Raw genomic sequence first — 57,671 nt, forward strand, 5'->3', positions numbered from 1 at the left:
GCTCCAACAGTTCGCCGACCTCGCCGGCCAGCGCCATGGCCAGGTTCTTGGGTGTATGGAATTGCGCCCAGTCGCGCTCGGCGACAAAGGCGCGGAATTCGGACTGAAAATTCTCCAGTTCAGGCCATTCGGGCATATCAGGCTCCGGCGCGGGTTTTGCGTCGATTGTTGATGCTTCTCAGCCTTGGTGCAAGCGCTTTGGTCTGTTCGGCGCACATGGCCCCGGGTATCCTGGTGCCATGGGTGCTACTGAGCAGGACGCGGGTGTACGCAAGCTGGCCTTCGACTGGCTGGAGCGGCAGACCATGCTGCATGGCGACGTTCTGCCGCGCGAGCTTTTGTCCCAGGGCTTTGAGTTTGAGGGGCGGCGGGTGCCTTTTCTGTCAGCCCAGGGCATATTCAAGCCGGCGGTGTGTCCCGAGATACCGCTGACGATCACGACGTCGCCGAATAGCCCCTACGACGACAGTTTCGCCGATGAGCACCGTTTGACATACCGCTATCGCGGCACGGATCCGCGCCATCGCGACAATGTGGGCCTGCGCGAAGCGATGCGGCGTCGCACGCCGCTGATTTACCTGTTTGGCTTGGTGCCGGGGCGGTATTTGCCGATCTGGCCGGTCTTCGTGGTCGGAGATGACCCGGGCCGGCTTTGTTTTACGGTGATGGCCGACGATCAGCAGAGTTTGGTCGATTCACTATCGGCGGGTGCTGAATCGGAAGTTGCGCGTGAGCCCGATGCGCCGCGCCGGCAATACATCACTGCTGCGGTCCAGGTTCGCCTGCACCAGCGCGGTTTCCGCGAGCGCGTCCTGAAGGCTTACCGGGAGCAGTGCGCGCTGTGCCGCCTGAAGCACCGCGAGCTGCTCGATGCCAGCCACATCATTCCCGATCACGACGTTCGGGGAGAGCCGCGTGTGTCCAACGGGCTGTCGCTGTGCAAGATCCACCACACCGCCTTCGATCGCCATTTCCTGGGGATCAATCCGGATGGTGTGATTCACATCCGGCGCGACTTGCTCGAAGAAACCGACGGGCCGATGCTGCAGCATGGATTGAAGGATATGCACCGACTGCGCTTAACCGTCCCCTCCAGACGGGAAGATCGGCCTGATCGAGAAGCCTTGGCTGAACGGTTCGAGCAGTTTCTGCAATTGCAGGGCTAACTACGCCCTCGCGCTACTTCGGGAAGGTCACGGTCAGCTTGCTGCCCGGTTGCAGGTTCTGCAGCAACGCCCTCTGGCTGCCGTGAAACTTCGCGTGCTTTGCTGGTTCCGTTAGCGGAGTACCGAAGCTGATGTATACGGAGCTTGTAAAATCGTGCGCCTATTTGCGGTAAGTTTCGCTTTGTGACTGGCGATGGCGACGCCTATTCAAAGGTTCTTGGTCGAACCGTATCCGGTTTCAGGAAAGGCTTGCCGCCCAGGTTGTCGTGATCGCCCAGGATATGCCCGTCGCTTTCTCTTGCCTGCCCATACATCGAATGCTTATGGAAGGCTTCCCGGGTCTGCTCCAGGGTTTCTTGCACATCACCCGTGTAGCGCGGGTCTTGCGGGCGTTCCTGGCTGCTCATGTAGTAGGCGATGTCCCAGGCTTCCTGGTCGTCAAGGCTCCTGGGCTGGCCCAGCGGCATGTTGTTCTTGATGAAACCGGCGGCGGTGAAAATGCGCACCAGGCCGGCTCCCCAGTTGTTGGACATATCGCCCCAGGTGGCGGGGAAAACCGTCTGATCGTCAATCCGCAGCCCGTCGCCGCTGGCGCCGTGGCAAATAGAGCATTTCTCCACGAACGCGGCTTTGCCGCGGGCGTAGCTCAGATTTTCCGGTCGATCCGGTGGCGGGAATCCGCGACCGTAAATGGGCTGTTGCGGATACATGGTCACCCCTCTGGCAAGCCAGTGATGATAAGCCGACAAAGCCACCATGTTGTCGCTGCCGTACTCGGGGGGCTTGCCGTTCATGGAGTAGGTGAAACAGCCGGCAATGCGTTCTTCAAGGTTGTTGACGTGGGCGTTCTTGCCCCGGAAGTCGGGCAAGGTCACCGCCGCGGCCCAGATTGGGGCACTGAAGGGCATGCGACCATCCCCGAGGTGGCAGCTCGAGCAGTTCATGTTGTTGAACACGTGCTCGTCGCGCAGCTGCTGGGTGTTGGTGAACAGGTCGTGGCCTCTTCGGATGACGCGCTTGAGCTCCGGATGCAGATCGGCGTCTTCAAGATCGTCCAGCGTCGGTGGAATGTGCACCAGCTCGTTTTCTTTCGGGGCCGGGAAGCCGAGTGCGGCCAGGGTATCGAGGTACTGCTGGGTGGTGTTGTCTTGTGCTGTGGCGTGGATGGAAAACAGCAGAGCGCCGGACACTACAGCGCAAGTGAATTTGCGAATCATGATGGCGGGATCCTTTTAGTTGGCCGCGGAATTCTGGTTGGCGAGCCAAACGGCGACCGCATGCATATCCTCATCGCTCATCCGGCGGGCAATTGAGCCCATCAGGTCTTGCGGGTCGTTGTTTCGGGTCCCCTCCTGCCAGGCCTGCAACTGGGCTTTGATGTAGCCGGCGTGCTGGCCGGCAATGCCGGGGAAAACAGCGCCGGCGCCCCGGTTGTCCGGGCCATGACAGCTTGCGCACGAGACAATGTATTCCGACCAGTCGCCGCGCCGGGCCAGTTGCTTGCCGCGGTCGAGCATCGATTGATCGGCGCTTTCGCCACCGCTACCCGGGGTGGCGGGCAGGCCGGCATAGTAGGCGGCCACATCGGCGATCTGCTGTTCATCCAGCATGCTCGCAAAAGGCATCATGCTGGCGTTTGTGCGCGTGCCGGATTTATAGTCCTGCAGCTGCTTGGCGATGTAGGCGGCGTTCAACCCCGCCAACCGGGGCCAGGATTCACCGCCGGGGATGTTTTTGCCGCTGCCGTCGGCCTGATGGCAGGCGTTGCACGTGACCGCCGCTGCCGCACCTCTCTCACTGTCACCCGCGACTTCGGCCAGCGTCAGCCCCGAGTACGCAGCCAGTCCCAAGGTCAGCAGAATTATCGGAATCTTTCTCACGGTCGATTTACGCCTTTTAGCGTCCATGGCCGACCAACACTTTGTTTATCTACTGCAAGTGTTACGCAGACACCTCCGGTATGACTGTGCGGTGGCGCACCCTAAGTGCTCACCTTGAAACAACACCTCGTTGGTCCAGACACGGACTGCGACCGGCGACTGGTACCGGACTGATTCACGCCCGGGCCAACTTGCGCACGCGATAGAGCGAATCGATGGCCACCAGGATGCCGGCCAGCGCGTTGGCCACGGCAATGGCGCCGTAGACCGTGGTGGCCCCGTCCAGGCGCGAGGCGATCCAGACCAGCGGCACGTAGAACACGGCCGTGCGGGTGAGCGAATAGCCCAGGGCGATCAGCGGCTTTCCCAGGGCGTTGAAAGCGCCGGCGGCGATGATGGCGATGCCGTAGCCCCACAGGCTGATGGGTACGATCCAGAGGTAGCGCGCGGCTTGTTCGGTGACGCTGGCTTCGGCGCTGAACAACGCGGCGATGGGTTGTCCGAACGCCCAGAAGAACAGCGCCAGCACCAGCGCCCAGCCGGCGCAGAAGCCGAACGCCGTCTTCATGGCCAGGGCGACCCGGTCGGCCCGGGCGCTGCCCCAGTTCTGGCCTACCACCGGGCCGATCGAGGCCGAAAGCGCCAGCATCGGCAGGATCGCGAACGCCTCCAGGCGGGTTGCCACGCCGAAGCCGGCCACCGTTTCCGAGCCGAGCACGGCGATGACGGCGGTCGCGATCGCCATGCCCAGCGGGTTGGAGGCGTTGCCGACCGCGGCCGGAATGCCGATGCCCAGCACGCGCCGGGCCGAGCGCGTGAAGCGCCGCAGGTCGCGCCAGGCCAGCACCACCAGGCGGTCCCGGCCGATCACCAGGTACAGCGCCATGAGCGACGAGATCACGCGGGCCATCAGCGTGGCCAGCGCCGCGCCCTCGATGCCCAGGCTCGGGATGACCCCGATGCCGAACACCAGGATCGGCGTGGCGATGACGTTGAGCAGCGCCGAGCTGACCATGATGGTGCTTGGCCAGAACGCGTCGCCGCCGGCGCGGGTCATGGCGTTGCAGACCATGGTGACGATCAGGAAGGGCAGCGACAGGTACCAGATCCTGCTGTATCGCATCGCCATGTCGAGGATCTCGCCGCTTGCCCCCAGCAGCCCCAGCACGGCCTCCAGCGTAAGCAGCCCGGCCGTTGTCAGCACCAGCACGACGGCGAGGGTCAGCAGCAGCGAGTCGCTGGCCAGCTGGCGGGTGCGATCCCGATCGCCGCGTCCGATCGCACGCGAGACCAGCGAGGCGGCGCCGGCCGAAAGACCGATCGATACGCTGGCCAGCGTGAGCGCAACCGGAAACGAGAACGACAGCGCTGCCAGCGGATCGGTGCCGAGCTGGCCGACGAAAAAGGTATCGACCACCTGCACCGACATCACCGCGCCGATGCCGAAGATCATCGGCCCGGCCAGGCGCAGCAGTTTGCGCCAGATCGGGCCCGAGGTCAGGTCTCGCGGGTCGCCGGCCGGGTGCCGGCGATGGCCGTCGTCGTTGGTCATTGCCTGGAGTGGGCGCGCCGGGCGCGACCCGTTCGATTTGTCAGACATTGTCGACGATGAGCGTGACCACGTACCCCGCAAGCGGTATTTTCGGGTGATGAGGGCGCGGCGGCGACCGCCGCAGGACGCCTCAGGCGCGCTCGATCAGCTTGCGCCAGCCCGCCGTTCCAAGCGCCATCATCGTGTTGATGTTGCGCTCGTAGATCGCGTCGGGGTCGGGCAGTCTGGCGGTCGCGGCCTCGATGCTGGCCTCGCGCAGCAGGTGGAGCATGGGGTAGGGCGAGCGGTTGGTGCAGTGGGCCGGGTCGTCGGGCGGGGCGTCGGCAAAGCGGTAGTCGGGGTGGAAACTGGCGATCTGGAGCGTGCCGTCGAGGTCGAGGGCCTGCAGCAGCTCGTCGGCCGGATCGAGAAAGTCGTTGTAGTCGAGAAAGTCGGTCAGCACGCAGGGGTGGATCAGCAGCGTGGTCTCGCACTCGGTCGGGTCGGCCTGGTCCAGCGCCAGCAGCTCGTCGGCCAGGTCTTGCAGCAGCAGCTGCGCGCTGGTCGCCTCGCTGACCCGCATCTGCACGCGGCCCTGGCGCCAGGGCAGGCCGGCAAACGGGCACAGGTTGAGCCCGATCACGGCGGCTTCCAGCCAGCGGCGGGTGGCCTCGATGACGGCCTCTTGATCGGGCGGATTCGACATCCGGCAATTGTACGGCCCCGGATTCGGACACATTCCCCGGCAGGCCGATTCCGGGCGCGGTTACCATTGGGTCTTCAGTTCATCCCGGAGATTGCTTTGATGTCCAAGCTTTGGCGCGTTTCGATGTTGGTTCTGGTCTTTTTGCTGGCGGCTGCGCCGCTGGCAGCCCAGGAGGGCGAGCTGCGCCCGGTCACCCACGAAGAGGTCTGGCTGATGAAGCGGCTGGGCTCGCCGGTGGTCAGCCCCGACGGGCAGCATGCGGTGATCTCGGTCACCGAGCCGTCCTACGAGGAAGACGGCATGGTCTCGGATCTGTGGCTGATCACCGTCGACGGTAGCGAGTCGCCGCGCCGGCTGACCGCCACCCCGGGCGGCGAGGGCGGCGTGCAATGGCGGCCGGACGGCGCCAAAATCGCGTTCAGCGCCAGCCGCGGCGGCGACGAGGAACCGGCCCAGATCTTTGTCCTGGACATGACCGGCCCGGGCGAGGCGGTGCAGATCACCGACCTGTCGACCGGCGCCTCGAACCCGCGCTGGAGCCCGGACGGCGAGCGCATCGCGTTCGAAAGCCGGGTCTGGCCCGACGCGGCCGACGACGAGGCCAACGCCGAGCGCGACAAGCAGGCCAAAGAAGACGGCATCAACGTCTCGCGCTACGAGATCTTCCCGATCCGCCAGTGGAACCGCTGGCGCGACGAAAAACACACCCGGCTGTTCGTGCAGGACGCTGAGCCAGACGCCGAGCCAGTCGATCTGCTTTTCGACACCGAGCTGGTCAGCACGCCGGGCTACGCCGGCTCGCCGTCTTTGGGCGGCGACAGCCTGCAGGCGGTCTGGACGCCGGACGGGCAGGCGCTGGTGTTCACCGCCACCCAGAACCTGCACGAAGCGGCCCATTCGGTGGTGCGCTACCACCTCTACCGGGTGCCGGTAGACGGCGGCGAGCCCGCTGCGGTGACCGAGGGCGAGGATTTCAGCTGCACCAGCGCGCGCTTTTCGCCCGACGGTCGGGTGCTGTACTGCAGCTACGGGCCGATCACCGAGTTTGTCTACAACCACACCGAGATCGCGCGGGCCGGCTGGGACGGCGAGGCCCTGGCCGGCGAGCTTGAGGTGCTGACCGGCGATTTCGACCGCTCGGTGGGCGGTTTCGACATCAGCGCCGATGGCCGCACGATTTATCTCTCGGCGGCCGACCAGGGCCATATGCGCTTGTTTGCCATGCCGGCCGATGGCGGCGAAGTCAGCCCGCTGGATGCCGACAGCGCCGGCGTGTTCGGCGGCGTGCAGGCCGCCGACGGTGCACTGGTCGCAACCTGGGAAAGCTCGACGACGCCGGTGGAGCTGGTGCGCGTCAACCCGACCAGCGGCGAGCGCACCGCATTGACCGAATTCAACGCCGAGCGCGCCGAAGGCCTGGACCGGCCGGCGTTTCGCTCGTTCTGGTTCACCTCCAGCCAGGGCCGGCGCATCCACAGCTGGCTGGCGCTGCCGCCGGACTTTGACGAAAGCAAGCAATACCCGCTGGTGCTGTTCATCCACGGCGGGCCGTTCAGCTCGTCGATGGATTCCGACCACGTGCGCTGGAGCCCGCACCTGCTGGCCGCGCCCGGCTACGTGGTGCTTTTGACCGACTACACCGGCTCGGTCGGCTACGGCGCCGAGTTCTCGCGCAACATCGAGGGCGATCCGCTGGCCACCCCGGGCGAGGAGCTGATCGAGGCCGCCGATGCAGCCATCGAGCGCTTTGCCTTCATCGACCCGGAGCGCCAGGCTGCCACCGGCGCCAGCTACGGCGGCCACCTGGTCAACTGGCTGCTGGCCACCACCGACCGCTTCGATACGCTGGTCGGGCATGCCGGGCTGGTCGATCTGGAAGGGCAGTGGGCGACCAGCGATGCGATCTATCACCGCGAGCGCATGAACGGCGGCCCGCCGTGGGGCGACAGCCCGGTGTGGGAAGCCCAAAGCCCGTCGACCTACGCCCCCGAGTTTGCGACCCCGACGATGCTGACCATCGGCGAGAAGGACTACCGCGTGCCGCTGAACCAGACCATTGCCGCCTGGACCTATCTGCAGCGCATGCAGGTGCCCTCGAAGCTGCTGGTCTTCCACGACGCCGACCACTGGATCATGAACGGCAAGGAAGCCGAACATTTCTGGGAAGAAGTGCACGCCTGGCTGGCGCAGTACCTGCAGCCGGACGGCGATTAGGATCTGGCCTGGAGATCCCGGATATCGCTGGGGCGATTCCGGGATGGCCCAGGGGCAGTGCGGGTTGTCGGGTTAACGGCGGCTTGGGCGGCCGTTGCTTGATGACAGGCTCAAGCCGGATTCAGGCGTTTTCCGGTTCCGGTGCCGGGTTGGCCGGCTTGTCCTTGTCCGTTCCCGGCAGCGCGCGCACGTAAATGTCTTGCTGCGGGAACGGGATTTCGATGCCTTCCCGGTCCAGGCGCTGCTTGATCCGCTTGGTCAGCGAGCGCAGCAGCGTCCAGTAGTCCGGCGTGCGCACCCAGGCATGAGTGATCATGAGGATGTCGGACTGTTCCATGGCATCGACGAATACGTTCGGCGCCGGCTTGCGCAGAATGCCCTCGTGCCGGGCCACCTCGTCGCGCAGAATCTCCTCGGCCCGGTCGAGATCCTCGCCGTAGGCGATGCTGACCGGGATCTTCAGGCGGCGGATGCGGTTGGCGGTGAGGTTGGTGATCACGTCGCCCCAGATCTTGCTGTTCGGAATGACCAGGCGCTGGTTGTCGAACGTCGCGATCGTCGTCGAGACCAGGTTCATGCGTTTGACCGTGCCCTCGACGCCGCCGGCGATGACGTGGTCATCGACGTCGTAGGGCCGGTAGATCAGGATCATCCAGCCGGAGGCGAAGTTGCTCAGCGTGTCCTGCAGGGCAAAACCGATGACGATGCCGGCCACGCCCAGGCCGGCCAGCATCGGCACCAGCGAGATGCCGATGGTCGAAAGCGCCACGACCAGCCCAACGGTGAACACGATGCCGAACGACAGCGAGATCAGCATGGCTTCCATCAGCCGGTGCAGCTGGACGGATTCGCGATGGAGCAGCGCCGTGACGATGCCCTGCACGAACTTCGCCACCAGGTAGCCGACGGCGACAATCGAAAGAAAGACCAGCATCTTGAAAACAACGTTCGGTCCCTGGGTTAGCAGGCCGTTCTTTGCGCTTTCGATGCGGTTGCCGAGCAGGCTCATGAAGACCTCGCGGTCGAGGATGTCGACCCCGATCGAACCGCGCTGGTTGACCAGCAGCGCGCGGTAGCTGCCGGCGTTCAGGCCTATGCTGTCCATCAAGCCGACCAGCTGCTCGAGGGTCTGGATGTTGCGCACCTGCTTGCGCTCGATGGCGCGCTCGGCCTTGATCAGCTCGGCGTTGGTGGGGTCGGCGCGGATCATGTTGCGCAATTCGGTCAGGGTCGTGGCATCGAGCAGAATCTGGCCGCTCACGCCTTCGGCGGCCAGCGCCATGGTTTCCCGGATTTGTCGCGCCAGGTCCTCGTCCATCCGGCCGATCCGCTCGCCCAGTTCGAGCAGCTTCACCAGCAGTCCGGTGTGGTCGGCGACGACTTTGCGCAGGTCCTGCTGAAAAGCGCGCGAGATCGCGGCCTCGGAGCTTTCGTCGAATTCGTCGAAGCGCTCCTGTTCCTGCCCGATGCGCTCCTGAAGATCTTCGTAGCGCTCGACCAGAAAGCCCTGGAACCATTCCAGCTGCGCCGGGAAACCCGTGCCCGCTTCGCCGTCCGCCAGCTCGTCGATCGGGTAGGCGAGCATCATCGTGCCCAGTTCCCGGGCCAGGTCGTCGACGCGGAAAAGCATGCCGTCGTGGCGATGCCCGGGCCAGTTGTCCAGGTCGTTGATGATCTGCTCGATCGCTTCGCGCTTGGCTTCGATCGCCGCCAGCCGGTCGTCCTGTGCCCAGGCAGGGTCAAGGCCGGACGCGATCCACAGGGTCAGCGCCAGCGCCAGCCCGAACGCCGATCTGGAAAACGGACCAGCGCCGCCAGCCGCTCCTGCGCGGATTTTCATTGCCTGCACGGACAACTCCAGGTTGCTGCTTGATCAACCGGAGATTGTGGTGCCATGGAGCGGGTCGCGCGATGCTTGATTTGTGAACTTTGTTTAACGGTCAGGGCAAGCGGCGTGGATCTGTGGCCTGCCGCCGCTGCTGCGGCCTGGTTGGCGCCTGTTCTGCGTTAAGCCCGGCGATCCGGCGGTGGTGATTGGCTATCAGTGACTGGCCGATGACTCGTCAGGCACTTATACTCGTTCTCCGCCTTCAGACCATTGGCAGGGTCTAGCGCGATGCCTACGCAGAACACCCAGACAAGAAATGAAAACGGTACCTTGCTGGAGAAGGCCCGGCGCCTCGACCGGATCAGTCAGGCCGTACCCGCGATGCTCTACGAATACGTCATTGATCTCGAAGGCGTCAGCCGGTGCCTGTTCTGCAGCGAGCACTCGCGGCATCTGTTGGGCATCGATCCAGAGACGTTTCGCGAGGACATTCAGTCATTCTGGACGCTGATTCACCCCGATGATCTGGAGGCATTCCGGGAAGCCGATCTACGAGCGAACGCCGCCAATGAGCCGTTCTTCGGCGAGTATCGCGTTCGCCTGAAAAGCGGTGAAGAAAAGTGGCTGCGGATTGCCTCACAGCCGATAACGACGGGATCGGATGGGATTCCACGCTATTTGGGCTACATGATCGATGTCACTAAATCCCGGCGGATGGAAAACGAACTGGAAAAGCGCGCTCGGTACGACTTTCTCACCGGACTCATGAATCGCCAGAGTTTCCAGGAACGTTTCGAGGACGAGCAGCGACGGATGCAACGCTTCGGTGGCGTGTGTTCGATCATGATGCTCGATCTGGATCACTTCAAGCTGGTCAATGACCGCTTCGGGCATGCGGTCGGTGATGAAACACTCAAGGAATTTGCCGGACGGGTGTGTGATGAATTGCGTGAGGTCGATTGTTTTTGCCGCTGGGGCGGCGAGGAATTCTGCATACTCTTGCCCGCCGCCAAGGGCGACGAGGCCCAGGCTGTGGCCTCACGGATTGTTGCTGCCGTTGCCGCTGATTCTTTTCTTCAGCACTCGCATGCCATCGCCATGACGGTGAGTATCGGGGTCACTGAACTGCGCACTGCCGGGGAGCGTCTGGAGGATGCGTTGAATCGCAGCGACGCAGCGCTCTACAGCGCCAAGCAGTCCGGGCGGAATCGGGCCGTTCTCGGCTAAGTTGATTGGCGGCTCTTTCAGGACAGCATCCATACACAACGCCGCGCCGTGGCCACTTGCACCGCTCAGCCGGTTTCAAGCTTGCTTTAATCTGATGGGCCGCCCCACCCTCCACCCCCCGGCGTTCGGATCACCAGCACATCGCCGGCCTCGACTTCGGCCCGGTCGCAGCCGGCCAGGGACTGGATGCGGCCGTCGGGTTGTTCGATCCAGGCCTCGCCGGTCCGGCCGGGTCCGCCGCCGACCAGGCCTTGTGGCGCTTGAGTGCGCGAGTTGGCCAGCAGGGCCACGGTCATGGGCTCGAGAAAGCGGATGCGGCGTTCGGCGCCGTGGCCGCCGCGCCAGCGGCCCTGGCCGCCGGAGTCGGGGCGGATGCCGAAGCCTTCGAGCAGGACGGGGAAGCGGGTTTCGAGGATCTCCGGGTCGGTCAGGCGCGAGTTGGTCATGTGGGTGTGGACCGCGTCGGCCCCGTTAAAGCCCTCGCCGGCGCCGGCGCCGCCGCACAGGGTTTCGTAGTGCTGGTATCTGGCGTTGCCGAAGGTCAGGTTGTTCATCGTGCCCTGGCTGTTGGCCAGCTTGCCCATGGCGCCCAGCAGGGCGTCGGTGATGACCTGGCTGGTCTCGACGTTGCCGGCGACCACGGCGGCCGGGTGCTTCGGGTTGAGCAGACTGCCCTCGGGAATGATCAGCTCCACCGGCGCCAGACAGCCGTCGTTTAAAGGGATGTCGTCGGCGACCAGGGTTCTGAGCACGTAGAGCACGCAGGCGCGGGTGATGGCTGCGGGTGCGTTGAAGTTGTCGGGCTGCTGCGCGCTGCTGCCGGAAAAGTCGATCACCGCGCGGCGGTTGGTCCGGTCGACCGAGATCCGGACTTCGACCTGCGCGCCGGAATCCAGGGTCTTGATCCAGTGCCCGTCCTCGAGCTCGGCCAGGGCGCGCCGGACCTGCTCGGCGGCGTTGTCCTGGACGTGACCCATGTAGGCCTGGACGGTTTTTAACCCGAACTGCTCGACCATCTCGGCCAACTCGCGGCGCCCGCATGCGTTAGCCGCGATCTGGGCGCGCAGGTCGGCGAAGTTCTGGCGCGGATTGCGCGCCGGATGCGGGCCCGAAGCCAGCAGCTCGTCCAGGCGGGCCTCGTCGAGCCGGCCGTCGCGCACGATCCGGGTCGGCGAAATCAGCACCCCCTCGTCGTCGATGCGGCGGCTGTGCGGCGGCATGGAGCCGGGCGTGAGCCCGCCGATGTCGGCGTGGTGGGCGCGGCTGGCGGTAAAGAACAGGATCTGGCCCTTCGCGTCGAAGCAGGGGCTGACCACGGTCAGGTCGGGCAGGTGGGTGCCGCCGGCGTAGGGGTCGTTGAGCACAAAGACATCGCCCGGATGCATCTGGTCAGCGAAGGCCCGGATCACCGCGCGCACGCTCTCGCCCATGGATCCCAGGTGCACCGGCACGTGCGGGGCGTTGGCGACCAGGCCACCCTGGCCGTCGAACAGGGCGCAGGAGAAGTCCAGCCGTTCCTTGATGTTGGCCGACCAGGCGGTTTTCTGCAGGACCACGCCCATGTGCTCGGCGATGGCCATGAACAGGTTGTTGAAGACCTCCAGCATGACCGGGTCGACATTCGTGCTGGCGCGATTGCGCGCCGACCGGCTCTCGGTTCGCCTCAGGACCAGGTGGCTGCGCGCGTTCAGTTGCGCCGACCAGCCCGGCTCGACGACCGTGGTGGCGTGGTCTTCGACCAGAATGGCCGGTCCCGCGACGGGCTGGCCGGGCTTCAGGTCGGCGCGCGCGATCACCGGCGTTTGCGGCTGCTCGCGACCGTCCATCCAGGCGCGAACTTCGGTCAGCGGCTTGACCGGCGCGTCGGCGGCGTGCGTTTCTTCAGCTGGCTCGGACAGCGCCTGCCCCGGGGCGAGCGCTTCGACCAGGCCGGACTCGGCGACCAGCGCGCGCCCGTCCAGGGCAAAGCCGAACTGCTCGCGGTGCAGCCCGGCAAAGGCGGTTTGCATCTCGTCAAGATCGGCGCGATCGACCAGCAGGGTGGTGTCAGTGCCCTCGTATTTCAGCTGGAGCTGGACGCGGGTCCGGATGCGGTCGCGCTCTTGGCCCTGGTCGACCAGCTCGGCCATGGCCTGGTCCAGCGCCTCGGATTCAGCCTGGCGGAGCGCTTCGAGCAAGTCCGCATCAAGTACCCCGCCGAGCGGGAATTCGCGCAGCGCGATGACGTCGGCCAGACCCATGCCGTAGGCCGACAGCACGCCGGCCTTCGGGTGGATCAGCACGGTCTCGATACCGAGCGCGTCGGCGACCAGGCAGGCGTGCTGACCGCCGGCGCCGCCGAAGCAGTTGAGCGTGTAGCGGGTCACGTCGTGCCCGCGCTGCACCGAGACCTTGCGAATCGCGCTGGCCATGGCGTTGACCGCGATCTGCAAAAAACCCTCGGCGACCTGCTCGGGCGCGCGGGTATCGCCGGTCGCGGCGCGGATCTGTTCGGTCAACTCGGCGAAACGATCGTGCACGACCGCGGCGTCCAGCGGCTGGTCGGCAGCAGGCCCGAACACCGCCGGGAAGAAGTCGGGCTGCAGCTTGCCCAGCATCAGGTTGCAGTCGGTCACGGTCAGCGGGCCGCCGCGGCGGTAGCAGGCCGGGCCGGGACTGGCGCCGGCCGAGTCGGGGCCGACCCGGTAGCGGCTGCCGTCGAAATGCAGGCACGAACCGCCGCCGGCGGCCACGGTGTGGATCTCGAGCATCGGCACGCGCAGGCGCACCCCGGCGATCTCGGTCTCGAAGCTGCGCTCGAGCTCGCCGCGGTAGTGCGAGACGTCGGTCGAGGTCCCGCCCATGTCGAAGCCGATCACCCGCTCGAAATCCGCCAGTTCCGCGGTGCGCACGCAGCCGATGATGCCGCCGGCCGGCCCGGACAGGATGGCGTCCTTGCCGGCAAAATGCGCCGATCCCGTCAGCCCGCCGTCGGACTTCATGAACTCAAGCCGCACGTCGCCGAGCTCGTCGGCGACCTGGTCGGCGTAGCGCCGCAGCACCGGCGAGAGGTAGGCGTCGACCACCGTGGTATCGCCGCGCCCGATCAGGCGGATCAGCGGGCTGACCTGGTGCGACAGGCTGACCTGCTCGAAGCCGACCTGGCGGGCCAGCCGGGCCAGGTGCCGCTCGTGGTCGGGATGGCGGTAGCCGTGGACCAGGACCACGGCCAGCGCGCGGATGCCCTGATCCTTGAGCACCTTGAGCTGGTCGAGAGCGGCGGCCTCGTCGAGCTGGCGCAGCACGGTGCCGTCGGCGTCGATGCGCTCATCGATCTCGACCACTTGCTCGTAAAGCGCTTCCGGGCGCCGGATGTCGAGGGCAAAGATCTCGGGCCGGGCCTGGTGGCCGATGCGCAGGGCATCGGCAAAGCCGCGGGTAACGAGCAGCGCGCAGCGCTCGCCGCGCCGCTCCAGCAGCGCGTTGGTGGCCACGGTCGTGCCCATGCGTACGTGGTCGATCACCCGAGCCGGAATCGACTCATCGGGCGCAAGCGCGAGCAGGCGACGGATGCCTTCGATCGCGGCATCGGCGTAATGGTACGGGTTGTCCGACAGCAGCTTGGCGGTGTGCAGCTCGCCGTCGGGCGCGCGGGCGACCACGTCGGTAAAGGTGCCGCCGCGGTCGATCCAGAAGCGCCAGCGCTTCGGGCCGCCGTTGGAGGGATCGGTTGCAGTCATCGAGAAATACTCTACGCGGAATTGGTGCCCGAATGCCCGTGCTATAAACGGACGCATGAAACGAGCGGCCCCGAACGCGCCGGGTGGCGGACGCCGCATCCGCGTATTGCTGGTTCTGGCCATCGCCGGACTGATCATCGGTGCGATCCAGCCTTACGGCATCGACGAACTGCTCGTCCTGGGGCAAACCTTATCCGAACGCCCGCTTTATCTGATCGTGATCATCGTTGGCATGACGCTGCTGTTTAGCTTCGGTCTGCCCGGCAGCCTGGCGGTGTGGCTGGTTGCGCCCTTCCAGCCGCCGCTGATCGCGACCGCGGTGCTGGTGGCCGGCAGCGCCGGCGGGGCGCTGGGTGGTTACTTTTTCAGCGCCCATTTTCGTGAAGACTGGGCGCCCGACGGGTTTGCCCGCCGCATCATCGAGCTGCTTTCCCGACACGGCGGGGTGTTGACGCAAACCGCGCTGCGCGTCCTGCCCGGTTTTCCGCACTCGGTGGTCAATTTCGCCGGCGGCGTGCTGGGTCTGGGTCTGGCGGGCTTTTTGGTCGCCACGATCCTGGGCCTGGCGGTCAAGTGGGGTGTTTACGCCAGCGCCATCCACGGGCTGGTCGAGGCGGTCGAGGAAGACCAGTCGCTGGACTGGAGCACGGGCCTGCCGCTGCTGCTGCTCAGCCTGCTCCTGCTGGCCGGCGCCTGGGCGCGCGGCCGGGTGCTGGCCCGGTCTGCGCTGGCAAGAGGCGAGGCGTCCAGAGATTGATTTGCCGTGTTGTTTTCATTCCCGGCCCTTGTTCACAAGACCTTCACAGTGCTACCCTCGAGCCAATAATCAGTAGTAGGGCAATGGGCCTGCTGCAAAGAGGGAGTTGCAATGTCCAGTCTTTCCGGCGCCGCGGGGCGTTTATCGCTGGGTTTGAACACCCAGCTGCGACTGCTGATCGGGACCGGGCTCGTCCTGGTCACGCTGGCCTCGACCATCCTGGCCTGGACCGCCATTCGCGCCACCGCGACGCAGTCTGCGGTCGAAATGGCGACGACCAAACTGCAGGGTGATCTCAACGTCCTGCAGGACCGCGTCGATCGGCATTTCGGCGCGCTCGAGTTGCAGGGTCAAACGCTGGTCGATGACGAGGGCGCTGATCTGGCCGGGCGCTTTGAGATGCTCGATGACCTTTCGCGCGATCTGTCGATCGTGGCCACGATCTTCGTGTCCGAAGGCGACGACTATCGACGACTGCTCACCAGCATTCGCAACGACGCCGGCGAGCGCGTCATCGGCACCATGCTGGGCACGGCCAGCGCGGCCTATGAACCGCTGCGGGCCGGACAGGACTATTTCGGCCGCGCCGCCATTCTCGGTCGCAACTACGTGACCGGCTATCGGCCGTTGACGACGCGCGCCGGCGAAACCATCGGTGTGCTGTTTGTCGGGGTGGAGCTGGGGGCGATCCAGGAGATCGTGGACAGCGGCGCTCGCAGCGCGCTGTGGCGCAATCTCGGCATCAGCCTGCTGATTTTTCTTGGTGTTCAGGTGCTCTCGACGCTGTTTATTCGGCGCAGCATCGTTTCGCCGCTGCTCGACAGCATCCAGGCGGCCGGCAAGCTGGCCCGGGGCGATCTATCAGCACAAATCGATCATTCGCTGACCCGGCGCAGGGACGAGATCGGCACCCTGGCCCAGGCCCTGGAGGCGATGATCGAAAAGCTGCAGGGGATCATCGGGTCGGTGGTGTCCGGCAGTGCCCAGATCACCTCGGCCAGCGAACAGACGGCGTCCACGGCCCAGACGCTGAGCCAGGGCGCCAGCGAGCAGGCCGCCAGCGTCGAACAGACCACTGCCTCGGTCGAGCAGATGGCCGCCTCGATCCAGCACAACAGCGAGAGCGCGGCGAGTACCGACGAGTTATCAAGCCAGGCGGCCAAGAAGGCAGTGCAGGGGCGCGAGTCGGTGCGCGAGACGGTCGAGGCGATGAACTCGATCGCCGAGCGCATCCGCATCATCGACGACATCGCCTACCAGACCAACCTGCTGGCGCTGAACGCCGCCATCGAGGCCGCGCGTGCCGGTCAGCACGGCAAGGGGTTTGCGGTCGTCGCCGAAGAGGTTCGCAAGCTCGCCGAGCGCAGTCAGGTCGCCTCGCGCGAGATCGGCGAGGTCGCCAACGGCAGCCTGGAGGTCGCCGATCGCGCCGGCCGCCTGCTTGACGAACTCGAGCCACTGATCAACCAGACTTCGAGCCTGGTGCGCGAAATCAGTGCCGCTTCCGGCGAGCAGGATACGGGCGTGCGCCAGATCAGCCAGGCGATGGAGCAGCTCAATGCCATCACCGAGCAGAGCGCCTCGGCCTCCGAGCAGCTGGCCTCGTCGTCCGAGGAGCTGAACGGCCAGGCCCGGCACCTGGAAGACGTGGTCTCGTTCTTCCGGCTGGAGACGCGGTCCTGACAAGTGCCGGACAGATCGGCCCCGGGAAAAGCGGTCAACAAAAATCGCGTGAGCCGGCGCTCAAGTTGGCCAGGCGGTGATCCTCGCTGTGCAGGCTTTTGGCGATCAGGTGCTGGCTGCCCTGGGCGTTTTGCAGGGTGCCGGTCACGCGCAGGATCTGGCCCTGCAGGACTTCGCGGCGGTAACGCTCGAGCAGCTTGGGCCAGACGATGACGTTGATGATGCCGGTCTCGTCTTCAAGCGACAAAAAGATCACCCCGGAGGCCGTGCCCGGTCTTTGGCGGTGGGTAACCAGCCCGCAGGCTTCCACCCGGGTGCCGTGGGCGGTCTCGCGCAGGGCCCGGGCGCTGCGAACCTGCTTGCCCAGCGCCTTGCGCAGCAGCCCGACCGGGTGCTGGTCCAGGCTTAAGCCCAAGCTGGCGTAGTCGTCGAGCAGGTCGCTGCAGGCATCCGGCGGGCGGATCGTGGTGCGCGGTTCGGCGATGGATGCCGCGTCGAGCAGGTCGCCCTGGCGCTGCACCGCCAGCGCTTCCCAGCGCGCGCGCCGGCGATGTCCGGCCAGGCCTTTGAGCGCCCCGGCCTCAGCCAGGGCTTTGAGCTGCCCCCGATCCAGCCGTGCGCGCACCGCCAGATCGCGCACATCGGCAAACGCTGCGTCGGCCCGCGCCGCCACGATCCGCTCGGCGGCATCGGCTTTCAGCCCCTTGACCATCCGCAGCCCCAGCCGAATGGTTCCCCGACTTGCCTGAACCCTTAACCCTGAATCCCGAACCCCGTCCTGATCCTGTTCCGGCACGCAATCCCAGCCGCTGAAGCGAACGTCCACCGGCCGCAACGCCACCCCGTGCCGGCGCACATCGTTGATGATCTGGGCGGGGGCGTAGAAGCCCATGGGCTGGCTGTTGAGCAGGCCGCAGGCAAACGCGGCCGGATAATGACACTTCAGCCAGGCCGAGAAATAGGTCAGCAGGGCGAAGCTGGCGGCGTGCGACTCGGGAAACCCATAGTCGCCGAAACCCTTGATCTGGCTGTAGATACGCTCGGCAAACTCGGCGCTGTAGCCGCGCGTAAGCATGCCTTCAACCAGCTGTTCGTGAAACGGCTCCAGCCCGCCTCTTCGCTTCCAGGCCGCCATGGCCCGGCGCAGCTGATCGGCCTGGCCGGGCGTGAATCCGGCCGCGGTCATGGCGATCTGCATGACCTGTTCCTGGAAAATCGGCACGCCCAGGGTGCGTTCGAGCACGCCTTTCAGCTCCGGGCTGGGATAGCTCACTTCCGCCGGATTGTCGCGCCGGGCAAGATAGGGATGGACCATCTCGCCCTGGATCGGCCCGGGCCGGACGATGGCGACTTCCACCACCAGGTCGTAGAAGCAGCGCGGCTTCAGCCGCGGCAGCATCGCCATCTGGGCGCGCGACTCGACCTGGAACACGCCCACGGCATCACCTTGAGACAGCATCTCGTAGGTCGCCGGGTCCTCGCGCGGAATATCGGCCAGCGTCGGCACACCTCCCGAACCCCGAACCCCGAACCCTGAACCCGTGTCCAGAAACCCCAGCGTCTTGCGAATCACCGTCAACATTCCCAGCGCCAGGCAGTCGACCTTGAGCAGGCCCAGGGTTTCCAGGTCATCCTTGTCCCACTGGATGATGGTGCGCTCGTCCATGGCCGCGTTTTCGATCGGCACCAGATGGTGCAGGGGGGCATCCGAGATCACCATGCCGCCGACGTGCTGGGAGAGGTGGCGGGGCAGGCCGATGAGGGCCGTGGTCAGATGCATCAGCTGCCGGGTGACGGCGGCGTCTGGATCAAAACCGCAGGCGCTCAGACGCTCGGGCCAGGCGTCGGGCCGGTCCCACCAGGCCAGTGAGGCGGTCAGGCGGTCAAGCCGCTCCGGCTCCAGGCCGAGCGCGCGGCCAACGTCCTTGAGCGCGCTTTTGGGCCGGTAGCTGATCACGGTCGCGGCCAGGGCGGCGCGCTCGCGGCCGTACTTGGCGTAGATGTACTGCAGGACTTCTTCGCGCCGCTCGTGCTCGAAGTCGACGTCGATATCGGGCGGCTCGTTGCGCTCTTTGGAAATAAAGCGCTCGAACAACAGCTGCTGCTTTGACGGGTCGACCTCGGTGATCCCCAAGCAGTAGCACACCGCCGAGTTGGCCGCCGAGCCGCGCCCCTGGCACAAAATGCCGCGCGCGCGGGCAAAGCGGACCAGGTCGTGGACGGTGAGAAAGAAGGCCTCCACGCCCATCTCCTCGATCAGCTTGAGTTCATGGGCGATGAGCTCGCGGACCCGGTCCGGCACCCGCTCGCCGTAGCGCGTGCGCATGCCGGCCAGGGTCAGCTGGCGCAGGTGCTGGGCCGGGGTCAGCGGGGCCGGCACCAGCTCGCGCGGATAACGATATCCGAGCTCGCCCAGCGAGAACCGGCACTGTTCGGCCACGCGCACGGTCTCGTCCAGCCAGGTGCGCGGATACAGCCGGGCCAGGGTCGAGGGTGGACGCAGGTGGCACTCGCCGTTAGCCGCCAGGGCCAGGCCGCATTCAGCCAGCGGCTTGCCTTCGTGCAGGGCGGTCAGGACGTCGAGCAGGGGACGCTGCTCGCGGGTGAGCATGCGCACCTCGCCGCAGGCCAGGCACGGCAGGTGATGCCGTCGGGCAAAACGATCGAGCGCGCGAAACCAGGCGCGCTCGCCGAGCTGGAGCCGCCGGCTCGCGCCCAGCCACAGGCGGTTTGGGAAAAGTTTGCCGAGTTGCTCGGCCACTGCATGCGGCGGCTCGGCCGCCGAGTCTGTCCACGGTGAGGGCTTCCAGATCGCCAGCGCCTGGTCCAGGTCGTCTTCGAGATCGGCGCGCCCGATCCGGTAGGCGCCTTTGGGCGCGCGCCGCCGGGCCCGGGTGATCAACCGGCACAGCTGGGTATAAGCGGTCTGGTTCGGGGCCAGCAGCACCAGCTGCAGTCCATCGTCCAGCCGGATTTCGGTGCCGATGATCAGATCCAGCCCGCAGGTCTGCGCGGCCTCGTGGGCACGCACCACGCCGGCCATCGAGCACTCGTCGGTAATGGCCAGGGCGGCATAGCCGAGCTCGGCTGCGCGCTCGACCAGCGCGCCCGGCTGCGCGGCCGAGCGGCGAAAGCTGAACGCGCTTAAGGCGTGGAGTTCGGCGTAGCGGGGGGTGGTGGTCGACATACTGTAATCATATACAGTTATCGGGGTGTGGTGGCAGGCGCCGAGCGCGTGATCCTGCTCCGGCGCTCCGGGCGAACGCGGTTGGCGGTTAGGCATGGGCTAGTGGCGCCCGGGTGCCAGGCGAATGGCGTTGGCGAGGGTTCTGGCAGGTTGCTCGCTGATGGCTCGGTTGTCTGGCTGGGCGCGCGGATGGGGCGTGCTGTATTCCGCGCCTTCCGGTTCGGAACAGGATCCCGTGCTCGGTGCTGGAGGGGTTGGTGCCCGGGCCCGAGCACGTGATCCTGTCCCGGCGCTGCGGGCGAACGCTGTTGGTGTTTAGGCGTGGGCTGGTGGCGCCTGGGTGCCGAGCGAATGGCGCTGACGAGGGTTCTGGCAGGCTGCGCGCTGTGGGCTTGGCCGCCTGGCTGGGCGCGCGGATGGGGCGTGCTGGTTTCCGCGCCCTCCGGTTCGGAACAGGATCCCGCGCTCGGTGCTGGAGGGTTGGTGCCGGGCATCGAGCACGTGATCCTGTCCCGGCGCTCCGGGCGAACGCTGTTGGTGGTGAGGCTTGGGCTGGTGGCGCCTGGGTGCCGGGCGAATGGCGCTGACGAGGGTTCTGGCAGGCTGCGCGCTACGGGCTTGGTCGCCTGGCTGGGCGCGCGGATGGGTCGTGCTGCATTCCGCGCCCTCCGGTTCGGAACAGGATCCCGCGCTCGGTGCTGGAGGGTTGGTGCCGGGCATCGAGCACGTGATCCTGCCCCGGCGCTGCGGGCGAACGCTGTTGGTGGCAAGGCGTGGGCTGGTGGCGCCTGGGTGCCGGGCGAATGGCGTTGGCGAGGGTTCTGACAGGCTGCGCGCTGTGGGCTTGGCCGCCTGGCTGGGCGCGCGGATGGGTCGTGCTGCATTCCGCGCCCTCCGGTTCGGAACAGGATCCCGTGCTCGGTGCTTGAGGGGTGGGTGGGGGTTGAGGTCCCGGATCAAGTCCGGGACGACAGGGGTGGCGTTTTTGGCGGGGTGATTGAAGCAGGCGAACCTGTCATCCCGGCCGGAGCGCAGCGCAGAGCCGGGATCTCCTGCCAGATCGATAGCACGGCGCACGCCCCGCAGCCAGCCTCTCAGAAAACCCTTCGCCAAGCTGCCATAGCAGCCAATTCCGGTCACCCCGCAACAGGCGCCCGAAAAACCTTCCACAAACCTGTGAGATCGGGTGGTGGTGGACGCCCCGCCGCCGCAGACGGCAGCGGAAATCAGCAGGCAGCCATCCGCCCGTCATCCGCAGCACCTGCGTCCAGCAGCAAGCAGATCCCGACCCGCGCCAGAGACCAGACCTAAAAGCGCCCAAAAGCCACCGCGCCATCCGCATCCACCCACATCGATGCCGACGGAGGCGACGGGGCGTCCGGCACCACCCGATCCTTCTCCATCCCGATGCCGACGGAGGCGACGGGGCGTCCAGCACCGCCTGATCCATCTCCGCGATCCGGTCCGTCCAATTCCCCGGACGCCCTGGGATGAAACCGGTTTCCATCGACTGTGGCACACTGCACGGAGTGAATGAACAAACCCTGCAATCTCTGGATGGCGAGGTCACGCGCCTGTTGTCCAGCCTGCGCGAAACGCCTGAAACCATGGATCAGCTTCTGCCGCTGGTCTATGAAGACATGCGCCGGATTGCCCGCACCCAGCAGGCCCGGCTGGGCACCAGTCCGACCCTGCAGACCACCGAACTGGTCCACGAAGCCTTCCTCAAACTGCGCCAGTCCGAAGGCCAGCCGATCCGCAACAGCACCCACTTCAAGCGCCTGTCCTACCTGGCCATTCGCCAGCTGATCGTCGATCACGCACGCGCCAAGCAGGCCGCCAAGCGCGGGGCCGGTCAGGCCCAGGCAACGCTGCATGAGGACCTCATGGCCGAGGCGCCTGGCGATGAGGAGACGGTGCTGCGCATCGACGAGGCGCTGGACCGACTGGCGGCCGCCAACCCGCGCCAGGCCGAGGTCGTCATCGCGCGCTTTTTTGGCGGCTACAAGGCCGAGGAAATCGCCGGGCTGCTGGAGACCTCCGTTCGCACCGTTCAGCGCGACTGGGAGCGGGCCCGGGCCTGGCTGCTGGTGGACCTGGAAGCCTGAATCGTGCTTGAAAATGCCGCCGCCGGCCATCATTGAAGGCCTACCAGGGTAGAGAGCCAAGCATGCAGTTCAAGGATTATTACAAGATCCTGGGCGTAGAGTCCGGTGCCAGTTCCGACGAGATCAAGCGCGCTTACCGCAAGCTGGCGCGCAAGTATCATCCCGACGTCAGCAAGGAACCCGACGCCGAATCGCGCTTCAAGGAAATCGGCGAAGCGTACGAGGCGCTCAAGGACCCCGAAAAGCGCGCCCAGTACGATCAGCTGCGTCAGGGCGGCTGGCGCCAGGGGCAGGAATTCAGGCCACCGCCGGACTGGGGGGCGGGCGCTCAGTCAGCCGGCGACGGCCAGGGTTTTTCGGGTTTCAGCGATTTCTTTGAAAGCCTGTTCGGCGGCATCGGCGGCGCCGGTTTCGGCAACGGCCGCCGTCCGGGCGGCGCCGGGGTGCGAGCGCGCGGCCGCGATGTTCATGCCACCGTCGAGATCGACCTGCCGACCGCTTATGCCGGCGGCGTACAGCGACTGAGCCTGGGCGGCGGTGCCGGTTCGCGCACCCTCAATGTGCGCATTCCCGCCGGCGTCACCGAGGGCCGCCAGATCCGCTTGAGCGGGCAGGGCGAGCCCGGGATGGGCGGTGGCCCGGCCGGAGACCTGTACATGGAAGTCCGGCTCAAGCCGCACCGTTTGTTCGAGGTGCAGGGTCGCGACGTGCACCTGACCCTGCCGATCGCGCCGTGGGAAGCGGCGCTGGGTGCTCGCCTGAGCGTGCCGACGCTGGGTGGCAAGGTCGAGATGAATATCCCGGCCGGTACCTCCAGCGGCAAGCGCATGCGGCTCAAAGGACGCGGCCTGCCGGGCAAGACGCCGGGGGATCAATACGTCATCGTCAAGGTGGTGGTCCCGGCGGCCGAAAGCGCGCGCGCCCGTGAACTTTACGAGGCGCTCAAGGCCGAGCAGTCCTTTGATCCCCGCTCCGGAATGGAGGGCTTGTCGTGAACTCGTCGAATCATCTACCCGTCGCCGAACTGATTGCCCAGGATCTGGATGCCGACCTCGACGACATCTGCCGGATTTGCGGACTCGAAGTCGAGGAGCTGCGGCAGTGGATTGAGGAAGGCGTGGCTGAACCCCGCAGCATCGAGGCCCGGCAATGGCGTTTCAGCGCGCGCCAGCTGCGCCGCGTCCGGGTGGGTCGTCGTCTGCGCCGTGACCTGGAGATCGATGCCCGCGCGTTGCCTGTTGTGCTCGACCTGATCGAAGAAGTCGAGACCCTGCGACAGCGTGTCCGCCTGCTCGAGCGCGTGATCGAGGACTGATCGCGGCATAATGGGGGCTGTCATCGTCATCTGACCCCGAAAGCCGTGCCCGAACCTCGCTATCCCCACCTGTTCCAGCCGCTGGATCTGGGTTTTGCCACCCTGCCCAACCGCATTCTCATGGGCTCCATGCACACCGGGCTGGAAGACCGGCTCTGGAACTGGCCGAAGCTGACTGCCTATTTCGTCGAGCGCGCCAAAGGCGGGGCCGGGCTGATGGTCACCGGCGGGATCGCACCCAACCGGCGCGGCTCGCTGGCGCCGCTGGCCTCCAAGCTGACCAACCGCTGGGAGGCGGTGCGCCATCGCAGGATGACCGAGGCCGTCCACGAGGCCGGCGGGCGCATCTGCATGCAGATCCTGCACGCCGGGCGTTATTCCTACCATCCGTTCTCGGTCGCGCCCTCGGCGATCCAGTCGCCGATTACGCCGTTCAAGCCCAAGGCCCTGTCTAGCGGCGGCGTGGAAGGCCAGATCCGCGATTTCGTGCGCTGCGCCGCGCTGGCGCAGAAAGCCGGCTACGACGGCATCGAGATCATGGGCTCAGAGGGTTATTTCATCAACCAGTTCCTGGTCCCGCGCACCAACCATCGCAGCGACGGGTGGGGCGGGGCCTTCGAAAACCGCATGCGCCTGCCCGTGGAAATTGTCCGGCGCACCCGCGAGAAGGTCGGGTCGGATTTCATCATCATCTACCGCCTGTCGATGATCGACATGCTGGCCGACGGCAACAACTGGGAAGAAGTGGTTGCCCTGGGCCAGGCCATCGAGCAGGCCGGCGCCAGCATCATCAACACCGGTATCGGCTGGCACGAGACCCGCATCCCGACCATTGCCACCTCGGTCCCGCGGGCGGCGTTTACCCGGGTCACGCGCAAGCTGCGCGAGTCGGTCACGGTGCCGCTGGTCACCAGTAACCGGATCAACATGCCGCATACGGCAGAAGCCGTGCTGGCCCGAGGCGATGCCGACCTGGTGTCCATGGCCCGGCCGCTTTTGGCCGATCCCGACTGGGCCAACAAGGCGCAGCAGGGACGGACCGACGAGATCAATACCTGCATCGCCTGCAACCAGGCCTGCCTGGACCACGTGTTCCAGAACAAGGTCGCTTCCTGCCTGGTCAACCCGCGCGCCGCGCACGAGACCGAGCTGGTGATCGAGCCGGCCGCCAGCCGCAAGCGCGTTGCCGTGATCGGGGCTGGCCCGGCCGGGATGGTGGCGGCGGTGACCGCGGCCGAGCGCGGTCATGACGTGACCCTGTTCGACCAGGCCGAGCGCATCGGCGGGCAGTTCAACATGGCCAAGCGCATCCCCGGCAAAGAGGAATTCGTCGAGACCCTGCGCTACTTCGCCCGCCGGATCGAGCTGACCGGGGTCACGCTCAAGCTGGGTATTCGCGTCGACGCCGAGGGCCTGCGCGAGGCGGGTTTCGACGAGGTCATCCTGGCCACCGGGGTAACGCCGCGCGACCCGCAGATTCCGGGTCAGGATCATCCCTCGGTACTCAGCTACATCGATGTGTTGCTGCACGGCAAGCCGGTGGGCAAGAAGGTGGCCGTGATCGGCGCCGGCGGTATCGGTTTCGACGTCAGCGAGTTCCTCGTCCACGGCGACGTGCCGGCCGAGCCGGATCCGGACCAGCCGCGGCGCGAGGATTTCTTCGAGCACTGGGGTGTGGACATGACGCTGTCTGGGCGCGGCGGCGTCGAGGGAGAGCAGCCGGCGTTTCCGCCGCCGGCGCGCGAGGTCTTTCTGCTCCAGCGCAAGACCACCAAGCCCGGCGCCGGCCTGGGCAAGACCACCGGCTGGATTCACCGCACCTCGCTCAAGCATTTCGGGGTACAGACGCTGTCAGGGGTGAGCTATGAGCGTATCGACGACGACGGCCTGCATATCCGCATCGACGACCAGGCGCGCTGTCTCGACGTCGACAATGTCGTCATCTGCGCCGGGCAGGTACCCAACCGGGCGCTGGCCGATGCCCTGGAGCCGCTGGGCATCCGCACCCACCTGATCGGCGGCGCCGACGTGGCCGCCGAGCTCGACGCCAAGCGCGCCATCGAGCAGGGCACGCGCCTGGCCGCCACTTTGTAGCCGCATGCCAGCGACCCCGAACCCTGAACAACGACTCCGGAAGGATTCCAAAATGACCATCGCACCCGAACACTATCCGGCCATGCTCGCCGAGCTTCGCCAGACTTTTGCTTCCGGCCTGACCCGCGATCTGGCCTGGCGCGACGCCCAGCTCGAAGCCATGGGCAAGCTGCTCAGCGACAACGAGGAAGCCATCGGCCGGGTGCTGGCCGAGGACCTGGGCAAACCACCCCAGGAGGTGCTGCTGGGCGAGCTGGCGCTGCTGTTCAGCGGCATCCGCCATACCCGCAAGCACCTCAAGCGCTGGGCCAGGCCGCGCAAGGTCTCGACCCCGGCGGTGGGTCAGCCCGGCCGCAGCTGGGTTCAGCCCGAGCCGCTGGGCGTGGTCCTGATCCTGGGGGCCTGGAACTACCCCTTCCAGCTGATCTTCGGCCCGCTGATGCCGGCGCTTGCGGCCGGCAACTGCGTCGTGGTCAAGCCTTCCGAGATTGCCCCGAAAAGCTCGGCCCTGATGGCCGAATTGATTCCGCTGTACCTGGATCAGCGCGCGGTCAAGGTGGTCGAGGGCGCGGTCGACGAGACCACCGAGCTTTTGAAGCAGCGCTTTGACCACATCATCTATACCGGCGGTGCCGCGGTGGGCAAGATCGTCATGCGCGCAGCCTCCGAGCACCTGACCCCGGTGACCCTGGAGCTGGGCGGCAAGAGCCCGTGCGTGATCGACCGCGACGCCGACCTGGCGCTGGCCGCCCGCCGCCTGATCTGGGGCAAGTGCATCAACGCCGGCCAGTCCTGCATCGCGCCGGACTACGTGCTGGTCTCGCCCGAGCAGCGCGATGATCTGGTCGCGGCCATCGACGCCGAGCTCGACAAGATGTACGGCGAGGATCGCCTGGGCAGCGCCGACTACGCCAACATCATCAACGCGCGCCATTTCCAGCGCGTGCGCGAACTGCTGGATGACGGCAAGGTGGTGATCGGCGGTGGGGTCGACGAGGCCCGCAACCGCATCGAGCCGACCGTGCTGGTCGATGTCGCGCCCGACGCGCCGGTCATGCGCGAAGAAATCTTTGGACCCGTGCTGCCCATTCTCACCGTGAACGATCTCGATGAGGCCATGGCCTTCATCCTCGAACGCGACAAGCCGCTGGCCGCCTACCTGTTCACCCGCAGCAAGGACTCCGAACAGCGCTTCGTGGAAACAGTCAGCTCAGGCAACATGTGCATCAACGACGTGATCATGTTCATGGCCGTCCACGAGCTGCCCTTTGGCGGGGTCGGCATGAGCGGCATGGGGCAGTACCACGGCAAGGTCGGCTTTGACCGCCTGAGCCACCTCAAGGCCGTGATGAGCCGCGCGCGCACGCCCGAACCGCCGGTGCGCTTTGCCCCCTACAGCGAGTTGAAGATGAAATTGCTGCGCTGGCTGAGCTGAGGCCGGCACCGGGGCTGCGCACGAGCGTATACTCGGACGCTAGCGTCGAAGGGAGCATTGGATGCTGACCAGGAAACGATGCGGTTGTCATGCGATCACCGGTGCCGTCGCGCTGGTGCTCCTGGTCGCGCTGTCGGCCTGCGCGCGCGAGGAGCCGGTGCGCATCGCCAGCCACGTCTGGGTCGGCTACGAGCCCATGTTTCTGGCCCGCTCGCTGGGCTGGCTTGACGAGGCGCTGGTCACCCTGCAGGAAACCGCCTCGGCCAGCGAGTCCATGGCAGCACTGACGGCCGGGCAAGTCGACGGCGCGGCGCTGACCCTGGACGAAGTCCTGCAGCTGCGCGAGCAGGGCGTGGACCTGACCGTGGTTCTGGTATTCAACGTCTCGGTCGGCGCCGACGTGATCCTGGCCCGACCGCCGATCGCTACACTCGCCGATCTGGCCGGACGCCGGGTGGCTTTCGAGCACGGTGCGGTCGGCGAGCTGATGATCGTCGAGGCACTGCGCCAGGCGGGTCTGACCCGGGCCGATATCGAGGCGGTGGACCTGTCGGCCAATGAGCAGGCGACGGCCTATTCCGATGGCATGGTCGATGCTGTCGTCACCTACGAGCCCGCCGCCAGTCTCCTGCAGGCCGAGGGTGCGATCAGCCTCTTCGACAGCAGCGAAATCCCGGAATACATCGTCGATGTGCTGGCCGTTCGCAGCGACCGACTTGGTTCCGGCCGGGTCGCAGCGCTGGAACATCTTGTCGGCAGCCACTTGCGGGCCCTGGAATACTTCTTGCGCAATCCCCAGGATGCCGCCTACCGCATGGCGGAGCGTCTCGGTTTACCGCCCGCTGAAGTGCTGTCGGCCTACCGGGGACTGGTGCTGCCCGATCTGGCGGGCAACTATCGCCTGCTGCAAGGCGACGCAGCGTCGTTGCGCGAAGCCGCCCAGGCTCTGGTCCTGTTCAAAGTCGAACAGGGCCTTCTGTCCGAGAAAAACGACCTCGGTCGTTTGCTCAGCGCGCGCTTTTTGCCGCCGCTGGTCCGCTGAGCCGCGCTTTGACCATGCCTTCCCGGACCCTGCACTTTCCTGTTTGGCGCACTGCGGGATTCATCGTCTGGTGTCTGTTGCTGCTGTCGGCCACGCAGGCCCAGGCCGCCGAACCGGTCCGCCTGGGCATTCTGTCTCCGCGTCCGCCGGCCGAGGCGCTGGCGCGCTGGGCGCCGCTTGAGAGCGCGCTGAAGGAATCGCTGGCCGGTCGTGAGGTCGTGATCCGGGTTTTCGACCTCGATGGCCTGGAGCAGGCGGTGGCCGCCCGCCGACTTGACTTTGTGCTGACCAGCCCGGGTCACTTCGTCATGATGCAGCATCGCCACGGCCTGTCGGCGCCGCTGGCGACGCGCATCAGTCGCTACCAGGGGCGGGATCTCGATGCGATCGGGGGTGTGATCATCGCGCGATCCGACGATGCACGGATTCGCGCGCTGGAGGACCTGTCGGGTCGTCGAATCGCCGTCGTGGATCCTGTGTCCATGGGTGGTTATCAAATGCAGGCCCACGAACTGTTTCAGGCCGGTCTGCCGCTGCCGGAAGAACAGAACCTGGTGCAGGTCGGTACGCCGCATGACCGCGTCATCGAGGCAGTGCTGGCCGGTGAAGCCGATGCCGGCTTTCTGCGCGCCGGCCGGCTCGAAGCGCTGATCCGCTCGGGCGAGGTGGCACCGGATGCCCTGCGCGTCATCCATCCCCAGTCGCTGCCCGATTTGCCGTTCGAAGTCTCCACCCGGCTTTACCCGGAGTGGCCGCTGGCGTCCCTGCCGCATATCGATCCGGAGCTTTCCCGGCAGGTAGCCATGGCGATCCTCGGTTTGACCGATCGCCCCGCTTTTCTCGAGTCCGTCGGTTTCGGCGGCTTCCGCATCCCGGTCGATTACCGGGCCGTCGAGGACATGCTGCGCGATCTTCGGGTGCCGCCTTTCGATCTCCAGCCGGACGTCAGCCTGGCGGATTTATGGCGTGCCTACCGCCTCGAAATCCTGGTGACGATCGCGAGCTTTTTGCTGGTGCTGGGCCTGGTCGCCATGCTGGGCCTGAGCCGGCGGCGGCTCAAGCGTCTGGAGCGCATCATCGAGCGCTCGCCGGTCGCGGCGATTTCCTGGCGCAGCGAGGAGGGCTGGCCGGTTACCTACGTGAGCGAAAACGCCTCCCTGCTCGGCTACGAGCCGGGCCGCTTCCAGTCCGGCGACCTGCGCTACGACGAATTGATCCATCCCGACGATCTACCCCGGATCCGCGCGGAGGTTGAACGACATCTTGCCGAAGGCCCCGATGACTACGATCAGAAATACCGTTTTCGTCACGGCGACGGTCGCTGGATCTGGATCCAGGATCACACCTGGCTGACGCGCGATCGGCACGGCAGGGTGATCGGCATTCACGGCGTGCTGATGGATGTCACGGATCGCCAGAAGGCCGAAGAAAAGGCCGAGCATTCGCGCTATCTGCTGCGCTACATCATTGAGCATGCCCGCTACGCCGTGGCGGTGCACGATCGCGACTTGAACTACATCTACGTCAGCGAGAACTATCTCGACACTTTCAACGTCAGCGAGCGCGACATCATCGGCAAGCATCACTACGAGGTCTTTCCCGACCTGCCGCAGAAACTGCGCGAGGTGCACCGGCGGGTGCTTCAGGGCGAGGTCCTGTCGGCCGAGGATGATCCGTTTGAATATCCCGACGGCACCATGGACTGGACGCGCTGGGAATGCCGGCCCTGGTTTGAGGCCGACGGGACCATTGGCGGCCTGATTGTCTACACCGAGATCACCACCGAGCGCAAGCAGGCCGAGCTGGCTCTGCGCGAACAGACCGAAGCGCTGGCGCGCAGCAACGAGCGTCTGGAGCAGCTGGCCACGGTTTTCACGCACGCCCGCGAGGGCGTCGTCATCACCGATGCCGCCGGCGATATCATCGAAGTCAACGATGCCTTCAGCCGCATCACCGGCTACCCGCGCGAGGAAGCCCTGGGACGCAATCCGCGCTTCCTGCGTTCAGGACGGCACGGCCCGAGTTTCTACAGCGAACTGTGGGAAACGCTGGCGCGCGATGGTTACTGGTCGGGCGAAATCTGGAACCGGCGCAAGAGCGGCGAACTCTATCCCCAGCAGATGACCATCACCGCGGTCAGCGATGAGGAAGGCTGCACGGTGCAATACGTCGCGCTGATCAACGATGTCAGCGCGCTCAAACAGCATGAGCGCCAGATCGAGTACGCGACCAACTACGATGCGCTGACCGGATTGCCCAACCGTCGCCTCCTGGCCGATCGCCTCAAGCGGGCGATGGCCCAGATGCAGCGCCAGGATTCCGGTCTGGCGGTGATCTACCTGGATCTCGACGGCTTCAAGGACGTCAACGAAGCCTTCGGCCACGACATCGGCGACCGGCTGCTTTGCCAGCTCGCCGACCGCATCCAGGCGGCGCTGCGGGCTGGCGATGCGGTCGCCCGTCTGGGCGGTGACGAACTGGTGATCGTTCTGGTCGACGTGTCCGAACGGGCCGCGGTCGAATCAATGCTGGAGAATCTGCTCGAAAGCATTACCGCGCCGTTCGTGATCGGCGACAACGAGCTGCGGCTGTCGGCCAGTCTGGGCGTGACGTTCTACCCGCAGCCCGAAGAGGTCGACGCCGATCAGCTGATGCGCCAGGCCGATCAGGCCATGTACCGCGCCAAGCTGGCCGGCAAGGGGCACTACCAGTTCTTCGATCGCGAAGAGGACCTGGCCACCCGGGGGCTGCACGATAGCCAGCAGCGCGTTCGACGGGGCCTGGAAGACGACGAGTTCGTGCTGTTCTACCAGCCCAAGGTCAACATGCGCACCGGCGAGGTCATCGGCGCCGAGGCGCTGATTCGCTGGCAGCACCCTGAACGCGGCCTGCTGGCGCCGGGTCAGTTCCTGCCGCTGGTCGAAAATCATGACCTGGCCCTGGTCATGGGCGACTGGGTGATTGACCGTGCGCTTGGGCAGATCGCATCATGGAACGAGCAGGGGCTGGCGCTGAGCGTGAGCGTCAACGTGTTCGCCCGCCAGCTGCAGCAAAACGGTTTCGTGGACAGCCTGCGCGCGGCGCTGGAACGCTTTCCGGCGGTGCAGGAAGGACAGTTCGAGATCGAAGTGCTCGAGACCAGCGCGCTGGCCGATATGTCCAAGGTCTCGAGCATCATCAGCGAGTGCCAGGCCATGGGCGTGCGCTGCGCCCTCGATGACTTCGGTACCGGCTACTCCTCGTTGAGCTACCTCAAATGCCTGCCGGCCGCGGTGCTCAAGATCGACCAGAGCTTCGTGCGCGACATGCTCGATGATCCGGAGGACCTGGCCATCCTCAACGGCGTGCTGGGCCTGGCCAGTGCCTTTGACCGTGTTCCGATCGCCGAGGGCGTGGAAACCGTTCGTCACGGCGAGATTTTGCTTGATCTGGGCTGTGACCTGGCCCAGGGCTACGGCATTGCCCGGCCGATGCCGGCGGCCGACCTGCCCGAATGGATCGGCGCCTGGCAGCCCAGCGATTCCTGGCGTGATCGGCCGCCGAAAAACGCCGTCCAGCTGCGCCTGAGCTTCGCCATGGTTGAGCACCGGTCCTGGGTCGGGGCGGTGGCGGAGTTTCTGGAAACCGGTCAGCGTCCACCGGCACTGGAGACGGCCGATTGCGCCTTCGGCCGCTGGTTGCGCGACCATGCCGACTCGCTCCAGCTCGACGACAACAAGCTGCAGCAACTATACGATCTGCATGATCAGGCCCACAGCGTCGGCCGCGCATTGATTGCCGCCCGGTCCAATGACGGTGAGGCGGCGGGGGGAGCAGACGCAGAGCAGCTGTTCGAACTGCGCGATCGCCTGCTGGACTGTATGCAGGCAATCGAACGGTCCATGGATACCGGGGTATCAGTGTGAGGCCAGCGCCAGCAGGCGCTGGCGCATCACGGCGAAATCGGCGACCAGATCCTCGGCCCGGCTGTTGCGCGCCAGCAGCGTGGCCAGCGCCGGCGGCGGCTCGACGGCCCGGCCCAGCAGCGGCTCGACCACTTCGTCGAACTTGGCCGGGTGGGCGGTTGCGGCGACCAGATGCGGGCGGTAGTGACCGTACTTGCGGCGCATGTGCAGCACTTCCACCGCGCAGGCCGTGTGCGGACAGATTTCCATGTGGTAGCGCTGATCGACCTCCTGAACGGTCCGGCGGATGACCTCGTCGCTGACGCTGAAGGCGCGAATGTCGGAATTGCGCAGATCCTGATCCCGATAAAACCAGGCCAGGCGCTCGAAGTTGCTGGGATCGCCCACGTCCATGGCGTTGGCCAGCGTGGCCAGGCCCGGTCGCCCGCGGTAGTCCTGGCCGTCGAAATAGTCAGACAGGGTGCGGTTGGCGTTGGTCGCCAGCACGATCTCGCCGATGGGTAGCCCCAGCCGCCGCGCCAGCACGCAGGCCAGGGCGTTGCCGAGGTTGCCGGTGGGGACGATCACGTCGGCGGCTGCGCTGGTGCGGCGAAACAGCTGCACGCTGGCGTGCGCATAGTAAGTGACCTGCGGCAGCAGGCGGCCGATGGAGATGCTGTTGGCCGAGGTCAGGCGCAGGCGCTCGACCAGCTCGGGATCGTTCAGGGCGCGCTTGGCCAGGCGCTGGCAGTCGTCGAAGTCCCCGGCCACGCAGAAGGTGTGCACGTTGTCGCCGAAGGCGCCGAGCTGATGCGCCTGGCGCGCTGAAACCCGGCCCCGTGGATAAAGAATGACGACGCGGAAGCCGGGGCGCCGATGAAAGGCGGCGGCCACCGCGCCGCCGGTATCGCCGGAGGTCGCCACGACGATGGTCTGGACCGGTTCGTCGGGCGCGCGCAGCCGCGTCATGCACGCGGCCAGGAAGCGGGCGGCAAAGTCCTTGAAGGCCGCGGTGGGGCCGTGAAAGAGCTCCAGCATCCAGCTGCGGCCGCGCTCGAACTCGATCAACGGCAGCGGCAGGTCCAGCGCCTCCTGGGTGATGTCTTCAAGCGATTCGAGCAGGCTGCTGTCGCGCAAAAATGGCGTGAGCACGCGGTGGGCGGTCTCGGCCAGGCTGCGACAGTCGGCCAGGTCGGCAAAGTGGAACTCGGGCAGGTGCTCGGGCACGTACAGGCCACCGTCGGGCGCCAGGCCGCGGCGCAGCGCAGTGTCCAGCGCCACCGGCTCGGACCGGCCGACGGTGCTCAGGTAGCGCATGGCGTGTCCTCGTCGTCGAGCAGCAGACGGGCGCCGGGCGCATCCAGTCCGCAAACCAGCGCCGATGCGGCCAGGCCATGTTGCCCGAAGGCTGAAATCATGTCCTCGCCGGCCGCAGCGGCGGCCTGACGGTCGGTGAACCAGCCAAACACGCTGGGTCCGGCCCCGGAAATGGACGCGCCCAGCGCGCCGTGGTCCAGCGCCGCCTGCTTGACGGCGTGAAACCCGGGAATCAATCCAGCCCGCCGCGGTTCGATCAGGCCGTCGGCCAGGCCGGCCCGAATCAGGGCCAGGTCGTTGCGGTAGCACCCGGCCAGAAACAGCCCCAGGCGGGTCTGCTGGGCAACGATTTCCTCCAGGCCAAAACCGATCTGCAGTACTTCCCGGGCGGCGCGGGTTTCGACCACGTGGTCGGGATGAACGACCACGGCGACCAGGCCGTCGGGCAGCGGGATGCGAAACAGCTGGTCCGGCGAGGCCAGCACCAGCCCGCCCAGCAGCTGCGGCCCGACGTTGTCGCCGTGGGCCGAGCCCGACGCCACGGTCTCGCCGGCCAGGGCGTACGGATAGAGCTCGGCCTGCGCTAGCGGACGGTCGAGCAGGGCGTTGACCGCCACCAGGGCTGCGGTGGCCGAGGCCGCCGAGCCGCCCAGCCCGGAGCCCAGCGGAATGCCCTTGTTGATCTCCAGGCGCACGCCAAAGTCGGCGCGCTGGGCGGCCAGCAGCGACAGCACGGCGCGACCGGCGGTGTTGCGATCTGCCGCGCGCGGCAGATCGGTTACGGTGCCGCGAATGTCGTCGATGACCACGTCCGATTCGGCGCGGCGGCAGGCGTGGACGGTATCGCCCGCGCCCTCGACGGCAAAGCCCAGCAGGTCGAACCCGACCGCGGCGTTGCCAACGCTGGCCGGGGCGAAGGCCGATGCCTTTTGCCGTTGGGTCACAGGCGCGCCCCGAGGTTGACCGCCACCCGCAGCAGGTCGGCGAACACGCCGCCGGCGGTGACGTCGGGACCGGCGCCCGGTCCCTGCACGATCAGCGGGTTGTCGCGGTAGCGCCGGGTCTGGAAGGCGACCACGTTGTCGGTCAGCGCCAGGTGGGCAAAGGGATGATCGGCCGGCAGCGACTTCAGCGCCACCTCGGCGCGCCCCTGGTCGTCGAGCGAGGCGACGTAGCGCAGCACGTGGTCCTGCGACTGCGCCTGCTCCAGGCGTTCGGTCATGGCTGCATCGTAGTCCGACAGGCCGGCCAGGAAATCGTCCACGCTGGCCTGTTCGAGTTCGCCTGGCGCCAGGCTTTCTACTGCCACGTCGTCCAGTCCGATCTCCAGACCCATCTCGCGGGCCAGAATCACCAGCTTGCGGGCGACATCGGTGCCCGACAGATCGTCGCGCGGGTCGGGTTCGGTAAAGCCGGCCGCGCGCGCCTCGCGGACCAGTTCGGCAAACGATGTGCCCGGCTGAAAGCGGTTGAACAGGTAGGCCAGGGTGCCCGAAAAAATGCCGTCGATGCGAATCACGTGATCGCCGGTATCGATCAGGTCGCGCAGGGTCTGGATGACGGGCAGGCCGGCACCCACCGTGGCCTCGTAGCGCCAGCGCGCGCTGCCGCGCTCTAGCTGGCGCCGAATCCGGCGGTAGCGGTCGGGGTCGCCGCTGCCGGCGTGCTTGTTGGGGGTGATGACGTGGATGCCGCGCTCCAGCCAGCCCAGGTAGCGCTCGGCGACCCGGTCGCTGGCGGTGCAGTCGATCAGCACCGCGTGCGGCAGATGGTCGTCGTCAATGAAATCAGCCAGGCGATCCAGGTCCAGCGCCTCGTGGGCCTCACCGAGCGGGTCATCCTGATCCTCCAGCTGCAGGCCGGGCTGGCTCAAGCGCATGCGGCTCGACGAGGCCACCGCGCGCAGGCGCAGGTCGAGGTTGGCTTCGCGCTTGAGCCGATCGGCCGCCGCCAGAATCTGGCGAGCCAGCGCCGAGCCGACCTGGCCCGGTCCGATCAGGCCTACCGACAAGGTCTGGTCGGACAGGTAGAAGCCGGCGTGGATCGCGCGCAGGGCGCGCTCGGCGTCGGCCTCGTCCACCGCCACCGAAATGTTGCGCTCCGAGGCGCCCTGGGCGATGGCGCGTACGTTGATGCCGGCCCGGGCCAGGCTGGCGAACAGGCGCGCGGCAACGCCCGGCGTGCCGGTCATGCCCTCGCCGACGATGGCGAGGATGCGGATGTCGGGCACCAGCGCGATGCGGTGGATCTGATGGTGGCGCAGCTCGCGCTCGAAGACTTCTTCGAGGATGGATCGGGCCCGGTCGCCGGCACCAGCCGGCACAACCACGCAGATCGAGTGTTCGGACGAGCCCTGCGAGATCATCGACACCGAAATCTCGGCCCGGTGCAGCGCGCTGAAGATGCGCTCGGCGGTACCGGGCACGCCGATCATGCCGGCGCCTTCGATGTTGATCAGGCTCATGTCGCCGATGCCGGAAATCCCCTTGACCGGCATGCCGGGATGGCCGGCCGAGTCGATCCGGGTGCCGGGGCACTCGGGGTTGAAGGTGTTGCGGATGAAAACCGGGATGTCGCAGGCCAGCGCCGGACTGAGCGCCTGCGGGTGGATCACCCGGGCGCCGAAATAGGCCAGCTCGAAGGCTTCGCGGTAGGACAGGTGCTCGAGCAGCTCGGCCTGCGGTACCGCGGTGGGGTCGGCCGACAGCAGGCCGTCGACATTGGTCCAGATGTGGACTTCCTCAGCGCTCAGCAGGCGGGCGAAGATGCTGCCCGAATAATCCGAGCCGTTTCTGCCAAGGGTGGAAATGCGACCCTCGGTTGTCCGGCAGACAAAGCCGGTGATGACGTAGCGGCGCGCCGGGCGCTCGGCCAGGATCGTGTCCATCTGGCGCTGGCTGGCGTCCCAGTCCACCGCGACCATGAGCGCGGCGGGTCGGGTCCGCAGCACGTCGCGGGCGTCGATGAATTCGGCTTCCTGGCCCAGGGCCTGCAGGCGGGCGCTGAGCAGCTGGGCCGACAGCAGCTCGCCGTGGCCGGAGATCAATTCCAGCGCCTCGTTGGGGGCCGAACCCATCAGTGCCAGGCTCGATAACAGCTGATGCAGGGTGACGAAACGATCGTTGAGCGCGTCCTGCGTCGTCGCCAGCAGCGATGGATGCGTCTCGAGCAGCTGGGTGGCCGTGGCGAGATGCTGCTCGCGCAGCGTCTCCAGGGTGCTGGTCCAGCGCGGCTCGGCGCAGGCGGCATCGGCCGCGGCGGCCAGCAGGCTGTTGGTAACACCGGCCATGGCCGAAACGACCACGGCCTGGGCCTGATCGTCACGCGCGGCCACGAGTCTGGCGACGTGATCGATACAGCGGGCATCGGCGAGACTGCTGCCGCCGAACTTGTGCACGATCCAGCGCATGCGGGGACTACCGTGAAGTTTCCAGCCCGAAGTGTACCGCCGTGATTGCTGCAGGTCAGCAAGCAATTGCGGTCACGCCCGAAACGCCGCCCTGACGCCGCCGCCGGTACAATGCAAACTTATAACAATAACGACATCGGGTCCCAAGGAATGGAAGACAAACAAAGCATCGTCAACAACTGGCTGCCGCGCTACACCGGCACGGCCGTCGAAGATTTCGGAAAATACATCCTGCTGACCAACTTCGACAACTACGTCGAAAAGTTCGCCTCGGTCATGGGCGTTGAAGTGCGCGGGCGCGACAAGGCGATGCGCAACGCCACCTGCGACGACATCTCCATGATTAATTTCGGTATGGGCAGCGCGAATGCCGCCACCATCATGGACCTGCTCAGCGCGGTCAAGCCGCGCGGCGTGCTGTTTCTGGGCAAGTGCGGGGGGCTGAAGAGGAAAAACGAGCTCGGTGACCTGATTCTGCCCATCGCCGCGATCCGCGGCGAAGGAACCTCGGCGGACTATTTTCCGCCCGAAGTCCCTTCGCTGCCGGCGTTCACCCTGCAGCGCGCGGTCTCATCGACGGTTCGCGACCACGACAAGGATTACTGGACCGGCACGGTCTACACCACCAACCGACGGGTCTGGGAGCACGACCGCGCGTTCAAGAAATACCTGCGCCGAACCCGCTGCATGGCGATCGACATGGAAACCGCCACCATTTTCACGGTCGGCTTCGCCAACTCGATTCCCGCCGGCGCGCTGCTGCTGGTTTCGGACCAGCCGATGGTGCCCGACGGTGTGAAAACCGACGCCTCTGACCGCGTCATCACCGAACAATACGTCGACAGCCAGATCGCCATCGGCATCGACTCGCTCAAAGAAATCGCCAACGAGGGTCGCTCGGTCAAGCACCTGCGCTTCGACTGAGCGGGCCATACAATCGATCCCACTGCTGGAAAACCATTGGACTTTTTGCAACGACATGAAAATTTCGATCCTGCTGATTCTGTGTGCGGCCCTGAGCTGGCCGAGTGTGACCATGGGCGCTGACAAAGACGCTTTCCTGTGGCTGGAAGAGGTCGAGAGCGAACAGGCGCTGGACTGGGCGCGGGCGCAAAATGAGCGCTCGGTGGCCTACCTGGAGGCCCATCCGCTGTTCGAACCCATCCACGAGCGCAACCTTGAAATCCTGACCGCCGACGACCGTATCGCCTACCCCTCGCTGCGGGGCGGGCGGATCTACAACTTCTGGCGCGACGCCGAGCACGTGCGCGGCATCTGGCGCGTGACCTCGCGCGAGGACTACCGCAACGACCAGCCCGACTGGGACACCATCATCGACGTCGACGCGCTGGCCGATGCCGAGGACGAGAACTGGGTCTGGGGTGGCGCGAGCTGCCGCTATCCCGACTACGATCGCTGCATCATTGGCCTGTCGATCGGCGGCGCGGATGCCGCCGTTCGCCGCGAGTTCGACCTTGCCTCCCGCAGCTTCGTCGACGACGGTTTCGTGCTGCCGGAATCGAAGAGCTACCTGAGCTGGCGCGACCGCGACAGCGTGTTTTTCGGCCCCGCGTTTGAAGACGAGCAGATGACGAGCTCCGGCTACCCGCGCCAGGTCCATATCTGGGAGCGCGGCACGCCCCGGCAGGACGCGCGGCTGGTGTTCGAGGCCGAGCGCGACGACGTGCTGGTCAACGCCAGCCGTTACTGGGACGGCGACACGCCCTGGGACATCATCGTGCGCCTGCCGAGCTTTTTCACCCGCGAGTACCACGTGTTGCGCGACGGTGAAACCATCCGCGTGGACGTGCCCGACGACGCCAACCTGGCCGGTATTCTCGACGGCCAGCTGCTGGTCGAGCTGAAGTCCGACTGGACGCTGGGCGAGGCCACGTTCGCCCAGGGCGCTTTGCTGGCTGCCGACATGGAATCGGTGCTCGCCGGCGAGCCGGATTTCGAACTGCTGTTCCAGCCTAACGAGCGCCAGGCGGTCAACGGGGTTTCGACCACCGACAACACCGTCATCGTGTCGATCCTCGACAACGTGACCGGGCAGCTGCTGCGCTTCACGCGCGGTCCGGACGGCTGGACCCGTCAGACGCTGGATGTGCCGGATCTGGGCACGATCAGCGTGGTCAGCACCGATGACCGGTCCGATGCCTTCTACTTCAACTACACCGGCTTCCTGACCCCCTCGCGCCTGTACGAGGCCGATGCCGCGGCCGACAGCCGGCGCCAGATCCGGTCCGAGCCGGCCCGGTTCGACACCGAGGGCATGGCGGTCGAGCAATTCTTCGCGACCTCGGCCGACGGCGAGCGCATTCCGTATTTCGTCGTCAAGCCGGCCGGATTCGAGGCCGACGGCGCCAATCCGACCCTGCTGGGCGCCTACGGCGGCTTCGAGGTGGCGCGCACGCCGTTTTACTCCGGCACCATCGGCTCGGCCTGGCTTGAGCGCGGCGGCGTCTACGTGCTGGCCAATATCCGCGGCGGCGGCGAGTTCGGTCCGCGCTGGCACCAGGCGGCGCTGAAGGAAAACCGCCAGCGCGCTTTCGACGACCTGATCGCGGTGGCCGAAGATCTGATCGAGCGCGACATCACTTCACCGCAACACCTGGGCATCCAGGGCGGCTCCAACGGCGGTTTGCTGACCGGTGCCGTCATGGTCCAGCGCCCGGACCTGTTCAACGCTGTGGTCAGCCAGGTGCCGCTGCTGGATATGAAGCGCTATCACAAGCTGCTGGCCGGGGCCAGCTGGATGGCCGAGTACGGTGACCCGGACGACCCGGAGCAGTGGGCCTACATCCGCCGCTATTCGCCGTATCAGAACGTCTCGGCCGAGGCGGACTATCCCAAGGCGTTCTTCACCACCTCCACGCGCGATGACCGCGTCCATCCCGGGCATGCCCGCAAGATGGTCGCGCGCATGGTCGAGCAGGGCCACGACGTGCTCTACTACGAAAACATCGAGGGCGGGCACGGCGGCGCGGCCAATCTCAAGCAGAGCGCCTACATCAGCGCGCTGATCTACGCCTACCTGCACGATCGGCTGAACCCTGGAAGTAGCGACTGAGCCGGGGATTGCCTGGCGCGTGATCGCTTGCAGCCCGGCTGGCTAGTCGGTCACCGCTCGCGGTGACCGATCCCCTGCAGTACTCGGTCCGAGCGGGGGTTGCAGAACTCGCTCCGGCCCTGGCAGGCCTGCGCTCAAACATGCTGCAACCCTTTTTCCGCTCGACCCTGCGTGCTTCGGCTAGCCAGACGGTCTGCAAGCGATCACCCGCCAGGCGCCGATGTGCTCAGTGCTTTCCGGGGCCAACTACAGCCACGGAATCGGATCAAACTCCGCCAGACTTCCCAGCACCTGATCGGCCTGCTCGAAGGCAGCGTCGGCCGGGTCGAAGACCGAGGGTACGGCGATCACGTGCATGCCGGCGCTTCGGGCGGCGCTCACTCCGGCCGGCGCATCCTCGAACACCAGGCAATGTTCGGGTGCGACGCCGAGTTTGCGCGCCGTGGTCAGAAATACCGCCGGGTCCGGCTTGCTGCGCGTCTCGTGGATGCCGGAGTGGGTGAGATGAAGGTAGGGCGCCAACGCCAGCTTTTCGACGACGGCTGCAATCAGCGCCGGGGGCGAGGACGAGGCGATGGCCATGGGAATGTCGCGCTGTCGGAGCGTGTCCATGGTGGCGTGGACGCCGGGCAGGGCTTCGGAGCGCGCCAGGATCAGGCGGGTGACCTCGGCGAGGACGCGCTCGACCATCTCGTCGATGCCCGGACCGTCCCAGCCAAAGCGCGCATGCCACAGGCGCACTACCTCGTCGATGCGACGTCCGGCAGTCGCGCGGCACAGCTCTCTAGTGACCGGCACCCCCAGCGGCCGGAAGCAGGCCAGTTCGGCGTCCTGCCACAGTGGCTCGGAGTCGATCAGCAGGCCGTCCATGTCGAAGATGGCCGCAGCGATCGGCATCACAGCGGCCAGACCAGCAGGATCATCGGCACGCCCACGGCCACCACAATGATCTCCAGCGGCAGCCCCAGGCGCCAGTAGTCGCCGAAGCGAAACCCGCCGGGACCGAGAATGAGGGTGTTATTCTGGTGCGCGATCGGGGTCAGGAAAGCACACGAGGCGCCCACGGCCACGGCCATCAGCAGGCTGTCGGGATTGACGTCCAGCACGTCGGCCGAGCTCAAAGCGATTGGGCACATGACCGCAGCGGTAGCGGCATTGTTCATTACGCTGGACAACACAATGGTCACGACCATGACGATGATCATTGCAAGGATCGGTCCGCCGCCGGCGACCTGATCGAGCAGGGTTCGGGTTATCAGGTCGGCCGCGCCGGTGCTTTCCATGGCGCCGGCCACCGGGATCAACGCGCCCAGCAGCACGATCACCGGCCAGTCGATCGCCTCGTAGACCTTGCGCGCGGGGACCAGGCGGGTCAGCACCGTGGCCAGCACGCCGAGCACGAACGCCACCGCGGTTGGCAGCAGTCCGAGGGCGGCGATGGCAACCGCGCCGAGCATGATCCCGGCGGCCGCCAGCGCCTGGCCCGGCCGGGGAATCCTCAGCGAGCGCTCGGCCAGCGGGATACAGCCGTTGTTGACGGCGAATTCATGAACGGTTTCCAGCGGGCCCTGCAGCAGCAGCACATCGCTGGGCCGGAAGCGCAGGGTCTTGAGCCGGGCGATGGTGCGCTGGCCCTGGCGCGAGACGGCGAGCAGGTTGATATCGTATTGGGTGCGTAGCTTCAGGGCTCTTGCCGAGCGGCCGATGATGCTTGAGCTCGGCATCACGACCACTTCCATCAAGACGATTTCCTCGGCCTCCCGGGATTCGCCGCGCTTGTCGTCGTCCTGGTCTTTCCGCTCCTTGTCCCGGTCCGGTTCTTGCGTGCTGGTCTCCCCGGAGGTTTTCGCCGGCTTCTTGACGCTGGTGCGACTGTCGGCCTGGTCGCTGCGGGTGTGGACCTGGGGTTCGCGCTTGTCTTCTTCCAGGCGTATGTTGAGCTTGCTCAGCGCCGTCACCAGAGCCTTGGGCTCGGCTTCGATGACCAGAATGTCGCCGGCCTGGAGCTTGTAATTGCCGTGGGGGGAGCGAATGCGCTCCTCGTCGCGAATCAGGCCGACAATCTGCGAGCCGGTGTCTTCGATTTCATCTTCGGCTTCGCTCAGGCGCATGCCGACGGCGTCTGACTTTTGCGCGATCCGGGCCTCGGTCAGGTAGTCGCCGGTGTCGAAGTCCTCCAGATCCGACCGCTCCCGAACCGGGATCAAGAACCGGCCCAGACCGAAGATAACGGCCAGTCCCGCAAGCACCACGACCACGCCGACCGGGGTGAAGTCGAACATCGTGAACGCACCCATTCCGGCGTCGGCCCGAAAGCCTGAAACGATCAGGTTCGGCGGGGTGCCGATCAGCGTCATCATGCCGCCGAGGATCGAGCCGAAGGCCAGCGGCATCAGCATCTGACCCGGCGCCAGGCCGTGCTTCTGCGCCAGCTGGATGGCCACCGGCATCAGCAGGGCCAGGGCGCCGACGTTGTTCATGAACGCCGACAGAAAAGCCGCCAGGCTGACCAGCATGGTGTTGGCGATGAAGGCGTTGTCGGTTTTCGGCAGCATCCGCTCGGTGAGGATGTCGACCGCCCCGGAGGTCTGCAGCGCGCGGCTGAGAATCAGGATGGCGGCGACGGTGATCACGGCCGGGTGGCCGAAGCCCTCGAACGCATCGCGACCCGGCACCAGGCCGAAGATCACGCAGGCCAGCAGGGCGGCGGCAGCCACCAGGTCATGGCGCCATCGTCCCCACACGAACAGGACGATGGTGGTCAGCAGAATGGCAAGAATCGTGACCTGGTCGATGCTCATCGCAAGCGGGGTTTTCTGGACAATGCGGCATCATAACCAACAATGCCTTGGGCTTTGCTTCAGCAGAACAATCCGTGCAGAAACCAGCCCGAGCGCGGTTCGTGCTCGTGGAAAATCCACACCCGGCGGTTGCGGCCATCGCGCGCAATCCAGTAGTCGCGGCGGCAGTCCTGACCGTCCCACCAGCCGGCCTCGATCCGCTCCGGGCCGTCTTCGAGGCGAAAATCGGCGCGTTGGCAAGGGCGCGGTTCGGGCAGCAGCCAGGTCGGTCGCGGCCGGGTTTCGGTACAGACGCGGGTGGTGCCGGGCGGGACCCAGCGCCAGGCGTGTTCGGGGCGATGGTCGGCCTGCGGGGCGATGCCGCTCAAGGCCTCCTCACCCAGGCGGGCGCGCAGGCGATCGAGCAGCGCCGGCCAGGCATCGCCGTGGTTGCGACCGTCCCACAGGTCGGCCTGGGGTGGGCGATGTTCCAGCGTGGTCTCGGCCTTGAGCACCAGTGCGGCGACCGGCGCGGGCAGGCGAATGCGGTCGAGCTTCAGGGCCAGCATCTCCAGCAGCCGGGCGCGGTCGAAGCCGGGCCGGGCCAGGCTCAGGCCCAGGGCGATCGGGTTGCCGGCGTCTTCGCGCTCCAGGGTGACGTGCAGGGCGGTCAGGGCCCGATCGCGCACCTCCAGCCAGCCGCCGAGGTGGTCGAGCGCGCGATTGCCGGCAAACAGCAGCGCCTCGCTGCGCTCGCTGGGCACGGGCAGCTCCAGGCGCTGGCGATAGCGCTCCGGCGGCTGCCAGCCGGCCAGCGGGGTGGGCTGGCGGCCGTAGAGCTGATCGAGCTCGGCGTTCAGGGCGCTGCCGAAGCGGCGGGCGCGCTCCGGCGCGCCCATGCGCACCAGCTCACCGAGCCGGCGCAGACCGCAGCCGATGATGGCCTGTTGCTTGCCCGGCGCCAGCCCCAGGGCATCGATCGGCAGCGCGTCGAGGGTGTGTTGCAGGCGCTCCGGCGAGTCGGCGTGCTGACCCACGCGCGCCAGCAGCCGGGCCGCGGCCGGCACCACCGCGGTGCCGCAGCGCACCCGGAAACCCTGCTGGCGGAGGGTTTTTACGAGCTGGTCGAGCAGCGGCTGCAGGCCGCCGCGCAGGCGCTGGCTGCCGGCGATTTCCAGCAGCACGGTATCGGGCGGGGCCAGCACCACCTGGTGGCTGTGGCCGTAGGCGGCCAGGGCGATCTGCTCGAGCGCGCGCTGCTCCATGGCCGGGTTGCGCGGCCGACTCTGCAGCTGCGGCAGCAGGGCCAGCGCCTGGCTCAGGCCCATGCCTGCCCGCACGCCGTGCTGGGCCGCGATGCGCCCGGCCTGGAAGATCCGCGCCTGGCCGCGCTGGTGGCTGTGCACCGCGACCGGACCGATCCCGGGCTGATGGTCCCAGACCGCGCTCAGCGGCAGGCCGGGGCAGTACAGACCGGCCCACAGCGATGCCCGAACCGGCTGGCTCATGGCGCTGAGGCGCTCTGCCGGCGGCGGACGGCCAGTTCGATCACGTTGGCCCGGCCCAGGTGCAGCGCCCGAGTCGGGCCGTCGCCGCGCAGCAGGGTCAGCTGCGGCCCCGGCTCCAGCCCCAGGCGCAGGGCCGACAGCGACGGCGGCGGCTGCTGATGCCGGCGATAGCAGACAAAGGCGGGCGCGTCGCTTTCACGGGCGGCCAGCTGCAGGCGGCGAATCGAGCGGGCATCGACCCGGCCGCGCGGATGCCAGACCAGCACGCTGCCGCAGACCCCGCTTTTCAGGCTCTGCTCGGCCGCCCACAGGGCCTGGTCGGGGGCGCGGACCACCACCAGCCGATCCAGCGCGATGCCGGCCCGGTGCAGGCGCTGCGGGCAGGGCACCAGCGGCGGGGCGATCAGCATTACGGGCTGTCCCTGCCGGGTCTGCTCGGCCAGCAGTGGCATGAGCAGGTCGAGTTCGCCGCTGCCCAGGCAGGCCGGCAGTATCTCGACCAGGCGCCCGCACGGCCAGCCGCCGTCGGGCAGCCAGGCGTCGAGCTCGGCCCGACCGCTGCCTGTACAGCGAGCCTGCGGCCGTCGGCGCCCGCGCCACAGATCGCTGCGCTGGTCGAGCAGGTGCTGCAGGGGCTGTGCTTCGGGCATGGACCGGTACTCCTTGGGGGCGAGACTGAATAACTATACTAATGTACAGTTTCTCAGAATCCGAGAACGGGCGGATGAAAATCCCGACCGATCGTGGTCGCGGGTCAGGGTATTCTTGTCGGCCGCTGGGTTTGGCTAATTTTCCGAGGTTGTTCGATGCGTTTTGTCGTGTGTTTGTTGCTGTTGTCCGTTGTTCTGGTCGCACCTTCTCCGGCCGCGGTGCCGGGCTACTACCACCAGCCGGCCGCCGGCAGCGAGCGGATCGTGTTCGTTTCCGAAAGCGACCTGTGGACGGTCTCTGCCGATGGCGGCCTTGCGGCGCGCCTGACCACCCACGCCGAGCCCAAGCTCGAGCCGGCGATCTCGCCGGACGGGCGCTGGCTGGCTTTCAACGGCAGCTACGGCGGCGGCCGGGCGGTGTACGTGATGCCGGTCAGCGGCGGCGAACCCAAGCGCCTGACTTTTGAAAGCGGCTGGGTCAAGGTCCAGGGCTGGACCCCGGACGGCGAGGTGCTTTATGCCAGCAATACCGTGGCCGGCCCGGCCTGGTTTACCGTCCTGCGCGCGGTCGATCCTGAAACCCTGGCGGTGCGCGAGCTGCCGCTGATGGATGCACGCGAGGCCGCGTTTGCCGACGACGGGACGATCTACTTCACCCGCTTCGGCCTGGCCCTGACCGCCGACAACGCGCGCGAGTACCGCGGCGGCGCCATGGCCCAGCTGTGGCGCTTCCACCCCGAGCGCGACGACGAGGCCGAGCGTCTGCTGCCCGACTTCGACGGCAATCTGGAAGCGCCGATGTGGTGGGACGGCCGGCTGTACCTGCTCAGCGACGCCAACGGCGGGGCCGGCAACCTGTGGCGGCTGGAGGCCGATGGGTCCAATGCGACCCAGCTGACCTTCCACGCCGACTTCGAGGTGCGCTCGCCCAGCCTGGCCGACGGGCGTATCGTCTACCAGCACGGCGCCGACCTGCGCGTGTTCGATATCGCCAGCGGTGAGGATCGGGCGCTGGCCATCGAGTTGACCAGCGATCGTTCGCGCGGCTTAACCCGCTGGCTGGCCGAGCCGCTGGCGTTTCTCGACGGCGCTCGTTTAGCCCCGGATGCCGGCCGGGTGGCGGTTGCCGCGCGTGGCCAGGTCACCCTGGCCGGCACCGGCGCGCTGCGCCGCATCGACCTGGCGCTGCCCGATCGCAGCCGGGCGCGCCAAGCCGTCGCCGGCCCCGACGGCGACTGGGTCTACGCCATCGTCGTCGGCGACGGCGAGCAGGAAATCTGGCGCTTTCCGGCCGACGGCAGCGGCGCCGGCGAAGCCCTGACCGACGACGGCGAGACCCAGCGCGAGCGCCTGATCGTCTCGCCCGACGGGCGCTACATCGCCCACGACGACCGCCCGGGCCGGCTGTGGCTGCTGGACCTGGAAACCGGCCGCAACCGCCTGCTCGAAGACTCCGGCGGCAGCGGCTACAGCGACATCGTCTGGGCGCCGGACAGCGCCAGCCTGGCGGTGACCCGTCCCGACACGACTATCCAGCGCCGCCAGCTTGTGCTGATCGAAGTGCCCGACGGCGCTACCCACGTGCTCAGCAGCGACCGCTACGAAAGCTTTTCGCCGGCCTTCAGCCCCGACGGGCGCTGGCTTTATTTTCTCTCCAATCGCCATTTCCAGGCCACGCCAGCCAGCCCCTGGGGCGATCGCAACCTCGGCCCGATGTTCGACCGGCGCACCCGGATCTACGCCTACGCGCTGCAGCCGGACAACGTCTTTCCGCTGGCTGAGCGCACCGAGTTAAGCGTCGAGCCCGAAGCGCCCGGCGACGAGCCGGCCTCGATCGAGTTCGATGGGCTGGCGCAACGACTGTTCGAGGTCGACGTGGTCGCCGGCAACTACAGCGCCCTGGCCGCGGCCGGTGACCGGCTCTACCTGATCGATCGCGACGAGGGCGGCAGCGCGCTCAAGACCATCGATTTCGGGCCGGACCAGCCGGCGCTGGAGACCTTTGCAAGCGGGGTGCGCTTTTTCGAGCTGTCGGCGGATCGTACCCGCATGCTCTACGCCAGCTCGGGCAACGCGATGTACATTGTCGACGCCAAGGCCAAGCCGCCCGGTGATCTGGGCCCGCACCAGGTGCGCCTGGACGACTGGCGCCTGCCGGTGCGCCCGGCCGAGGAGTGGCGCCAGATGTTCGTCGACGCCTGGCGCATGCAGCGCGACTGGCTGTTCGATCCCGACCTGCGCGGCCAGGACTGGGAAGCCGTGCGTGAGCGCTACGCGCCGCTGGCCGAGCGCGTCGGCGACCGGCGCGAGCTCGACGACCTGCTCGGCCAGATGGTGGCCGAGCTCGGCGTGCTGCACTCGCAGGTCCGCGGCGGCGAGTATCCCGACGAGCCGGAGTCGGGCGCGCCGGCCTTCCTGGGCGGCGCTTTCGAGGCCGTGGACCAGGGCCTGCGCATCACCCATATCTACCGCAGCGATCCCGAACTGCCCGCCGAGCGCTCGCCGCTGGCCCGGCCCGGCGCGGGGCTGGCGGTGGGTGATGTGATCAGCGCGGTCAACGGCCGTGCGGTGCGCTCAAAAGCCGACCTGGCCCGACAGCTCGATCACCAGGCCGGCCAGCAGGTCCGAATCGACTACCGGCGCGGCACCGAGTCGGCCAGCGCGGTAGTCGAGCCGGTCAGTGGCTGGGGCGACTGGGGCCTGCGCTACCAGGACTGGATCCAGGGCCGGCGCGAGACCGTCGACGAGCTGGCTGGCGGCCGCATCGGCTATCTGCATTTGAACGCCATGGGAAGCAACGACATCGCCAGCTTCGCGCGCGAGTTCTACGCCAACATCGACCGCGACGGCCTGATCATCGACGTGCGCCGCAACCGCGGCGGCAACATCGACAGCTGGATCATCGAGAAACTGCTGCGCCGGGCCTGGATGTTCTGGCAGCGCCCGGTCGGCGAGCCGTTCTGGAACATGCAGCAGACCTTCCGCGGCCACCTGGCGGTGCTGGTCGATCCGCTGACCTATTCCGACGGCGAGACCTTTGCCGCCGGGGTCAAGACCCTGGGGCTGGGGCCGGTCATCGGCCAGCGCACCGCCGGGGCCGGGGTGTGGCTGAGTGACACCAACCGCCTGGTCGATCGCGGCGTGATGCGCGCCGCCCAGAGTCCGCAGTTCGACGCCCAGGGCCGCTGGCTGGTCGAAGGCTTCGGCGTGGTGCCCGACATCGAGGTCGAAAACCGCCCGCACGCGACCTGGAACGGAGATGATGCGCAGCTGGAGCGGGCGGTCGAGGTGCTGCTCGAGCGGCTGGAGGCCGAGCCGGTAGTTCAGCCGCCGGCCCAGCCCATCCCGCCGCGCGGCGAGAACGCCATCAGTCCCTGAGGGGCTGTCTTCGGGAAAAGAAAAACCCCGCCAGGTGGCGGGGTTTTTCCTGCTTCTTGTTTGTCGTCCCGGCCGCAGCGAAGCGGAGCGCCGGGACCTCCAGCTATAACACCGTCACAGGAGGCTTCGTTCGACCTGGAGATGCCGGGACAAGCCCGGCATGACAGATTGCGGTGCCGGTGTGGTGTCTTAAGCGATCAATCGATGTTGCCGGTCACCCAGTAGTCGACCAGATCGTCGTGCTCGTCGATGAAGCGCGTCACGGCTTCGTCGTAGGAGTTTTCCTGGGCGTAGAACATCGCGTCCTGCAGGACATCGAGCTCCAGCTGAATCCGCGACACCATCAGGGCGACTTCCGGATTGTCCTGGTAGAAGCCCTGGCGGGACATGGCGTGGACGCGCTCGAAGCTGCCTAGCGTGCCGCGCGGGTCTTCGAGGTAGCGCAGGTCGTGGGCGCCGAACTTCCAGTGCGGGCTCCAGCCGGTGACCACGATCCACTCGTCGCGACGAACGGCGCGGGCCAGGGCGGCGGTCATGCCGGCGCCTGAAGAGATCTGCAGCTGGTAGCCGTCGAGACCGTAGTCCTCGATGGCCTGTTCGGACAGGCGGGTCAGACCGGCCCCGGGGTCGATGCCGGTGATGGTGCCGTCAAGCTGGCTGCGAACCGCGTCGTCTTTCAGGTCCTCGATCGAGGACAGTTGGTCTTCCGGGATATAGGTCGGCACGGCCCAGCCCAGGCGCGCGTAGCCGTAGAGAATGCCCAGGCTGACGATGTCGCTGCCGACCGCGTCCATGTAGTCTTCGTGGGTGCCGGGCAGCCAGGCCATCATCATCATGTCGATATCGCCCGAGGCCAGCCCCTGGTACTGCGGGGCGATGTCGGTCTGGATCAACTCGACTTCGCGATCCATCCGCTCTTCGATCAGCTGGGCGGTCAGCTTGGTGATGAACTCGGCGTCCGACCAGGCGGTCCAGCCGATCCGGACCGGATCCTGGGCCTGGACCGGCAGCGCCAGCCCGGCGGCCAGAACGACGGCGAAAAAGGTTTGCAATAATTTGTCTTGCATGGTGTTGCTCCTTGCTGAATGCGTTGTGTGCTTTCGTACACGTGATGGCGCCAGTCTGGCGCCGGATTGCCCGGGCGCGCGCTCTTAGCGGCGCCTGGGCGCGAAACTCTGCGTGATGCGGTCGAGCAGGATGGCCAGGATGACGACCCCCAGGCCGCCTTCGAAGCCCAGCCCGACGTTGAGGCGCTGGATCCCGGTCAGAACGGTGTTGCCCAGGCCCCCGGCGCCGATCATCGAGGCGATCACCACCATCGACAGGGCCAGCATGATGGTCTGGTTGACCCCGGCCATGATCGAGGGCATGGCCATGGGCAGCTGGACCTTGCGCAGCAGCTGAAACCGGGTGCAGCCGAAGGCGAAGCCGGCCTCAATCTGCTCCTTGCTGACCTGGCGGATGCCGAGATTGGTCAGCCGCACCACCGGCGGCATGGAAAACACCACCGTGGCGATGGCGCCGGGCACCGTGCCCAGGCCGAAAAAGATCGCCGCCGGGATCAGATAGACGAACGGCGGCATGGTTTGCATGAAGTCCAGCACCGGTCGGCAGATTGACTCGACGGTGTCGCTGCGGGCCATGGCGATGCCGATCGGCAGCCCGATCAGCAGTGCGACCAGGCTAGACGCCAGCACCAGGGCCAGCGTCTGCATGGTCTGGACCCACAGGCCCATGCCGATGATGGTGGCCAGCGCGATCAGCGCGAACAGGCCGAACCGCCAGCTCACGCGCCAGGCGCTCAGGCCGACCAGGATCAGCGCCAGCAGCCAGGCCGGCAGCCACAGCAGCACGTCCTGGAACAGGTCGGTGAACAGCCCGATGAAGGTGGCAATGCCGTCGAGCAGCGGGGTGAAGTGATCCTGCACCCAGACCACCAGCGCCTCGACCCAGTCGCCGATCGGCAGACGCAGGCGTTCCAGCCATTCATCCATTGGCCGCCTCCTGGTTCATCGTGGTGCCGCCGGCCCGGTCCAGGGTGCGCAGCAGGCGGGTTCGCGACACCGTGCCGCGGTAAATGCCCTGCTCGTCGACCACCGGCAGCGGCACCGGGGTGCTGGCGCAGCGTCCGATCAGCAGATCCAGGCCGTCGTGGGGCGAGACCGGTTCGATGTCGACGAAGGCCTGGTCGAACGGCGGCTTCTCCTTGCTGTCGAGCGCTTCGACCAGACGGTCGGCCGAGACCACGCCTTCGAAGCGCTGGTCCTCGTCGACCACGATGGCGTGCTGGCGATCGTGCCGCCGCAGGGCCTCCAGGGCCGCCCGCATGCCCATGCCGGGGCGCTCGATCACGGTGACCTGGGTCTTGTCCATGATGTCGGATGCGCTGAAGACCTGGGTGACGTCGACGCCGTAGAAAAAGGCCTTGACATAGTCGTTGGCCGGCTCGGTCACGATTTCTTCCGGCGTGCCCACCTGGACGACCGCGCCGTCCTGCATGATGGCGATGCGATCGCCGATCCGCATCGCCTCGTCGAGATCGTGCGAGATAAAAACCACCGTGCGCCGCTGCTTGCGCTGCAGGGCCAGCAGCTCGTCCTGCATTTCGGTGCGGATCAGCGGATCGAGCGCGGAAAACGCCTCGTCCATCAGCAGGATGGACGGATCGGTAGCCAGTGCCCGGGCCAGGCCGACGCGCTGCTGCATGCCGCCGGACAATTCGTCGGGGTAGCTGTCGGCGTTGGCGGCCAGGCCGACCTGTTCCAGCGCCTCGCGGGCGCGCTCGCGGCGTTTTTCCCGATCCTCGCCGGCAACTTCAAGCCCGAAAGCGGCGTTGTCGACCACGCTGCGGTGCGGCATCAGGGCAAACGACTGAAACACCATCGCCAGGTCGCGCCGGCGCAGCTCGATCAGCTCCTTGGCGCTCATGGTCACGATATCCTGACCGCGAACCTCGACGCGGCCGCGCGTGGGTTCGATCAGCCGGTTGAGCAGCCGGATCAGGGTCGACTTGCCCGAGCCGGACAGTCCCATGACGACGAAGATCTCGCCCTCGAGAATATCCAGCGAGACATCGCGAACACCGATCGTCTGGCCGGTGCGGGAAAAAATGTCGTCCTTGCTCAGACCCTCACTGAGCAGGCCAATGGCGCGGTCCGGGTCGCGGCCGAAAACTTTGTACAACCCGGCGATTCGAATGATGACGTCCCCGTCCAAAAAGTCTCCAAACTGATTGGTAAGCCATCCACACTAACATACGGTGCCGAACCCGCCGGTCACGCACCGCTACTTGCATCAATGGATTTGCGGCCACTAAGGGGTGCACGGGGCAGGGCGAGTGTTTTACAATGGCAGGCTAGCTGCGGAATGCGGTCCAGGTTTACGGAGAGGTGCCGGAGTGGTCGAACGGGCTCGCCTGGAAAGTGAGTGTACGGTTTATCCCGTACCGAGGGTTCGAATCCCTCCCTCTCCGCCAGAAATGAAAAGCCCCCGCAGCGCGGGGGTTTTTCATTTCTACCGGAGCGGGTGGCTCGATTCAAACCCTGACGTTCGACCCGAGCGCAGCGAGGACGATGCGGCCGCAAGGCCGCACCCGAAGGGCAAGCGCCGAAAGGCGCGCGGTCAATCCCTCCCTCTCCGCCACACATAAAAAAGCCCGCGCGAGGCGGGCTTTTTTTGGCGAACTCCGGCGAAGCCGGACTCCGGCCTAGTGCTCTTCTTCGTAAGCGTCCGCCTCGGCCTTGTCGTCGTGGTGGGTACCGGCCGGATGCTCGGGCGGGGCGTAAACCGTGTAGAGCTTGAGTGCCTTGCTGCCGGTGTTGATGAAATTATGCTCGGTGCCGGCGTGAACGAACACCAGATCGTTAGTGCCGACTTCGCGCGCGTTCCCGGACAGCACGGCCTGACCGTTGCCCTCGACCAGAATCAGAATCTGGTCGTGATCACCGTGCACCTCGGCGCCGATTTCCTCACCCGGCTGGAGGGTCATCAGTACGACCTGCGCCTCCTGCCCGGTGATCACGGTGTCGCGAAACGCGTCATTGTTCAGGGCCATTTTCACGATCGGAACGATGGCCTTGTCGATGTCTTTACTCATCTTGCATGGACTCCTTAAAGATTGAAATTCAATTTCGATCTGCACCTTCTAGACATTAGCAAATTGCTGGTCGGGCTGCCGTCGAATCGGCCTAATGCGCGGCCAGCTCGCCGCGGCCGACCGCCAGCAGCGTGCGAGCAGCGACCAGCACGATCACGAGGGTCACCAGCCCTGCCAGTGCGGCCAGGATTGTTCCGCCGACCGCTCCGGTCAGCGCATCGAAACGGAACGTGGCCACGGTGAAGGCGGCCAACGGAAAGGTGTAGGCCCACCAGGACGGGAAGAAAGGCAGCCTGAGAAAGCCGGGCACCTGCGGAATCAGCAGCAGAAAGTTCAGCAGCGCGATGAAGTACAGCACCAGTCCCGCGTTCGTCGGCCCGGGCGCCAACTGCAGCCAGGCCAGAAAAGCGACCGAGGGCGGGGCCATCAGGATCGCCAGCGTGGGCCGCATCGGGGCTTCCAGGGCATCACCGATGACCAGCCGATAAAACACCAGCGTGCCGAGAATGATCCAGTAAAACAGGCCGATGCTGAAGAAAAACCAGCCGGTGAGCTCGAAACCGGCCGGAATCGCGGCCACGGGGACGAGGACGTTGCCGACCGCGGGAATGAACCACGCCGGGTTGAGGCTGTTGGGAGGGCGGTGGGAGTTCAACCAGACCGTCACTATGAGCAGGGTGAGAAAAAGCTGCAGCGCTGCACCACTGATCCACAGCATGTTCGAGACCGACTCCAGCCAGGGCCGCGACAGGATGCCCAGCAGGAGAAGGTTGATTGCGATCGCCGGCAGAAAATTGATCCGCACCGGATGGCGCAGCTCCGCCATGACCCGGTCACGATGGTGCAACGCCTTGACCGCATAGGCCGCCAGCAAGATGACGAACACCGCCGCGGCAATCGTCGTCAGCGTTGCCGAAACCACCGGCGAAAGGTCCCAGCGTGTCTCCACGGCATGCCACACCAGCCCCAGCCCGCAGGTCCCCATGACCGAGGCGAACAGCGGCAGCGGCAGGGTGGCGGTGAACCCGGCCGTGGTGGTGCTTTGGGCGTGATCGGCGTTGGACATGGCAAAGATCGCGGGGAGTTGGAATAGCGCGACAGTATAAGGCGAGGCTAATCTAATAAAAATGAGAATCGCGGTTGACCCTTATCCAAGCCTGAGCCATAATTACCGGCTTGCACGCGCCCGTAGCTCAGCTGGATAGAGTACCTGGCTACGAACCAGGCGGTCGGAGGTTCGAATCCTTCCGGGCGCGCCAGATATAAAAAAGCCCCGCCCCGAGCGGGGTTTTTTATATCTGATGTGCTCGGAGGCCGAGTCGAACCTCCTCAGGGTTCGAACCGAGCCGCAGGCGAGGACGATGCGGCTGTAAGCCGCACCCGCAGGGCAAGCGCCGTCAGGCGCGCAGTCAATCCTTCCGGGCGCGCCAGATATAAAAAGCCCCGCCTCGAGCGGGGTTTTTTATATCTGATGTGCTCGGAGGCCGAGTCGAATCTCCTCAAGGTTCGAACCGAGCCGCGTAGCGGCGAGCTCGCTGACGCGCACCGTCAGGCCGCAGGCCAAGGCCGCGTGAGCGGCCGCCGCAATCCTTCCGGGCGCAACAGCCTACACCCCAGTGCTTGCGCCGCTCTGCGCTCCATGCTATTGAAGCCATATGCAGATCGCCGCGACCAATCCTTCTCCGCCGATCGCCAGGGTGGCGCCGACGCAGACGCGTTCTGAGAACGAAGCGCGGCCGGACCCTGAGGGTGAGAGCGCACGCGGGGAACAGACCGACCGATCGGAATCAGACGCCCAACGCGGCCCGCTGGAACTGACCGAGGCCGAGCAGGCGCAGGTGCGGGAACTGCAGCAGCGCGATCGTGAGGTCAGGGCGCACGAGCTGGCCCACGTGGCCGCCGGCGGGGCCTATGTCACCGCGCCCGCTTCTTACCAGTACGAGGTCGGCCCGGATGGTCGCCGTTACGCCGTCGGTGGTGAGGTCTCGATCGACACCAGCGTGCCGTCCGACCCCGAAGAAGCCCTGGCCAAGGCGCAGATCATTCAGCGCGCGGCCTTGGCCCCGGTCGATCCTTCGGCGCAGGACTACCAGGTTGCCGCAAAGGCGCGACAGATGGCGATCGAGGCGCGCAGCGAACTGGCGGCCGAGCGGCTGGAAGAGACCAGCTCCGCCGGAGAACGGGCCGAGGGCGAGCGAGGGCCTGATCAGTCTGATGAAGCCGGTGTGGCTGCCGCGGCCGCCGATCGGGTGCCGCTTGTCACCGAACAGTCGCTCGCCCCGCAAACGCGCTTTAGCCTGTTTGCCTGAAATCTAAGGGCTTCAGGGGCCATCGAATTGACGTGCGTCAAGTGCTGTGGCCGCCGTCCGCGGTACGCTCAAACTGCCCTGGAGGAAGGGCGGTAAAGACAACCATATTGCCCGCGGGAAACGGATTGATTTCACGGCTTCCCGGCGGCTGATCGTTGGTCAGGACCGGAAGGTTCGGCAGTGATCATCTCCGCTACCGAGGCTTCCCGGCGTTTTTGATGAGACGGGAGGGCAGCATGTCGGGCGAGGACAGAGCGCGGCAGATCGAGTCGGCGGATGCGATCCGCGATGTGCTCGGGGCGGAAGCGGGTATTCGACGCAAGGTCGCGGCCTGTCGGGAAGAAGTTGCCGCGGCTGTGGCGGCCGAGCAGGAGCGCGCTCGTGCGATCGAGCAGCGCACCAGCGAGCGGCTGTCCCGTCTCCACGCCCATTGCGAACACCAGATCGAGGCGCGCACGTCCACGCTGCGGGCCCGCGCCGGCAGTGAAGCACCCGCCGCCCAGCTGGACGAGGCCGATCGCGACCGTTTGCGAGCGGCAGCCGAGCGCCTGTCGGCGCGCCTGACGGGGGCCGTCGATGGCTGAATCGGCCCGGGTCGGATATCTGCAGGCCCGTCTCCAGGCCCGCCATGGCCAGCGTCCCGGCGAGGTGGATTGGCGCTTGATCGAGTCCAGCGTTGATCTGCTCCACTATTTGGATGCGGTGCGCGCAACTGCGCTCAAGCGCTGGGTGAGGGGCGTTTCGCCGGACTCCTCGGCGGCAGAAATCGAGATGCTGCTGCGGGCCAACTGGCGCGACGGCGTGGTGCAGGCCTCGACCTGGGCGCCGGGCCCCTGGCGCGAGATGCTGCTCTGGTGCCGCTGGCTGCCGGAATTGCCGGTCTTGGCCCACCTGCTCGACGGCGGCGGGGTTCGCGCCTGGATGCGCAGCGACCCGGTGATCCGGTCTTTCGCCTTCGACGACCCCGGCGCCTGCCTGTCAGCCCTGGCCGACACCGAGCTGGCGCCCATGCAGCCGCTGCTGCAGGCCGGAGAAGGCGTGCGCTCGGCCTGGCAATCCGTTTTGTGTGATCTCGTCCCGGGCACGGTCTCATCACCGGCCGGGGATGCGCTTGAGCAGCTCGACCGGCTGCTGGAGGGACATCGCGTGGCGATGCTCGAGGCTCCGGAGCAGGGCGACGGTCAAGCGCTGCGCAAGGAACTGGGCGCGCGTTTTTTGCGCGTGTTCCGGCGTGCCGCCGGCACCGCAGCGGTGGTCTTCGCCTTCCTCGGCCTGGAGGCGCTCGAGGCCGAGCGGGTGCGCGCCGGACTGGTTACCCGCCGCCTGCTCAGGCGCGTACCGGAGGGCCTGACATGGGCTTGAGACCGGGCACGGCCTGCTGGTTCGAGCTGCTGGTGCCGCGCGCCGATCTGGCCCGTACCCTGGCCCGCCTGGCCGAAACGCAAACCGTGGAACTGGAGACCGAACAGCGGCCGGACCGTCCCTTCGAGCTGCCCGGCCTGACCGCCGCGGTGGCCGAATTCAATGATCTGGAACGGCGGCTGTCGGGCTGGTGGCCGGAGGGACAGTTGCCGTCGCTGGATCGGTCCATGGACCCGGTCGCGGCCATGGAAGATGCGCTGGCGCGTCTGCGCGTCTGGGCCGCAGAAGCCGAGCCGCTGATCGATCAGGCCGAGCGGCACGAAACCGAACTGGCTCGGCTGGATGAACTCGATCGTCTCGTGGCCGGCGACAACCCGGCGCTGCCGGCCTTCGAGCGGCTCGCCGAGGCCGGTCCCTGGCTGGCCGCGCGCCTGTACCGTCTGCCGCCTGATTCCCAGCCGGACGACTGGCCGGCCTCCATCCTGACCCAGTTTCTGGTCGACGCCGACGGCCAGCGCTACGTCCTCGCCGTGGGCCCGGACGACGCGGTGAGCCGGCTCGATGAGCGCATGACGGCGATCAAGGCCCGTCGGCTGATGATGCCGGCCTGGCTGCCCGATGAACCGCAGGCGGCGCGGAACGCGCTGGCCGAGCGCCGGGCGCAGGCCGAGCAGGCCCGGCGCCAGGTGGGCGAGCGCATCGCCGAGCTCCACGAGCGCCACCAGATCGCGCCGGCCCTGGGGGTGATGGCGCTGATGCAATGGTTTGCCGGTCACGCCCCGGCGCTGCCGATGACCGAGCATTTCGTCCTGGTGACTGGCTGGTGCAGCGATCCGGACGGGGCCGAGCTCGACCGGGTTCTGGCCGAATCCAACGTCGAGCACGTGCTGCGGCGCGCCGATCCGCCGGCCGGGCTGGACGTGCCGGTGATCATGCGCAATCCCCGCTGGGCCAAGCCGTTCGAGATTTTCGCCAATCTGCTGGGAACGCCTGGTTCGACCGAGGTCGATCCAAGCCGCCTGCTGGCGGTGATCACCCCGCTGATGTTCGGCTTCATGTTCGGCGATGTCGGCCAGGGCGCGGTGTTGCTGGGGCTGGGCCTGTGGCTGCGCAAGCGCATCCCGGTGTTTGCCTTGCTGGTGCCGTTCGGTGCCGCCGCGATCGTGTTCGGTTTCCTGTTCGGCAGCATTTTCGCCAACGAGCACTTGATCCCGGCGCTGTGGATGCACCCGATCGATCACCCGACCACGATCATGGCGATCGCGGTGGGTTTCGGCGTGTGCGTGATCGCCACCGGCCTGTTGTTCGACGCCCTGCGCTGCCTGTGGCGCGGCGCGGGACTGCATTGGCTGGCCACCCGCGCCGGCCTGGTGCTGGCTTACTTCGGCATTCTCGGCGCGCTGCTGCGGCCTGAGCTGCTCAACCTGGCGTGGCTGGGCTTTGCCTGGTTCGTGCTGGGCTCGGTGGGCGTGGCCGAACGCCAGCGCCTGATGGAACTCCCCAAGGCCCTGGGCGAACTGCTGGAAGGCATGCTGCAGCTGCTGGTCAACACCATCTCTTTCGTGCGCGTCGGGGCCTTCGCGCTGGCTCATGCCGGCCTGTCGGCGGCCGTGTTCGGAATGGCCGATGCCGCCGGCGGCGGGCTGGCGGGCCTGATCGTCATCATCCTCGGCAACGCCATCGTGATCGCGCTGGAAGGGCTGATCGTCGGCATCCAGACCACCCGCCTGATGCTGTTTGAATTCTTTATCCGTTTTTTGACCGCCGAGGGCCGCCGGTTCAAGCCGCTGACCGGTCCCGGCGCCGTTTTCCGACCCACCGGGAGAAGTTCGACATGAAACTGGGAACCATCATCGTGCTGGCGCTGGGCGCCGTGATTGCCTGCCTGGCGCTGACGGCCACCTATCTGGTCTTTACCTCAAGCATGGCCAGCGCCCAGGAGGGCGGGATGCTGGTCGAAGTGGTCGATCCGTCTGTGATGCGCTGGGGCTTTCTCTCGGCCGCGCTTGCCGC

The 57,671-nt window shown here is 66.7% G+C and carries 40 protein-coding genes and 2 tRNA genes (2 of these 42 running past the window's edge); 22 read left to right on the top strand and 20 right to left on the bottom strand.

What is annotated here, in order from left to right:
- On the bottom strand, positions 1–136 hold the 5' end (the start) of the coding sequence (locus tag G3I74_RS15005) for a nucleotide pyrophosphohydrolase (protein ID WP_164212409.1). The gene continues 266 nt to the left of window position 1, outside the view; 136 of the gene's 402 nt are visible here — the first part of the coding sequence; it begins with the start codon at positions 134–136; its stop codon lies off the left edge, out of view.
- Positions 137–239: 103 nt separating this feature from the next.
- Between G3I74_RS15005 and G3I74_RS15010 the strand changes: the two genes are divergently transcribed.
- Positions 240–1,166, top strand: coding sequence for an HNH endonuclease (locus tag G3I74_RS15010; RefSeq protein ID WP_203594794.1), 927 nt, complete (start codon positions 240–242; stop codon positions 1,164–1,166).
- A gap of 203 nt (positions 1,167–1,369) precedes the next feature.
- Here the strand turns inward: G3I74_RS15010 and G3I74_RS15015 are convergent, their stop codons facing one another.
- The 4 genes from G3I74_RS15015 to G3I74_RS15030 form a co-directional block, all read right to left on the bottom strand.
- The gene (locus G3I74_RS15015; protein WP_164212410.1) at positions 1,370–2,383 is read right to left on the bottom strand and encodes a c-type cytochrome; all 1,014 of its coding nucleotides are present in this window, start codon (positions 2,381–2,383) and stop codon (positions 1,370–1,372) included.
- A gap of 15 nt (positions 2,384–2,398) precedes the next feature.
- A complete protein-coding gene (locus tag G3I74_RS15020) occupies positions 2,399–3,046 on the bottom strand; it encodes a c-type cytochrome (RefSeq protein ID WP_164212411.1) in 648 nt (215 codons plus the stop codon).
- A gap of 175 nt (positions 3,047–3,221) precedes the next feature.
- Positions 3,222–4,598: an MATE family efflux transporter gene (locus G3I74_RS15025; protein WP_203594796.1), complete on the bottom strand. Its 1,377-nt coding sequence runs from the start codon at positions 4,596–4,598 to the stop codon at positions 3,222–3,224.
- A 130-nt stretch (positions 4,599–4,728) separates the two neighbouring features.
- Positions 4,729–5,283, bottom strand: a complete 555-nt coding sequence (locus G3I74_RS15030; protein ID WP_164212412.1) for a DUF1415 domain-containing protein — start codon at positions 5,281–5,283, stop codon at positions 4,729–4,731.
- Between the two features lie 99 nt (positions 5,284–5,382).
- Here G3I74_RS15030 and G3I74_RS15035 point away from each other — a divergent pair, with 99 nt between their 5' ends.
- On the top strand, positions 5,383–7,497 hold the full coding sequence (locus G3I74_RS15035) for a S9 family peptidase (protein WP_164212413.1): 2,115 nt from the start codon (positions 5,383–5,385) through the stop codon (positions 7,495–7,497).
- Positions 7,498–7,618: 121 nt separating this feature from the next.
- Here the strand turns inward: G3I74_RS15035 and G3I74_RS15040 are convergent, their stop codons facing one another.
- The gene (locus tag G3I74_RS15040; protein WP_164212414.1) at positions 7,619–9,337 is read right to left on the bottom strand and encodes a mechanosensitive ion channel family protein; all 1,719 of its coding nucleotides are present in this window, start codon (positions 9,335–9,337) and stop codon (positions 7,619–7,621) included.
- A gap of 276 nt (positions 9,338–9,613) precedes the next feature.
- Here G3I74_RS15040 and G3I74_RS15045 point away from each other — a divergent pair, with 276 nt between their 5' ends.
- Complete coding sequence (locus G3I74_RS15045) at positions 9,614–10,552, top strand: GGDEF domain-containing protein (protein WP_164212415.1); 939 nt, start codon at positions 9,614–9,616, stop codon at positions 10,550–10,552.
- Between the two features lie 86 nt (positions 10,553–10,638).
- Here G3I74_RS15045 and G3I74_RS15050 read toward each other — a convergent pair whose 3' ends face one another.
- A complete protein-coding gene (locus G3I74_RS15050; RefSeq protein WP_164212416.1) occupies positions 10,639–14,271 on the bottom strand; it encodes a hydantoinase B/oxoprolinase family protein in 3,633 nt (1,210 codons plus the stop codon).
- Between the two features lie 55 nt (positions 14,272–14,326).
- On the opposite strand from G3I74_RS15050, the gene G3I74_RS15055 reads away from it, so the two are divergent.
- Both G3I74_RS15055 and G3I74_RS15060 read left to right on the top strand, forming a co-directional pair.
- Positions 14,327–15,028 carry a TVP38/TMEM64 family protein gene (locus G3I74_RS15055; protein WP_164212417.1) on the top strand — a complete coding sequence of 234 codons (702 nt, stop codon included), beginning with the start codon at positions 14,327–14,329 and terminating at the stop codon, positions 15,026–15,028.
- A gap of 111 nt (positions 15,029–15,139) precedes the next feature.
- Entirely contained in the window at positions 15,140–16,711 is a 1,572-nt protein-coding gene (locus tag G3I74_RS15060; protein WP_203594797.1) for a methyl-accepting chemotaxis protein, read from the top strand.
- 34 nt (positions 16,712–16,745) lie between these two features.
- On the opposite strand, the gene G3I74_RS15065 is transcribed toward G3I74_RS15060, so the two are convergent.
- Positions 16,746–19,898 (bottom strand): error-prone DNA polymerase, encoded by a 3,153-nt coding sequence (locus G3I74_RS15065; protein WP_164212418.1) that lies wholly within the window; start codon positions 19,896–19,898, stop codon positions 16,746–16,748.
- A gap of 1,529 nt (positions 19,899–21,427) precedes the next feature.
- Between G3I74_RS15065 and G3I74_RS15070 the strand changes: the two genes are divergently transcribed.
- From G3I74_RS15070 to G3I74_RS15100, 7 genes are all read left to right on the top strand, one after another.
- On the top strand, positions 21,428–22,006 hold the full coding sequence (locus tag G3I74_RS15070; protein WP_164212419.1) for an ECF-type sigma factor: 579 nt from the start codon (positions 21,428–21,430) through the stop codon (positions 22,004–22,006).
- Positions 22,007–22,068: 62 nt separating this feature from the next.
- Positions 22,069–23,001 (top strand): DnaJ C-terminal domain-containing protein, encoded by a 933-nt coding sequence (locus G3I74_RS15075; protein WP_164212420.1) that lies wholly within the window; start codon positions 22,069–22,071, stop codon positions 22,999–23,001.
- Positions 22,998–23,321 (top strand): chaperone modulator CbpM, encoded by a 324-nt coding sequence (locus G3I74_RS15080; protein WP_164212421.1) that lies wholly within the window; start codon positions 22,998–23,000, stop codon positions 23,319–23,321. Before G3I74_RS15075 ends, G3I74_RS15080 begins: the two co-directional genes overlap by 4 nt.
- A gap of 45 nt (positions 23,322–23,366) precedes the next feature.
- Positions 23,367–25,415 carry an oxidoreductase gene (locus G3I74_RS15085; protein WP_164212422.1) on the top strand — a complete coding sequence of 683 codons (2,049 nt, stop codon included), beginning with the start codon at positions 23,367–23,369 and terminating at the stop codon, positions 25,413–25,415.
- Positions 25,416–25,467: 52 nt separating this feature from the next.
- Positions 25,468–26,850, top strand: coding sequence for an aldehyde dehydrogenase family protein (locus G3I74_RS15090; RefSeq protein ID WP_239056934.1), 1,383 nt, complete (start codon positions 25,468–25,470; stop codon positions 26,848–26,850).
- Positions 26,851–26,911: 61 nt separating this feature from the next.
- Positions 26,912–27,892: an ABC transporter substrate-binding protein gene (locus G3I74_RS15095; RefSeq protein ID WP_164212424.1), complete on the top strand. Its 981-nt coding sequence runs from the start codon at positions 26,912–26,914 to the stop codon at positions 27,890–27,892.
- A 14-nt stretch (positions 27,893–27,906) separates the two neighbouring features.
- Positions 27,907–31,797: an EAL domain-containing protein gene (locus G3I74_RS15100; RefSeq protein ID WP_164212425.1), complete on the top strand. Its 3,891-nt coding sequence runs from the start codon at positions 27,907–27,909 to the stop codon at positions 31,795–31,797.
- Here G3I74_RS15100 and thrC read toward each other — a convergent pair.
- From thrC to thrA, 3 genes are read right to left on the bottom strand one after another with little or no spacing between them, the layout of a single operon-like run.
- The gene (gene thrC, locus G3I74_RS15105) at positions 31,789–33,093 is read right to left on the bottom strand and encodes a threonine synthase (protein WP_164212426.1); all 1,305 of its coding nucleotides are present in this window, start codon (positions 33,091–33,093) and stop codon (positions 31,789–31,791) included. The two genes, G3I74_RS15100 and thrC, sit on opposite strands and share 9 nt — an antisense overlap.
- Positions 33,081–34,037, bottom strand: coding sequence for a homoserine kinase (locus tag G3I74_RS15110; RefSeq protein ID WP_164212427.1), 957 nt, complete (start codon positions 34,035–34,037; stop codon positions 33,081–33,083). The genes thrC and G3I74_RS15110 overlap by 13 nt, the downstream gene beginning before the upstream one ends.
- Positions 34,034–36,502, bottom strand: coding sequence for a bifunctional aspartate kinase/homoserine dehydrogenase I (gene thrA / locus G3I74_RS15115; RefSeq protein WP_164212428.1), 2,469 nt, complete (start codon positions 36,500–36,502; stop codon positions 34,034–34,036). Before thrA ends, G3I74_RS15110 begins: the two co-directional genes overlap by 4 nt.
- Before the next feature lie 150 nt (positions 36,503–36,652).
- Between thrA and G3I74_RS15120 the strand changes: the two genes are divergently transcribed.
- On the top strand, positions 36,653–37,426 hold the full coding sequence (locus G3I74_RS15120; protein ID WP_164212429.1) for an AMP nucleosidase: 774 nt from the start codon (positions 36,653–36,655) through the stop codon (positions 37,424–37,426).
- Positions 37,427–37,481: 55 nt separating this feature from the next.
- Positions 37,482–39,575, top strand: a complete 2,094-nt coding sequence (locus G3I74_RS15125) for a prolyl oligopeptidase family serine peptidase (RefSeq protein ID WP_164212430.1) — start codon at positions 37,482–37,484, stop codon at positions 39,573–39,575.
- A gap of 246 nt (positions 39,576–39,821) precedes the next feature.
- Here G3I74_RS15125 and hxpB read toward each other — a convergent pair whose 3' ends face one another.
- Genes hxpB through imuA form a run of 4 tightly spaced genes read right to left on the bottom strand, consistent with a single transcriptional unit; the run spans position 39,822 to position 44,513 of the window.
- On the bottom strand, positions 39,822–40,472 hold the full coding sequence (gene hxpB, locus G3I74_RS15130; protein ID WP_164212431.1) for a hexitol phosphatase HxpB: 651 nt from the start codon (positions 40,470–40,472) through the stop codon (positions 39,822–39,824).
- Positions 40,472–42,376, bottom strand: coding sequence for an SLC13 family permease (locus G3I74_RS15135; RefSeq protein ID WP_164212432.1), 1,905 nt, complete (start codon positions 42,374–42,376; stop codon positions 40,472–40,474). Before G3I74_RS15135 ends, hxpB begins: the two co-directional genes overlap by 1 nt.
- A gap of 59 nt (positions 42,377–42,435) precedes the next feature.
- The gene (locus G3I74_RS15140) at positions 42,436–43,863 is read right to left on the bottom strand and encodes a Y-family DNA polymerase (RefSeq protein WP_164212433.1); all 1,428 of its coding nucleotides are present in this window, start codon (positions 43,861–43,863) and stop codon (positions 42,436–42,438) included.
- Positions 43,860–44,513, bottom strand: a complete 654-nt coding sequence (gene imuA, locus G3I74_RS15145; RefSeq protein WP_164212434.1) for a translesion DNA synthesis-associated protein ImuA — start codon at positions 44,511–44,513, stop codon at positions 43,860–43,862. The genes G3I74_RS15140 and imuA overlap by 4 nt, the downstream gene beginning before the upstream one ends.
- 156 nt (positions 44,514–44,669) lie before the next feature.
- Here imuA and G3I74_RS15150 point away from each other — a divergent pair, with 156 nt between their 5' ends.
- Complete coding sequence (locus G3I74_RS15150) at positions 44,670–47,891, top strand: S41 family peptidase (RefSeq protein WP_164212435.1); 3,222 nt, start codon at positions 44,670–44,672, stop codon at positions 47,889–47,891.
- A gap of 197 nt (positions 47,892–48,088) precedes the next feature.
- Here G3I74_RS15150 and G3I74_RS15155 read toward each other — a convergent pair whose 3' ends face one another.
- From G3I74_RS15155 to proV, 3 genes are all read right to left on the bottom strand, one after another.
- Positions 48,089–48,958, bottom strand: coding sequence for a glycine betaine ABC transporter substrate-binding protein (locus G3I74_RS15155; RefSeq protein ID WP_164212436.1), 870 nt, complete (start codon positions 48,956–48,958; stop codon positions 48,089–48,091).
- 84 nt (positions 48,959–49,042) lie between these two features.
- Positions 49,043–49,885 (bottom strand): ABC transporter permease, encoded by an 843-nt coding sequence (locus G3I74_RS15160; protein WP_420823081.1) that lies wholly within the window; start codon positions 49,883–49,885, stop codon positions 49,043–49,045.
- A complete protein-coding gene (proV, locus tag G3I74_RS15165; protein WP_164212437.1) occupies positions 49,878–51,107 on the bottom strand; it encodes a glycine betaine/L-proline ABC transporter ATP-binding protein ProV in 1,230 nt (409 codons plus the stop codon). The genes G3I74_RS15160 and proV overlap by 8 nt, the downstream gene beginning before the upstream one ends.
- Positions 51,108–51,274: 167 nt before the next feature.
- Between proV and G3I74_RS15170 the strand changes: the two genes are divergently transcribed.
- A tRNA-Ser gene (locus tag G3I74_RS15170) sits at positions 51,275–51,366 on the top strand.
- 231 nt (positions 51,367–51,597) lie between these two features.
- Here G3I74_RS15170 and G3I74_RS15175 read toward each other — a convergent pair.
- The gene (locus tag G3I74_RS15175; RefSeq protein WP_203594798.1) at positions 51,598–51,987 is read right to left on the bottom strand and encodes a cupin domain-containing protein; all 390 of its coding nucleotides are present in this window, start codon (positions 51,985–51,987) and stop codon (positions 51,598–51,600) included.
- 91 nt (positions 51,988–52,078) lie between these two features.
- Positions 52,079–53,053 carry an SLAC1 anion channel family protein gene (locus G3I74_RS15180; RefSeq protein ID WP_164212438.1) on the bottom strand — a complete coding sequence of 325 codons (975 nt, stop codon included), beginning with the start codon at positions 53,051–53,053 and terminating at the stop codon, positions 52,079–52,081.
- Positions 53,054–53,169: 116 nt separating this feature from the next.
- Between G3I74_RS15180 and G3I74_RS15185 the strand changes: the two genes are divergently transcribed.
- From G3I74_RS15185 to G3I74_RS15210, 6 genes are all read left to right on the top strand, one after another.
- Positions 53,170–53,246 (top strand) — tRNA-Arg (locus G3I74_RS15185).
- A gap of 396 nt (positions 53,247–53,642) precedes the next feature.
- Entirely contained in the window at positions 53,643–54,296 is a 654-nt protein-coding gene (locus G3I74_RS15190; RefSeq protein ID WP_164212439.1) for a putative metalloprotease CJM1_0395 family protein, read from the top strand.
- A gap of 236 nt (positions 54,297–54,532) precedes the next feature.
- A complete protein-coding gene (locus G3I74_RS15195) occupies positions 54,533–54,880 on the top strand; it encodes a hypothetical protein (RefSeq protein WP_164212440.1) in 348 nt (115 codons plus the stop codon).
- Positions 54,873–55,658, top strand: coding sequence for a hypothetical protein (locus tag G3I74_RS15200; RefSeq protein WP_164212441.1), 786 nt, complete (start codon positions 54,873–54,875; stop codon positions 55,656–55,658). The genes G3I74_RS15195 and G3I74_RS15200 overlap by 8 nt, the downstream gene beginning before the upstream one ends.
- Complete coding sequence (locus tag G3I74_RS15205; RefSeq protein WP_164212442.1) at positions 55,649–57,496, top strand: V-type ATP synthase subunit I; 1,848 nt, start codon at positions 55,649–55,651, stop codon at positions 57,494–57,496. Before G3I74_RS15200 ends, G3I74_RS15205 begins: the two co-directional genes overlap by 10 nt.
- Positions 57,493–57,671, top strand: the 5' portion of a protein-coding gene (locus G3I74_RS15210) for an ATP synthase subunit C (RefSeq protein WP_164212443.1). It continues 175 nt past the right edge of the window; only the first 179 of its 354 coding nucleotides appear in the window; the start codon lies at positions 57,493–57,495; the stop codon falls past the right edge of the window. Before G3I74_RS15205 ends, G3I74_RS15210 begins: the two co-directional genes overlap by 4 nt.

The sequence above is a fragment of the Wenzhouxiangella limi genome, from assembly GCF_010499265.1.
Lineage (GTDB): Bacteria > Pseudomonadota > Gammaproteobacteria > Xanthomonadales > Wenzhouxiangellaceae > Wenzhouxiangella > Wenzhouxiangella limi.

Coding starts and splice junctions, on each gene's coding strand:
- G3I74_RS15010 (WP_203594794.1), top strand. CDS start 240: ATGGGTGCTACTGAGCAGGACGCGGGTGTACGCAAGCTGGCCTTCGAC.
- G3I74_RS15015 (WP_164212410.1), bottom strand. CDS start 2,383: ATGATTCGCAAATTCACTTGCGCTGTAGTGTCCGGCGCTCTGCTGTTT.
- G3I74_RS15025 (WP_203594796.1), bottom strand. CDS start 4,598: ATGACCAACGACGACGGCCATCGCCGGCACCCGGCCGGCGACCCGCGA.
- G3I74_RS15030 (WP_164212412.1), bottom strand. CDS start 5,283: ATGTCGAATCCGCCCGATCAAGAGGCCGTCATCGAGGCCACCCGCCGC.
- G3I74_RS15035 (WP_164212413.1), top strand. CDS start 5,383: ATGTCCAAGCTTTGGCGCGTTTCGATGTTGGTTCTGGTCTTTTTGCTG.
- G3I74_RS15040 (WP_164212414.1), bottom strand. CDS start 9,337: ATGAAAATCCGCGCAGGAGCGGCTGGCGGCGCTGGTCCGTTTTCCAGA.
- G3I74_RS15045 (WP_164212415.1), top strand. CDS start 9,614: ATGCCTACGCAGAACACCCAGACAAGAAATGAAAACGGTACCTTGCTG.
- G3I74_RS15050 (WP_164212416.1), bottom strand. CDS start 14,271: ATGACTGCAACCGATCCCTCCAACGGCGGCCCGAAGCGCTGGCGCTTC.
- G3I74_RS15055 (WP_164212417.1), top strand. CDS start 14,327: ATGAAACGAGCGGCCCCGAACGCGCCGGGTGGCGGACGCCGCATCCGC.
- G3I74_RS15060 (WP_203594797.1), top strand. CDS start 15,140: ATGTCCAGTCTTTCCGGCGCCGCGGGGCGTTTATCGCTGGGTTTGAAC.
- G3I74_RS15065 (WP_164212418.1), bottom strand. CDS start 19,898: ATGTCGACCACCACCCCCCGCTACGCCGAACTCCACGCCTTAAGCGCG.
- G3I74_RS15075 (WP_164212420.1), top strand. CDS start 22,069: ATGCAGTTCAAGGATTATTACAAGATCCTGGGCGTAGAGTCCGGTGCC.
- G3I74_RS15090 (WP_239056934.1), top strand. CDS start 25,468: ATGACCATCGCACCCGAACACTATCCGGCCATGCTCGCCGAGCTTCGC.
- G3I74_RS15095 (WP_164212424.1), top strand. CDS start 26,912: ATGCTGACCAGGAAACGATGCGGTTGTCATGCGATCACCGGTGCCGTC.
- G3I74_RS15100 (WP_164212425.1), top strand. CDS start 27,907: ATGCCTTCCCGGACCCTGCACTTTCCTGTTTGGCGCACTGCGGGATTC.
- thrC (WP_164212426.1), bottom strand. CDS start 33,093: ATGCGCTACCTGAGCACCGTCGGCCGGTCCGAGCCGGTGGCGCTGGAC.
- thrA (WP_164212428.1), bottom strand. CDS start 36,502: ATGCGCTGGATCGTGCACAAGTTCGGCGGCAGCAGTCTCGCCGATGCC.
- G3I74_RS15120 (WP_164212429.1), top strand. CDS start 36,653: ATGGAAGACAAACAAAGCATCGTCAACAACTGGCTGCCGCGCTACACC.
- G3I74_RS15125 (WP_164212430.1), top strand. CDS start 37,482: ATGAAAATTTCGATCCTGCTGATTCTGTGTGCGGCCCTGAGCTGGCCG.
- hxpB (WP_164212431.1), bottom strand. CDS start 40,472: ATGCCGATCGCTGCGGCCATCTTCGACATGGACGGCCTGCTGATCGAC.
- G3I74_RS15135 (WP_164212432.1), bottom strand. CDS start 42,376: ATGAGCATCGACCAGGTCACGATTCTTGCCATTCTGCTGACCACCATC.
- G3I74_RS15140 (WP_164212433.1), bottom strand. CDS start 43,863: ATGAGCCAGCCGGTTCGGGCATCGCTGTGGGCCGGTCTGTACTGCCCC.
- imuA (WP_164212434.1), bottom strand. CDS start 44,513: ATGCCCGAAGCACAGCCCCTGCAGCACCTGCTCGACCAGCGCAGCGAT.
- G3I74_RS15150 (WP_164212435.1), top strand. CDS start 44,670: ATGCGTTTTGTCGTGTGTTTGTTGCTGTTGTCCGTTGTTCTGGTCGCA.
- G3I74_RS15155 (WP_164212436.1), bottom strand. CDS start 48,958: ATGCAAGACAAATTATTGCAAACCTTTTTCGCCGTCGTTCTGGCCGCC.
- G3I74_RS15160 (WP_420823081.1), bottom strand. CDS start 49,885: ATGGATGAATGGCTGGAACGCCTGCGTCTGCCGATCGGCGACTGGGTC.
- G3I74_RS15175 (WP_203594798.1), bottom strand. CDS start 51,987: ATGAGTAAAGACATCGACAAGGCCATCGTTCCGATCGTGAAAATGGCC.
- G3I74_RS15180 (WP_164212438.1), bottom strand. CDS start 53,053: ATGTCCAACGCCGATCACGCCCAAAGCACCACCACGGCCGGGTTCACC.
- G3I74_RS15190 (WP_164212439.1), top strand. CDS start 53,643: ATGCAGATCGCCGCGACCAATCCTTCTCCGCCGATCGCCAGGGTGGCG.
- G3I74_RS15195 (WP_164212440.1), top strand. CDS start 54,533: ATGTCGGGCGAGGACAGAGCGCGGCAGATCGAGTCGGCGGATGCGATC.
- G3I74_RS15200 (WP_164212441.1), top strand. CDS start 54,873: ATGGCTGAATCGGCCCGGGTCGGATATCTGCAGGCCCGTCTCCAGGCC.
- G3I74_RS15205 (WP_164212442.1), top strand. CDS start 55,649: ATGGGCTTGAGACCGGGCACGGCCTGCTGGTTCGAGCTGCTGGTGCCG.